The organism is Mesorhizobium sp. LSHC420B00 (assembly GCF_000503055.1).
In the GTDB taxonomy this organism is placed as follows: domain Bacteria; phylum Pseudomonadota; class Alphaproteobacteria; order Rhizobiales; family Rhizobiaceae; genus Mesorhizobium.
Map to the genome: position 1 here is coordinate 736,132 of NZ_AYVY01000002.1, position 56,797 is coordinate 792,928.

Sequence of the window (56,797 nt, forward strand, 5' to 3'; positions counted from 1 at the left end):
GACGAGCACGCTTCTGGGCATTCTGACGGCAGCCTGCATGGCCCAGGGTCTCTACTTTTTCCTGGCCGGCGTGTTCGGCAGAAAGGTAAGCGCCGTCGGTCTTTGCCCGCAAATCCTTGCCGCAGCGGTTCTCACGGTGGTGCCGGCGCTTATCGTGAAGGATTGTCCGCATTCGCAGCTGTGCAGCAGAGCCTATGAGGCGCTCACCGGCACGATGATGGACGATGGGGCGGGTGGTTAAGGCCACCGCATGCGTTCGGCACGAGGTTGTCACCCATCTCTTAGGTACAAACTGTTACCCATGTCTCCGGGCCGTACATCTGGATTTTGGTGAGCGCGATGGGATTCGAACCCATGACCTACTGATTAAAAGTCAGTTGCTCTACCGGCTGAGCTACGCGCTCCCGCGGGCTCAGAAAGGCCGCCCTCGAAATTGCGCGGAACATAGGGAGAGTGCCTCTGCCGGTCAACCGGAAAAAGACGGCTCGCACACCGGGCTTTCCAGCAGTGTCATCATGCCTTGCGGAGCGCTTCGGCGTTGACGGAACTGCCTCCCTCTCGCGCAAGGCCGAAGCTCGCCCTCTATGGCGACAAAGGCAAGCAGCAAATCGGGAGAACCTTTGCGGATCAGCAACTTGGGATTTTTGGCGGAACAATTTGCGCAGCCTGCCCGTTTCCCGCGATAAGGGACATGCGTTTCAAGGAGAAGATCATGAATAGGATCATGTCGGGCCTGCTGGCGACCACTCTTTCGATCTCATTCGCTGCCGCGGAGATCGTGCCAGTCAACGCTCAGCCCAGCTATGCGCCCCCGGCCCAGGGGATCACCTCGAATGTCCAGACCGTCCAGTACGAGCCGTGGCGGAGGCACCGGAGTTTCAACCGCGATTTCTCGCGTCGCGATTTCTCCCGGCGCAGTTTTGCGCGTGACGATGGCATGTATTGGCGTGGCCATCGCGGCTATCGCGAATATCGTCGCGGCTATCGCCGTCACGGTGACTACTGGTTCCCGCTGGCCGCCTTCGCCACCGGAGCGCTGATTACGGGCGCTATCGTCAACAGCCAGAATCGTGTCTATCGTGGCGATGCCCACGTGCAGTGGTGCTACGACCGTTATCGGAGCTATCGCGCTTCTGACAACACTTACCAGCCCAACTACGGTCCGCGCCGGCAGTGCCGGTCGCCTTACTGAGTCCTAAAGCGCGTCGCGTTCGATCGGCCTCATGCGACGCGCTATCGCAAAACCGCTGTTTGCGCGACATGCATTAGATTAGAGGCTGCAGGCCCGCGCCCGAAACGGCGCGGGTGTTTCATTAGTGCGTATCCGGTGGCATCCCTGCCTATTGAGTACTGAGCGTCCTGCGTACAGCGTGGCGCCAACCTGCCAGCTTGGCGGCACGTGTCGAAGCATCCATGTCCGGCTTGAACCGGCGCTCGAGCGCCCAACTCCTGGCGAATTCCGCGGCCTTCGGCCAGACACCCGCCTTCGAGCCGGCCAGCCAAGCCGCACCAAGCGCCGTCGTCTCGAGAATTGTCGGCCGGTCGACCGGCGCATCGAGAATGTCGGCCAGCCGCTGCATGGTCCAGTCCGACGCCACCATGCCGCCATCGACCCTGAGCACGGTCTTGGCCGAGGCGCCCTTCCAGTCCTTTCGCATGGCGTCAAGCAGGTCGCGGGTCTGGAAGGCAACGGATTCCAGTGCCGCGCGGGCAAATTCCGCCGGCCCCGAATTGCGGGTCAGCCCGAAGATGGCGCCGCGCGCCTCGGCATCCCAGTGCGGTGCGCCGAGCCCGACGAAAGCCGGCACCAGATAGACGTTCTGCGTTGGATCAGCTTCCGCCGCCAATTTGCCGCTCTGCTCGGCCTTGCCGATCACCTTGATGCCGTCGCGCAGCCATTGTACGGCGGCGCCGGCGATAAAGATCGAGCCCTCCAGTGCATAGGTGGTCTTGCCGTTCAGCCTATAGGCGATGGTGGTCAAAAGCCGGTTCTTCGAACGCACCAGATCGCTGCCGGTGTTGAGCAGCGCGAAGCAACCGGTGCCGTAGGTGGATTTCATCATGCCCGGATCGAAACAGGCCTGGCCGATCGCCGCCGCATGCTGGTCGCCGGCCACACCGAGGATTCTGATCTCTGCACCAAACAGGCTTTTGTCTGTGATTCCAAAATCATCGGCACAATCTTTCACCTGCGGCAGCATTCTTGCAGGTATGCCAAGAATGGCCAGCAGCTCGTCGTCCCAGGCATTTTGTTCGATGTTGTAGACCAGTGTGCGCGAGGCATTGGTGGCGTCAGTGGCGTGGACCTTGCCGCCAGTCAGGCGCCAAATCAGAAAACTGTCGATGGTGCCGGCCAGCAGTTCGCCCTTCTCGGCGCGTTTTCTGGCGCCCTTCACCTTGTCCAGCATCCAGGCGATCTTGGTGCCGGAGAAATAGGGATCGAGTAGCAGGCCGGTCTTTTTTGTGAATTTCTTCTCCAGCCCCAGCTTCTTCAGTTTCTGGCATAGCGGCGCGGTGCGGCGGTCCTGCCAGACAATCGCGTTGTGGATCGGCTTGCCGGTCTCTTTGTCCCAGATGACGACGGTTTCGCGCTGGTTGGTAATGCCGATCGCGGCGACTTCGGCTGCGTTGCGGCCAGCTGTCTTCAGCGCGGCCTTCACCGTTTCCACGACGCTTGCCCATATCTCCTCGGGATCGTGCTCGACCCAGCCGGAGGCCGGATAATATTGAGTGAATTCCTTTTGCCCGCTGCCGACGACCTTCATCTTGTCGGCGAACAGGATCGCCCGGCTCGATGTCGTCCCCTGGTCGATTGCAAGGATGTATCCGGTCATTCTCTCTCCCGTCGAAGCGAATTCAAAGGTGCTACGGTGTCTCGACGCCAGACGGCGCGGAGCCGTTCACGCAAACAGGGGAGACGGCAACATGCCGCCTCCCCTGAGCATGGCGATGCGGGCGCGGACGCCCGCATCAAACGGTCCTATTGCTGCCAGCTCTTCACCAGCTCGTCGTAGTTGATGGTGACCGGCTTTTCCTTCTCGTTCTCGATCTTGAGCTGAGGAGCGAGATTGCCCTTCTTGACCGCGTCGGCGTTCCAGTAGGCGAGGTCATGCTCTTCGGCCATCTTCGGGCCAATATCGCCCTGGACGCCCGACTTCTCGATGCGGCTCATCACCTTTTCCTGCTCGGCGCAGAGCGAGTCCATCGCTTCCTGCGGGCTCTTGGCGCCCGACGAAGCATCGCCGATCGCCTGCCACCAGAGCTGTGCCAGCTTCGGATAGTCCGGCACGTTGGTGCCGGTCGGCGACCACTGGACACGCGCCGGCGAGCGGTAGAACTCGATCAAGCCGCCGAGCTTTGGCGCACGTTCGGTGAAGCTCTTGTCGTGGATCGTGCTCTCGCGGATGAAGGTCAGGCCGACATGGCTCTTCTTCACGTCGACCGTCTTCGAGGTGACGAACTGCGCGTAGAGCCAGGCGGCCTTGGCGCGGTCGGTCGGCGTCGACTTCATCAGCGTCCAGGAACCGACGTCCTGATAGCCGAGCTTCATGCCGTCCTTCCAGTAGACGCCATGCGGCGACGGCGCCATGCGCCACTTCGGCGTGCCGTCGTCGTTCAGCACGGCCTTGGCGCTGGCGTCGACCATGCTGGCGGTGAAGGCGGTGTACCAGAAGATCTGCTGGGCAACCGCGCCCTGCGCCGGAACTGGCCCCGATTCGGAGAAGGTCATGCCTTGGGCTTCCGCCGGTGCATAGGCCTTCAGCCAATCGAGATACTTCTGGATGGAGTAGACGGAAGCCGGACCATTGGTGTCGCCGCCGCGCGCCGTGCAGGAACCGACCGGACGCGAATTCTCGTCGACCTTGATGCCCCATTCGTCGACGGGCAGACCGTTCGGAATGCCCTTGTCGCCATTGCCGGCCATCGACAGCCAGGCGTCGGTGAACCGCCAGCCGAGCGACGGGTCCTTCTTGCCATAGTCCATATGGCCGTAGACCTTCTTGCCGTCGATCTCACGCCCGGTGAAGAACGCTGCAATGTCCTCATAGGCCGACCAATTCACCGGCACGCCGAGGTCGTAGCCGTATTTGGCCTTGAAGTCCGCCTTGTTCTTCTCGTCGTTGAACCAGTCGTAACGGAACCAGTAGAGGTTCGCGAACTGCTGGTCAGGAAGCTGGTAGAGTTTCTTGTCGGGCGCGGTGGTGAACGAGGTGCCGATGAAATCCTTCAGGTCGAGATTCGGATTGGTGACATCCTTGCCGTCGCCTGCCATCCAGTCGGTCAGGTTGCGCACCTGCTGGTAGCGCCAGTGCGTGCCGATCAGATCGGAATCGTTGACCCAGCCGTCATAGAGGTTCTGGCCGGTCTGCATCTGGGTCTGGATCTTCTCGACAACGTCGCCTTCCTGGGTGACGTCGTGCGTAACCTTGATGCCGGTGATGGCTGTAAAGGCCGGCGCCAGCACCTGCGATTCATACTGATGCGTGGCGATGGTTTCGGAAACCACCTTGATATCCATGCCGGCGAAAGGTTTCGCGGCATCGATGAACCATTGCATTTCGGCTTCCTGGCCGGCGCGGTCGAGCGTCGACAGGTCGCCGATTTCCTTGTCCAGGAAGGCCTTGGCCTCGTCCATTCCGGCATAGGCGTTGCTTGCCCCGAGCAACAGGACAAGCGCAGTTGTTGATGTCAAGAATTGCCGTCGCATGTATTTCCTCCACTGTTAAGTTCAAAGTGCGATCTGGATCGGCGGCCGGCACGCCGCCGTTCCAACAGTTTCCCCCTCTATACGTAGCGGAACACGCCGACGGCGTAGACCACGGAGAGAGCGAGAGCCCACCACAGATTGGGTCCGACTAGACCCAGCCAAGCGAGATGGATAAAGGCACTGCCAAGCAGCGACAGGAACAAGCGGTCGCCGCGCGTCGTTTCGAAGCGCAGCACGCCGACGCGCGGATTGCCGCCCGGCGAGACGTATTCCCACACCGCCATGCCGCAAAGCAGCAGAAAGATGGTTCCAAAGAAGGCCGCGGTCGGCCACGTCCACGCCATCCACGAAAAATCGAGGTTGGACGAGAGGTTAAATCCCCACAGGCGGATATTGGCCGGATCGCTGAAGCCTACCGTTATTGCCACGAAATCGATTTGAAGGGCCACCCAGGCCACGACGACCAGGGCGAGAAACAGCACGGCCCACCACCATGGGCTTCTGTCGACCTGCTCCATCATACCCTCCCCAGGGCAAAGCCCTTGGCGATGTAGTTGCGCACAAACCAGATGACGAGCGCGCCGGGAATCAGCGTCAGCACGCCGGCTGCGGCGAGCAGCCCCCAATCCATGCCGGCGGCCGAAACGGTGCGGGTCATGGTCGCGGCGATCGGCTTGGCGTCCGTGGTCGTCAGCGTGCGGGCGATCAGCAGCTCGACCCACGAGAACATGAAGCAGAAGAAGCACGCCACGCCGATGCCGCTCGCAATCAGCGGCATGAAGATCTTGATGAAGAAGCGCGGGAACGAATAGCCGTCGATATAGGCGGTCTCATCGATCTCCTTCGGCACCCCCGACATGAAGCCTTCGAGGATCCACACCGCCAGCGGCACGTTGAACAGGCAATGCGCCAGAGCCACGGCGATATGGGTGTCGATAAGGCCGAAGGCCGAATAAAGCTGGAAGAATGGCAGCGCGAACACCGCCGGCGGCGCCATGCGGTTGGTCAGCAGCCAGAAGAACAGATGCTTGTCGCCGAGGAAGCGATAGCGCGAAAAAGCATAGGCAGCAGGCAGTGCTGCGGCCACCGAAATCACCATGTTCATAACCACATAGGTGATCGAGTTGATGTAGCCCGAATACCAGGACGCGTCGGTGAAGATGGTGCGGTAATTCGCCAATGTCGGTGCGTGCGGGTAGAGCGTCAGCGACGAGACGATCTCGCCATTGGTCTTGAAGCTCATATTGATGAGCCAGTAGATCGGCAAAAGCAGAACGATGATGTAGAGCGTCGGCACGATCCACCACCAACGCGACTCCTCGCCGCGACGGCGCATCAGCCGTGCGATCTCGTCCTGCCGCAGCGTGCTGGCTAATCCTTGCGAAGCTGTCGTCTCGCTCACTCTGTCGGCTCTTTCGTCAGCGCGGCTCATCTCAGCGCTCCGCGTCGTAATTGGTCATCACGGTGTAGAACACCCATGACAACAACAGGACGATAAGGAAGTAGACCAGCGACATCGCCGCCGCCGGGCCGAGGTCGAACTGGCCGAGCGCCGTCTTGACGAGATCGATCGAAAGAAAGGTCGTCGAGTTGCCGGGTCCGCCGCCGGTCACCACGAACGGTTCGGTGTAGATCATGAAGCTATCCATAAAGCGCAGCAGCACGGCGATCAGCAGCACGCGGTTCATCTTCGGCAGCTGGATGTAACGGAACACCGCCCAGCGCGAGGCACCGTCGATCTTGGCCGCCTGATAAAAGGCATCCGGGATCGAGACCAGGCCGGCATAGCAGAGCAGAACGACGAGGCTGGTCCAATGCCAGACGTCCATGATGATGACCGTGACCCAGGCGTCATAAGGATCTTGCACATAATTATAGTCGATGCCGAGCGCGTTGACGTAATAGCCGAGCAGGCCAATGTCGTTGCGCCCGAACACCTGCCAGATGGTGCCGACGACGTTCCACGGGATCAGCAGCGGCAACGCCATCAAAACAAGGCAAACAGGCACGCCCCAACCCTTCTTCGGCATATTGAGCGCAATGAAGATGCCGAGCGGCACTTCGATCGCCAGGATGATGAAGGAGAAGACAAGGTTGCGGATCATCGCCTGCCAGAAGCGGCTGGAGGAAAGCAGTTCCTCGAACCACTCGGTGCCGGCCCAGAAGAAGACGTTGTTGCCGAAAGTGTCCTGCACCGAATAATTGACAACCGTCATCAGCGGTATGACCGCCGAGAACGCCACCAGCAGCAGCACCGGCAGCACCAGGAACCAGGCTCTGTTGTTCCAGGTCTTTTCCACTTCAGGCTCCCATCTCGACGCGCCAGGAATCGGCATAGATGTTGATGCCGGCCGGGTCGAACCGCACCTTCGGATCAGCCGGAACTGTCTCGTCCTCGCCGATGATGGCGGCGATCTCGCGCCCTTCGAGATTGGCACGGACCACCTTGTGGCGGCCGACGTCCTCGACCTTGCTGACCCGGACGGCCATGCCCTGGCTGCCCAGGCGCACATATTCGGGACGGATGCCGAGCTCGATGGCGCCGCCGCCCGCCTTGGGCACGCCCGGCAGTTCGATCTGCTGCGAGCCCAGCTTCGCGGTCTTGCCGTCGATCGCCACCGGCATGACATTCATGCCGGGCGAGCCGATGAAATAGCCGACAAAGGTGTGGCGCGGGCGCTCGAACAGCTCCGCCGGTGTGCCGATCTGCACGATTTCGCCGTCATACATGACGACCACCCTGTCGGCGAAGGTCAACGCCTCAGTCTGGTCGTGCGTGACATAGACCATGGTGTAGCCGAAGCGGCGGTGAAGCTGCTTCAACTGCGAGCGCAGCACCCATTTCATATGCGGGTCGATGACGGTCAAAGGCTCGTCGAACAGGATGGCATTGACGTCGGAGCGCACCAGCCCGCGTCCGAGCGAGATTTTCTGCTTCTGATCGGCGGTCAGTCCGCGCGCCTTTCGTTTGGCCATATCGGCCAGCCCGGTCATCTCCAGCGTCTCGCGCACCTTGCGGTCGACGTCGGCCTCCGGCACGCCGCGATTGCGCAGCGGGAACGCCAGATTGTCGTAGACGGTCATCGTGTCGTAGATCACCGGGAACTGGAAGACCTGGGCAATGTTGCGCTCTTGGGTCGACAGATTGGTCACGTCCCTGCCGTTGAACAGCAACTGGCCGTGCGAGGGATGCAGCAATCCCGAAATGATGTTGAGCAGCGTAGTCTTGCCGCAGCCGGACGGGCCTAGCAGCGCATAGGCGCCGCCATCCTCGAACGTGTGGTGCACTTCCTTCAGCGCGAAATCGGCATCCGTGCGGGGGTTCTGCAGATAAGAGTGGCGGATATGATTGACATCGATGCGCGCCATCGCTTCCTCCTAAGCCGCCAGCTTCGGCGCGGCCACGGCGCGGCCGTGCTCGTCGAAGACCATGATGTGGCGCGGGTCGATGAACACCTCGACCTCCTCGTCCGGCTCGAAGTCGCGAATGCCGTGGGTCAGCATGACCCAGCGCGCATCGGCAAAATCGAGATGGATGAAGCTTTCCGATCCCGTGATCTCGGTGATCGTCACCTTTGCGCGCACCGGCACCGCGGCGGCGTCGGGCCGATCGAGGGAAAGATGATGAGGCTGGAAGCCGATCGTATAGATCGCATTGGCAATGCCGAAGAGTTCGGCCGGCACCGGCAATTTCACGCCGCCCTCGAGCAGGAAATCCAGGCCCTTCTTGGCAAGCACGATGGTGTTGAGCGGCGGATCGGCGAAGGTTCTCGCCGTCACCAGATCGACCGGCTTGCGGAACACTTCGATGGTCGGCCCGAACTGGGTGATGCTGCCTTCGGAAAGCGTCGCCGTGTTGCCGCCGAGCAGCAAGGCCTCGTGCGGCTCGGTCGTGGCATAAACGAAGATTGTGCCGGCGGCCGCGAATATCTTCGGCAGTTCCGCGCGTAATTCTTCGCGCAGCTTGTAGTCTAGGTTGGCGAGCGGCTCGTCGAGCAGCACGAGGCTGGCATTCTTGACGATGGCGCGGGCCAGCGCGGTGCGCTGCTGCTGGCCGCCCGACAGACTGAGAGGCGTGCGATCGAGATAGGGCGTGAGTTTGAGAAGGGCGGCGGCATTGCGCACCTCCCTGTCGATCGTTGCCTGATCCGTGCCGGCCACCCGCAGCGGTGAGGCGATGTTTTCGTAGACCGTCATCGCCGGATAGTTGATGAATTGCTGGTAGACCATGGCGACGTTGCGCTTTTGCACAGGCATGCCGGTGACATCCTTGCCATCGAACCAGACCGAGCCGGAGGTCGGCACGTCGAGGCCCGCCATCAGCCGCATCAGGCTGGTCTTGCCGGAGAGCGTCGGCCCGAGCAGGACGTTGAGCGAGCCGTGCTGAAGCGTCAGCGAGACGTCGCGGATATGTTCCGCCGCACCCACCGTCTTCGTCACGTTTCTCAGTTCAAGCATGATGCCTCCTCCCAGGCTTTCTGCATTAGTCGGCCGTCCCTATTCGGCAGCCGCTACGTGCTGCCGGCTTATTCCGCGCATGAACTCGTCGAGCACTGCCGCCTGCTCACGGCTGAGACGCAGGCCGCGCTTGGTCCGGCGCCACAATACATCCTCGGCGGTCATCGCCCATTCGTTTTCGACGAGGTAGCGCACCTCGGCTTCGTAGAGATCGGCGCCGAAGTTGCGGCCAAGATCGACGTTCGACTTGGCGAGGCCCAGCAGCTTCCTTGCGCGGGTGCCGTAGAGCCGAGTCAACCGGCGGGCCAGCCGCGCGTCGAGGAACGGGTACGCCGTTTTCAGTTTCGCCACCTCGGCATCGAAGCCGGTGACGGGAAAGTCACCGCCGGGCAGCGGCGCGTTTGCCGTCCATGGTTTGCCGCGCTTGCCGAGAAAACCCTCGATCTTCTCGAGCATCGATTCCGACAATCGGCGGTAGGTCGTGATCTTGCCGCCAAAGGCGTTGACGATCGGGGCGGCACCCTCGCCTCCATCGGCCTTCAGCACATAGTCGCGGGTGGCTTCCTGCGCCTTTGAGGCGCCATCGTCGTAGAGCGGGCGCACCGCGGAATAGGTCCAGACTATATCCGACGGATTGACCGGCTGCGCGAAATATTCGCTTGCCGCAGCGCAGAGATAGTCGATCTCGGCATCACTGATCCTGACGTCGTGCGGATCGCCGGGATAGTCCCGGTCGGTGGTGCCGATGAGCGTGAACTCGTCTTCGTATGGGATGGCGAAGATGATGCGCCCGTCCTTGTTCTGAAAGAAATAGGCGCGTGGGTCGTCGAATTTCTTGCCAACGACGATGTGGCTGCCTTGCACGAGGCGGACATTGTGCACGTCGTTCAAGCCGACGGTGGCTGAAAGCACCTGATCGACCCACGGGCCGGCGGCATTGACCAGCAGCCGCGCCTTGACCTCCTCGGTATCGCCGGTCCGCACGTTTTCAAGCCTGACCGTCCAGAGATTGCCTTCGCGGCGTGCGCTGACGACCCTTGTTCGGGTTCGAACGGTTGCACCGCGCTCGGCAGCGTCACGGGCGTTCAACACAACCAGCCGGGCATCGTTGACCCAACCGTCGGAATATTCGAACGCCTTTCGAAAAAGCGGCTTCAGCGGCTTGCCGGCCGGATCCTTGGCCATGTCCAGCGTTTTCGTCGGCGGCAGCAATTTGCGCCCGCCAATATGGTCGTAGAGAAAAAGCCCGAGCCGGATCAGCCAGGCCGGACGCAGCCCCTTGGCGTATGGCAGCACGAAGCGCATCGGCCAGATGATATGCGGCGCGTTCCTCCACAGGATCTCGCGTTCCATCAGCGCTTCGCGCACCAGGCGGAATTCGTAGAATTCGAGATAGCGCAAGCCGCCATGGATCAGTTTGGTCGAGCCGGAAGAGGTTCCGCTGGCCAGATCGTTCATCTCGGCAAGGAAGACCGAAAAGCCACGCCCAACGGCATCGCGGGCAATGCCGCAGCCATTGATGCCGCCACCGATGACGAAAATGTCGTGGATCGGTGATGCGCCCAAAGAAGTCCTCCCTCGATTTCGCATTGCAGCATTTTTGAGTTTTGCGAAACCGTGGCGGGATTATTTCGAAATGATAACGAATGTCAAACGAAATATGATCGGCGGCAGATGCCGCAGCGGCATCTCTAGGAGAGCGACGTTTCGATCAGCTGAACCTCTGCCTCCTGGCAGATCTTGCGCACCGACGGGATGTCGCAACGATCGGTGATGAAGGTGTTGACCTGCGACAGATGGCCGATGCGGACGGGCGCGGTGCGCTCGAATTTGGTCTGGTCCGACACCAGGATCACATGCCGCGCGTTGGCGATGATCGCCTGAGCCACCTTCACCTCGCGAAAATCGAAGTCGAGCAGTGCGCCGTCATGGTCGATGGCCGAGGCGCCGATCACCGCAAAATCGACTTTGAACTGCCTGATGAAATCGACCGCTGCCTCGCCGACCACGCCGCCGTCGGAACCGCGCACGACACCGCCGGCGATCACCACCTCGATCGAAGGATATATGCGCATTCTGTTGGCAACATTGATGTTATTGGTGATGACCATCAGGCCAATATGATCGAGCAGCGACTTGCTGACCGCTTCCGTCGTGGTCCCGATATTGATGAACAGAGAGGCGTTGTCAGGGATCAGCCGGGCTGCCGCGCGGCCGATCGCCTCCTTCTCCTCGGCGGCGATCTTGCGCCGGGCCTCATATTCCATGTTCTCGATGCCGGACGGGAACAATGCCCCGCCATGAATGCGGGACAAAAGCCGCTGGTCGCAGAGATCGTTGAGATCCTTGCGGATCGTCTGCGGCGTCACGTTGAAATGCGTCGCCAACTCCTCGACCAGTACGCGGCCATGATCTTTGGCCATCTGGATGATTTCGGAATGACGCGGCGACAGATACATCTAGCAACCTCTCATTTTCGTTTTTCTCGTCTATAGCTGAAAACGAAAGCCATGAACAGGTATGAGCCGGCTAATGAAAATCGGGCGACTGCAGAGAGAAAAGCTCCGGCGCAATCTCGACGAGGCTATCAACTCAGGCCCCGCGCGATCTCAGTGATGACCTCGAAAGCAGTATCGACGTCCGCCGCAGTCGTTTCGAACTGCCCGACCTGAAAGCGGATCGCCACCTGCCCGTCCACCCGAGTCTGCGTCAGGTAGATGCGGCCGTCATCGTTGATCGCGCTGACCAACCGCAAATTGTGCTTGTCAGAGTCGATGCCCGCAGCCGTAAGATGCCGGAACGAGAGCAGCGACAGCATCGGCTCCGTTACGATCTCGAAATCCGGTTCCCGAGCCAGCCGCGCGGCAAGGCTCTCGCTCCAGGCGACATGATTGCGGATCATGGTTCGCAGATTTTCCAAGCCATGTGCACGCAGCAGGAACCAAAGTTTCAGCGCGCGGAACCTCCGTCCGAGCGGCACCGACCATTCGGAATAATTGATGACCCCGTCGCGGCCATGTGTTCTCAAGAATTCGGGCTTGATCGCCAGCGTACGCACGAGGTCTTCCGGCTGGCGAACGAACTGCATCGAGCAATCGAACTGTGCGCCCAGCCATTTGTGCGGATTGAAGACGATCGAATCCGCATGTTCGGCGCCGGCCCAGAAATGCCGGAACTCGGGGCAGATCATGGCGGAGCCGGCCCATGCGGCATCGACATGCAGGTAGAGCCCGTGCCGCTTCGCCACCGCGCCAACAGCCGCGACATCGTCGGTGCCGCCGGTACTGGTGCCGCCGACGCTGGCGATGATGCCGGCCGGCAGCATGCCGTTTTCGCGGTCGGTGACGATCGCCGCTTCCAGAGCCGCCGTCTGCATGGCGCGAAAGCGTCCGGCGACCGGAATGCGCACGAGGTTCGCCTCGCCGATGCCCGACACCCAGATCGCCCGGTCTATGGAAGTATGGACTTGGTCGGAAGAATAGACCCGCACGATCGGCTGGCCTTGCAGGCCGCTCTTGTTGNTTCAGACGTGTGCTCTTCCGATCTCGACGACCCGCATCTCGAGCTCGGTTGCGGCCGGCGAGGTCTGCCAGAGCATGCATTGCGCAGCCATTGCGGAAACCAGATACTCGGCCACGACGGAGGCCGGGGCCGCATTGGCCGGAAAATAGGCGAAGAAACGCGGATGCTGCCAGTGCGTCATGCCCGGCAGGATCTTTTGCTCGAAATCGGCGAAGATTGCCTGCATCGTTTCGCCGTCTTCCGGCGGCGCGACATCGATGCTTTTGAAGATTTCGCCCGGCTCGACAAGCGGCCGCACCGGTCTTTCGCGAAGGCTGTTTCTGTAGTCGGCGCCCCATTCAGCCGCTCGCAGCGACCATTCGCGGAATTCGTTGCTATTCATCTTCGCCTCCGTAGCGCCTCAGCGAGCCGCGATCAAAGAGCACGAAAAACGAAGGTTTTCATTCGGGAAAATCAGGCAAGCTCGCAAAGGCGGTCTTCAGCGCGTTCGACCAGCTATCCGAGATCGTGCGATAATATTGATCGTCATGGTTTATTCGCTTTTTGAGGCCGACCTTGAAAGTGTCCTTTTCATAGAACAGCAGGTCGAGCGGCAGGCCGACCGACAGGTTCGACTTCAGCGTCGAATCGAACGACACCAGCAACAGCTTTACCGTCTCGGCGAAACTCATCGTCTTTTCGTAGGTCCGGATGATGATCGGCTTGCCGTATTTGGTCTCACCGATCTGGAAGAACGGCGTATCGTCGGTCGATTCGATGAAATTGCCTTCCGGATAGATCATGAACAGGCGCGGCGCGCTGCCCTTGATCTGACCGCCGAGGATGAAGGAGGCGTTGAAATAGGAATCCGCCTTTTCGCCGGCCGGCGACGAACTGGCGATGACCTCCTTGACGGTGTCTCCGACCAACCGGACTGTCTGGTACATGGAGGGCGTTTCGAGCAGCGTGGCATGGCGCTCCGCCACTGCCTTGGTGCGTTCGTCGAGCAGGCTGACTACGGCCTGGGTTGTCGCCAGATTGCCGGCCGACATCAAAACGATGACGCGCTCGCCCGGCTCCTCCCAGACATGCATCTTCCTGAAGGTCGAGATCGAATCCATGCCGGCATTGGTGCGCGTGTCCGACATGAACACGAGCCCGCGATCGATCTTCAGGCCGACGCAATAGGTCATCGAATCTCTTTGGCAACAATCTTGCCGGGATTACTGCTCCACGGTGACGGTGACCGCAAGCTGTTCTTCCGCCTGTCCCAGCCGAATTCCCGATACCGGCGTGGCGTCGCGATAATCGCGGCCGATCGCCACCTTTACATAGCGCTCGTCGGGAGAAATGCCGTTGGCGACATCGAAGGAGACCCAGCCCAGGCCCGAGACATGCGCCTCGGCCCAAGCGTGGCTTGCCGCCTGCTCGATCGCTGCATCCATCATCAGATAGCCGCTGACGTAGCGCGCCGGGAAATCCATGGCGCGAGCCGCGGCAACGAAGATATGGCTGTGGTCCTGGCAAACGCCGGTCTTGAGCGCAAGGGCCTCTTCGGCCGGCGTCGTCGCGTTGGTGGTGCCGGGTGTATAAGCGACACGCTCGCCGATCACGGCCATTAGCCGGTGCAGCCTTTCGATGTCGGTGCCCTTGCCCACCGAGGCAGCAAGCTCACGAATGCCGCTGCCGATCGTCGTCAGCGGCGTTTCATGGCCGAACAGCCAGAGCGGCGCGAAACCCTGATGCGGTCCGCAGACACCGGCGGTATCGCGCGTCACCACTTCGCCAGCTGCTTCGACTGTGATGAAGTCGCGCTCGCCCTCGACGCTCAACAGCCGGGTATCATTGCCGAAATGGTCGGTGAACCGCACTTCCTCGCGCGCGCCTTCGATCTTCAGCGCCCAGGACAGCACCGTCTGGGTGCGCCCGTTCACCGGGAGCAGCCGCAAACGCTGCAACAGATAATGCACCGGCGCATCGTAGCGGTATTCGGTCCGGTGGGTGATCTTCAGCCGCATCGCTCTCGTCCCTGGAGCATGAGCCTTACCGAAAACCGGTCTTCGTTTTTTGGGATCATGCTCAATAGAACCTGTAATCCTGCGCGATCTCATCGCCGAGCCTGGTGTTGTCGCGGATGAAATTGGCCAGGAATTCGTGCAGGCCGGCGTCGAAAATATCCTTGATCGAGCCGGCCGTCAGCATGGAATGGGTCTTGGCGGCCGTCGCATGACAGGCGTGGCGCTCACCATAGTCGTCACCCAGGAATTTGAGATGCTCCGTCAGGAAGCGGTAGCAAAAGGTCAGCGAGCGCGGCATGCGGACATTGAGGATCAGATAGTCGGCGATGTTGCTCGGCTTGTAGTCGGCGTCATAGACCCAGCGGTAGGAGCGGTGCGCCGACACCGAGCGCAGGATCGATTCCCACTGGTAGTTGTCGAGCGTCGAGCCGACCCAGGAGATCGACGGCAACAGAACATAGTACTTCACGTCCAGGATGCGCGCGGTGTTGTCGGCGCGTTCGACATAGGTGCCGAGCTGCGAGAAATCGAAGATCTCGTTGCGCAGCATGGTGCCGTAGAACGAGCCGCGGATCAGCGCCGTCTCGCGCTTGATTGCGTCGAGCGCGCTGGGCAGGTCGCGCTCGTCGATCGGCTTGGCCAACATCCGTTTCAGCGACATCCAGGCTTCGTTGATGCTTTCCCAGGTTTCACGCGTCAATGCTGTGCGCACCATGCGGGCATTGTTACGGGCCGTTTCGATAGACGACATCGTGCTCGACGGGTTCGACGTATCGCGCAGCAGGTAGTCGGCGACATTGGCGGCGGTGTAGTCCGAATATTTCTGCGTGAAGCTGGCGTCCGAGCCGGCACTGAGCAGCACCGAATTCCACTCCTCCGAAGCATTCTGCGTGCGAGTGAGCGCCATGCGCAGGCCGGCATCCACCAACCGCGCCATGTTCTCCGCCCGCTCGATATAGCGGTTCATCCAATAGAGCCCGTTGGCGGTGCGGCCGAGAAGCATGTCAACGTGCCTCGATGCTGAGTGAGTAGCGAATAGCGAATAGCGAATAGGGGAAAATCGGCTTCATGATTTCTGTTGCAGACTCCTGATCATCGAACGCAGCATTCTCCCGATCTCATCGGCCTGGCCAAGCAAACGCAATACGTCCTGCTCAACCATCAGCGCTACCCTTCCAGACAAGATTAGGTGCGTTTCCAACTCTTTGAAAGAACCTTGCGCTATGCGAAGATATTGAACGAACGATCCCGTGTTTTCTCGCCCGTGCCCTTCGGCGACATTTGCCGCAATCGATACAGATGATCGCCGTATCTGAGACGTCATCCCGTAAACTTCGCTGCTCGGAAAGGCTTTCGTTGCCGAATAGCAATCTACAGCCAATTCAACGGCCGCCTTCCAAACAATCAAGTCCCTGTAAGAGTTAATAGTCGTGTTGGTGCCCCTCTTCCCTATTCGCTACTCACTATTCGCTATTCGCTACTCACTATTCACTCGCTCTAATCATCCAACACCCAAGTATCCTTCGTGCCGCCGCCTTGCGAGGAATTGACGACCAGCGAGCCTTCCTTGAGCGCTACTCGCGTCAGTCCACCGGGCACGATCTGGATACGGTCGGACACCAGCACATAGGGGCGCAGATCGACATGGCGCGGCGCCAGCCCCTTGTCCGTCAGGATCGGACAGGTCGACAGCGCCAGCGTCGGCTGGGCAATGTAGTTCGACGGTTTTGCCGCGAGCTTTTTGGAAAAATCCTCGCATTCCTTCTTGGTCGCCGCAGGTCCTACCAGCATGCCGTAACCGCCGGACCCGTGGACCTCCTTGATCACCAGTTCGTCGATGTGCTCCAGCACATATTTCAGGCTGTCCGGTTCCGAGCAGCGCCAGGTCGGGATGTTGCCGAGCATCGCCTTGCGGCCGGTGTAGAATTCGACGATTTCGGGCATGTAGGAATAGATCGCCTTGTCGTCGGCAATGCCGGTTCCGGGCGCATTGGCGATCGTGATATTGCCGGCGCGGTAGACGTCCATAATGCCCGGCACGCCAAGGGCTGAGTCCGGGCGGAAGGTCAGCGGATCGAGGAACGAGTCGTCGACGCGCCGGTAGAGCACGTCGATCTGCTTGTAGCCCTCGGTCGTGCGCATCGCGACATGGCCATCGACGACGCGCAGATCCTGCCCTTCGACGAGTTGCACCCCCATCTGGTCGGCAAGGAAAGCATGTTCGAAATAGGCCGAGTTGAAGCTGCCCGGCGTCAGCACGGCAATGGTCGGCGCGCCCTTGGTGCTTTGCGGCCGCACTGCGGCCAGCGACTGGCGCAAGAGCTGCGGATAATTCTCCACCGGCCGCACCTTGATCTGCTGGAACAACTCGGGAAAGAGCTGCATCATCGTCTCGCGGTTCTCCAGCATGTAGGAGACGCCGGACGGCGTGCGCGCATTGTCCTCCAGCACGTAGAACTCGTTCTCGCTGATGCGTACGATGTCGACGCCGATGATATGGGTATAGACGCCGGCCGGCGGCCGCACCCCGATCATTTCGGGCAGGAACGCCTCGTTCTTGGCGATCAACTCCTTCGGCACGCGGCCGGCACGCAAGATTTCCTGACGATGGTAGATGTCGTCGAGAAAGGCGTTCAGCGCCTGGACGCGCTGCTCGATGCCTTGCGTCAGCCGTCGCCATTCGTTGCCGGAAATGATGCGCGGAACGATGTCGAAGGGTATCAGCCGCTCCGATGCTTCCTGCTCGCCGTAAACGGCGAATGTGATGCCGGTCTTGCGAAAGACGCGTTCGGCGTCCTGCATCTTCTCGTTAAGCCTGGCCGGGTCCTGTTCCTTCAGCCAGCGATCGTAAGCCGAATACGGTTTTCTCAGCCCGGAAACTTCCGGAAGCATTTCATCGAACGCTGCCAATCGTATACTCCCCTGTGGCGCCATTTCACTGGCCTCGTTGGAGAAAATCAAGCGCAATCGGTGATTTGGTGGGCGCCGGCGATCAGTATATCGCTCTTGCCTAAAATTAAGGCAGTGCCGATAGGGCCGTAGTCAGGCTTTGCTTCGTGTCCGGGCAGATGCCGGATGCGGATCAAAACGCGCGAAAGGTGACGACCGTGAACGTGTCTTTGATGCCGGGAAGAATCTGCACTTTCTCGTTGACGAAGTGGCCGATGTCTTCCTCGTCGTCGACATAGAATTTGGCGAGCAGGTCGTAGTTTCCGGCTGTCGAGTAGATTTCGGAAGCGATCTCGGCATCGGCCAGGGCGCTGGCAACGTCATAGGCCTTGCCCAGATCGCACTTTATCTGCACGAAAAATGCTTTCATTGCCTGGTCCTGCCCAACATCGCACGCTCTAGGTAAAATCGAGCGGCCCTTGTGGCAGACTGCCGCCTGGCTTTCAAGCATCGGCCATCGCTCAGGCTGTTCTAGCCTCGACAATGCTTTCTCGGTCTGGACACAGCTCGCGGCGCCGAATGTTTGCGCTCGGCTGAAACCCTCGAGCACTGCAAAGCGTATAGTATCATGTACCTCGGACAGCGATTTCTCAGGGACAACGGAGACAGGCCATGCGCCGCGCGTTTTTCGCATTCGCAGTCGTTCCATTCATTTTCGCATCCCAGGCCTTTGCTGGCGACGCCGAAGTCAAGGCGGCGCAAACGGTCATCGATGGTCAATTGAAGGCCTTCATCGCCAACGACGGAGCGACGGCCTACAGCTTTGCCGCACCAAATGTGAAACGCATCTTTCCAACTGTCGATACCTTCATGAACATGGTGACCAACGGCTACCCGCCGGTGCGCCAACCGCAGACCTACTCCTTCGGCAAGGTTCGCGAGACGAGCCCGACCTCGATCATCCAGCAGGTGCTGATCGTCGGCCCGGATGGCAAGGACTATGAGGCGGTCTACACGCTCGAACTACAGCCTGACGGCAGCTTTCGGATCACCGGCTGCAGCCTGCGCGCGTCCACGTCGCTCAGCACCTGAGGGTGCTTGAGGAGGGCAAAGTTGTCTCAATCCTGTCGCCGGTAGAGCGTCCAGCTCAGGCCTGAAAACCCCCAGTGTCTCGACGCGTCGGCCCGTTCATACGCCAAAGTGCATGCGGCCGTCGGTTCAACATGTTCGGCTTGCTTGTCCACATCCCCCTCGAGGATCAGCCAAGCCGGCCGGTCGGCGCACATCCTGTTTTCCGGAACCAGCCAAGCCCGACGATCCGTCCGCGCCGCAAAATAATCGACGACCATGGCGGTGCGGAAATCACTGTTGCTCGCATAGGCGGCAGTGCCGTTCCTGGTCATTTCATCGACCATAGCAGCGTACGAGCCGCGTCCGTACTGATAGAATTGGAGCAGCGACGAAATGCTTCCACTCACCACGATCGCCAGTGCTCCCACCGCAAATAGCCTGGCAGTCCCGCGAGCAGCCAAGCCGCGACCGATCATCTCGCCGGCCCAGAGCAGCAGCAATGTTCCGCTGATGATGAAATAGCGCGGAAACTCGAGATTGGGCAGATGTGTCGCCGCCATGAGCAAAGGCAGTCCGATAATCCCGATGACATAGAGGCTGGCCCGGCGATCGCACCAGACACCAGCGGAGAGGCCAACAAGACCGCAGGCGGCAACGATATACGGCCAGTCGCCGAACCAGGGGGGCAGCCCGAACAGAGAGCGGATCATTCCGCCATAGCCCTGCGCGAAGGCGGCAATCGAGAACGGCGAAACACCACCGACACTGAAGCCGAACAGCCTGCCGCCGATAAACACGCAGGCAGCCAGCGGCAGCACGGCAAGCAAGGCCGGCAGGAAGATCGACGCCAGATCCGCAACGACACGGCTGACCCTCGCCGTACGCTGCCAGGCGAGCCACGCGGTCCAGATTGCGAGGACTGCCACCATTCCGATCATGGTGAGATGGCATAGGAACCCGAAAGGGATCGCCGCTGCCAAGGCCGTGCCAGACAACCGTTTGTTGTCGAGCCGGCGCTCCAGAAAAACCACCGAAAGCAGCGTAAAGAGCACAAGGCCGGCATAGCCACGCGCCTCCGAGCCGTAGTGCACCATCGGATAGCTCACGGCAAACAACAGGCTTGTGGCAATCATCGCCCGTCGTCCGTGCGGTGCGGCGGTCGCTGCCGCCGCAACTGTCGTGGCAACACCTAGTGCTATCGACAGGCCTCGCTGGATCAAAGGCGAAGCGTCGGGGCCGATGAGATAGAGATAGACCGAGTTGAGGAAATGATTGTTGTCGTGATTGACGCGCCAGAATATCTGGTCGATCGAGGTCAGCGGCTCAATCAGCGCAAAGCTCCAGATCTCGTCCAGCCAAAGGTCGCCGCGCGCGCCAAGCAAGCGCAAAACCAAGCCGGTCACGGCGATGACCAGAACGGCAAGCAACGACCCCGCCGTCCATTGCTGGACCGCCACGGAGGGCGAAGGCGAAGGCTCGGCGCTGCCATTCGTCCGCACCGTCGTGCCAGGAACTGAAACTTGCCCCGAAACGAACAGGTTCTTGATCCTCGCCCGATGTCGTCCGGCAATGCTTATTAGGCAGACGTTTCAAAACAGTTCATGGCAGGTGCGACTCCTCCCTGGAGCCGGATTCCTGGCGAGCACGCCTACCGGACGGGGAGGTCACCGTTTGCCCATTGCTGCGTGATGATCTCAGCTTGTCCGGCGAACCTGCCAGCCCCGATCGCTTCGCGAACGTCGCGCATCAGCTGCTGGTAGTAGGACAGATTGTTCCAGGTCAGGAGCATCGCCCCGAGCGCCTCTTGCGAGCGCACCAGGTGGTGCAGATAGGCGCGCGAATAGTCGCGTGCGGCCGGGCAGTCGCTTTCCTCATCGAGCGGGCGCGGATCGTCGGCATGGCGGGCGTTGCGCAGATTGACCTTGCCGCGCCGTGTATAGGCAAGGCCATGCCGCCCTGCCCGCGTCGGCATCACGCAGTCGAACATGTCGATGCCGCGCGCCACCGACTTCAAGATGTCGTCCGGCGTACCGACACCCATCAGGTACCGCGGCCGATCAGCCGGCAACTCCGGGCAAGTGATGTCGAGCATCTCCAGCATCACCGCTTGCGGCTCGCCGACGGCCAACCCGCCGACCGCGTAGCCCTTCAGCTCCATCGCCTTCAGCGCCTGCGTCGAGCGCAGCCGCAGGTCCGGTATATCGCCGCCTTGCACAATGCCGAACATCGCCTTGCCGGGCTGCTCGCCGAACGCCGTCTTGCAGCGCTCGGCCCAGCGCAACGACAACTCCATGGCACGCTCGATCTCTTTTTCCTTGGCCGGCAGCGCCGTGCACTCGTCGAGTTGCATCTGGATGTCTGAATCGAGCAGCCCCTGGATCTCGATGGAACGCTCCGGCGACATCTCGTAGGCGCCGCCGTCGATATGCGAACGAAAGGTCACGCCGTTCTCGGTCAGTTTCCTCAGCTTCGACAGCGACATCACCTGGAAGCCGCCGCTGTCGGTGAGGATCGGATAGGGCCAGCGGGCGAATTCATGCAGGCCGCCGAGCCGAGCCACGCGCTCGGCGCCGGGTCTCAGCATCAGGTGGTAGGTATTGCCAAGGATGATGTCCGAGCCGACACCGCGCACCTGATCCATATACATGGCTTTCACCGTGCCGCCGGTGCCGACCGGCATGAAAGCGGGCGTGCGGATTTCCCCGCGCGGCATGGTGATTGAGCCGCGCCGGGCTCTGCCTTCGGTCGCCAGCACCTTGAAGGCGAATGCGTTAGTCATTGAATTCCCTAGCCATCGAACTCCTTGTCGAACACCGGCGCGTCCGGAGCCTGTCGGTCGAGCGACTGCCGGTAGCGGATGCAGCCGCGCATGAATTTCGGCCAGGGCGGCACGGCAATCGCCGGCTCGGTCTTTTCGGGTAAAAGCGACCAGAGGTCGGGGTGATGCCAGCACAGATCATGGCCGGTGGCGTCGCGGTGTTGGCGGATGCCGGCGCGCAGTTTCCTGACCTCGGCGAGCAAGGCTTCGCGGCCGAAAGTTTCCAGGTCATCGTCCATCGTTATCCTCCCTGAACAGAAGACTTGCGTCTCCATAGGAATAGAACCTGTAGCGGTTCTCAATGGCATGCGCATAGGCCGCGTGCATCGTCTGCAAACCGCAGAAGGCCGAAACCAGCATGAACAGCGTCGAACGCGGCAGATGGAAATTGGTCATCAGCATGTCGGCGGTCTTGAAGCGATAGCCGGGCGTGATGAAGATGTCGGTCGGGCCTGACCATGCGGCCAGCCTGCCGTCCTTGCCAGCCGCGCTCTCCAACAAACGCAGCGATGTCGTGCCGACAGCGATAATGCGCCCTCCTTTTGCTCTCGCCGCATTCAGCGCCTCGGCGGTTTCCGGGCTGACCGAACCGGTTTCGGCGTGCATCTTGTGGTCGGCGGTGTCGTCCGCCTTCACCGGCAAAAACGTGCCGGCGCCGACATGCAGCGTGACGAAACGGCGCTCGATGCCATTGGCGTCGAGCGCGGCAAACAGCTCCGGCGTGAAATGCAGCCCCGCCGTCGGCGCGGCCACGGCGCCCTCCTCCCTGGCATAGATGGTCTGGTAATCGCTGCGGTCGCGCTCGTCGTCGTCACGCTTGGAGGCGATGTAGGGCGGCAGCGGGATGTGGCCGACGGCGTGCAGAGCCTCATCGAGGAACGGACCCGACAGGTCGAAGCCGAGCAGCACCTCGCCACCTTCACCCTTCTCGATCACGGTCGCGTCGAGCTGGCCGAGAAAGCAGGAATTGGCATCATGACCGAAATGGATGCGATCGCCGGCGGCGACGCGCTTGCCCGGCCGCATGAAGGCGAGCCACCGGTCGGGCGCCGTCCGCATGTGCAGCGTGGCTTCGACCTGCGCCGCTGCCTCGCCGCGCCGCCTGATGCCTTTCAGCTGCGCAGGAATGACCTTGGTGTCGTTGAAAACCAGCACATCACCAGCCTTGAGCAGGGACGGCAGGTCGCGCACGGTCATGTCCTCGAGCCCCGCGCCCGGCCTGACCACCAGCATTCTGGCACTGTCGCGCGGCTCGGCTGGGCGAAGCGCGATGCGCTCCTCCGGCAGATCGAAGTCAAAAAGGTCGACGCGCAAGAAATCCCCGCCTCAAGGTTCCGGGCAGGTCACCGCCCAGGCGCCGACACCGTCTATGCTCAATGTGCCGCCCATCGCGAAACTGGACTGCTCGCTGGCCTTGACCAGCCGCAATCTGGCGACGATCGAGCTGAGGCCCTCATCAGTGAGATCGATCAGCATACGCTCGTCGTCCTCGAATGCCTGTCCGACGATGACTTTCGTTGAACCCGGCTGGCCGTCCGTGGTCCATGTCTTGCCGCCGGCATCCAGCCACACGCGCGCCACTGCAATGACGGCTGTGTGTCCCATCAACACGTCGATCGATGCCGCGCCGCCGTCGGCGCTGCAAACGATCGATTCCGTCGCCACCGCCGGAGTGGCCGCCGCGACGAGCACAAATGCGATGGCCGCGACAGCCCGGCTGGTCATTTCACGTCGGCCGCGACCTTGAGCGACACGATCTTGTCGGGATCCTGCACCGGTTCGCCGCGCTTGATCTTGTCGACATTGTCCATGCCTTCGATGACCTGGCCCCACACCGTGTACTGGCGGTTGAGGAAGGCGGCATCGTCGAAGCAGATGAAGAACTGCGAATTGGCCGAGTTCGGGTTCTGCGAGCGCGCCATCGAGCAGGTGCCGCGGCCGTGGTTGGCGTTGGAGAACTCGGCCTTCAAGTCGGGCTTGTCGGAACCGCCCGTACCGGCGCGGGTCGGCGCGAAAGACGGCTTATTGGAATTGCCGAATTTCACGTCACCGGTCTGCGCCATGAAGCCGTCGATGACGCGGTGGAAGACTACGCCGTCATAGGCGCCTTCGCGCGCCAGCTCCTTGATGCGGCCGACATGGCCGGGCGCCAGGTCTGGGAACAATTCAATGACGACCTTGCCCTTGGTCGTGTCCATGATAAGCGCGTTCTCGCGGTCCTTGATCTCGGCCATGTCAGAATATCCTTTTGAAACTTGGGTTTACTTGCCGTCAGCGGCGATACGCACCTTGATCATGCGATCGGGGTCGGTCACCGTCCCGTTCTGCGCCGCTTCGCCTTTCTTGATGTGGTCCACCAGCTCCATGCCGCTGACGACATTGCCGACGATGGTGTACTGGCCGTCGAGCGGCGGTGCCGGCGCGAACATGATGAAGAATTGCGAATTGGCGGAATTCGGATCGTCGGAGCGGGCCATGCCGACCACGCCGCGCTGGTAGTGCTCGGTGCTGGAGAATTCGGCCGGCAGGTCGGGAAGATCGGAACCGCCGGTGCCGACGGCGTCGGCATTGAAGCCGCTCTTCATATTGCCGAACTTGACGTCGCCGGTCTGCGCCATGAAGCCGTCGATGACGCGGTGGAAGGCAACGTTGTCGTAGGCGCCCTGGCGCACCAGCTTTTTGATCTGCGCGACGTGCTTCGGCGCAAGGTCGGGCCTCAGCGCGACGGTCACGTCGCCGTCCTTCAGCGTTACGATCATGGTGTTTTCCGGATCGGCGGCAAAGGCCGACACGGATGCCGTCACAAGACCGGCAAGCACGGCAAGCAAGAAGGCAAGCTTTTTCAGCTGCATGGGATCTTTCTCCGAATATCTTCGTTCATGCATGTCGTTACCCAAAACCGGGCTCCACTTTTGAGCGACATGCATTTATTTCGCGAATTTGGCGGTGAGCGCGCCGGCCACGGCCGCCGGCACGAAGTGGCGGATGTCGCCTCCCATCGAAGCTATCTGGCGCACAAGTGTGGCGGTAATGGTGCGCACCGAGGGGCTGGCGGGCAGGAAAACCGTCTGCAGCTCAGGCGCCATGGTCTCGTTCATGCCGGCCATCTGCATCTCGTAGTCGAGATCGGTGCCGTCGCGCAGGCCGCGGATCATGATCGAGGCGCCATGCTTCCTGGCCGCGTCGATGACCAGACCGTCGAAGGCGACCACTTTGATGCGCGCACCGTCGCTGCCGAATTCCGCCTTCGTTGCCGTTTCGATCAGATCGACCCGTTCCTCGAAGGAAAACAATGGCTTCTTGCCGGGATGGATGCCGATCGCCGCATAGATGGTGTCCGCCACGGCCAGCGACGCCTTCAGCACGTCGAGATGGCCGTTGGTCAGCGGGTCGAAAGAGCCGGCATAAAGGGCGATGCGTTCGGTCATGGCAGGTGCTTCTAGCGAGCCTCTCCCCTAAAGGCAAATCCGATCGGCAGGCCCGCCCCATGAACCTTTTGGCCGACGTGAACGACAGATGAATGTGCCGCTCACAACGGCTTCACGCAGTGTTCACTAAGTTGCAGCTTCGAAAGATGAAACCAAACACCCATCTAACCGTTGTTAGGCGCAGGAGAACACGCACATGCTGATCTACATGCTCGCCACCGCAATGACCGTCGCCATGCTGATCGCTACCGTATTCGGGTTGCATCAGGAAGCACAGCGAGTCCGCGCCAAGGCCAATACCAAACGGTTCGAAGGCTTCGGCATCCGCAAGCCTTATCGCCACTTCTAGATTGCTGGGGTTTCTTGAGAACGCCGGCCCATAGGGCTGGCGCCGTCGCGGCAAACTCACTCGACGGTAGTGTCAGGCTCCCCACCTTCGGCATCGGTAGCAGCGCCACCTTCAGCATCGACACTCTCTTCGATCTCTTCGTCGGCTTGCGGCTCTGAAATCCGCTCCACCGAAACGACCTTCTCGCCCTCTGCGGTATTAAAGATCGTAACGCCCTTGGTGGCGCGGCTGGCAAAACGAATGCCGTTGACCGGGACGCGGATGACGGTGCCGCCATCCGAAACCAGCATGATCTGATCGTCATTGCCGACCGGGAAAGTCGCCACCAGGCGGCCGATTTCGGCCGTTTTCGACACGTCGGTGGCGCGGATACCCTTGCCGCCACGGCCGGTCAGACGGAAATCGTAGGACGACGAACGCTTGCCGTAGCCATATTCCGTAACCGTCAGCACGAACTGCTCATGTGCCTTGAGGAATTCGTAGCGCTCGTCGGAAAGCTCCGCCTCTTCGCCGACCTCCTCATTGGTAAGCTGGATTTCTTCCTCCTCACCGGCGGCAATGTCGACGACAAGCCGGCGTTCAGCCACCACCCGCTTGAGGTAGGCGGCCCGCTCGGCCGGCGGCGCATCGACATGCTCGATCACCGCCATCGAGATCACCCGGTCGCCATCGGCCATGGCTATGCCGCGTACACCGACCGAATTGCGGCTCTGGAAGACGCGTACGTCGCTGACCGAAAAGCGAATGCACTGGCCGGAACTTGCCGTCAAAAGCACGTCGTCATTGTCGGTGCAGGTTTCGACGCCGAGGATCTCGTCGCCTTCCTCGTCCAGCTTCATGGCGATCTTGCCGTTGCGGTTGACCTGGACGAAGTCCGAAAGCTTGTTGCGACGCACCGTGCCGCGCGTGGTGGCGAACATCACGTCGAGCTCGCCCCAGCTCGTCTCATCCTCCGGCAGCGGCATGATGGTGGTGATGCGCTCGCCCTGTTCGAGCGGCAGCATGTTGATCAGCGCCTTACCGCGCGATTGCGGGTTGCCGATCGGGAGGCGCCAGACCTTTTCCTTGTAGACGATACCGCGTGAGGAGAAGAACAGCACCGGCGTGTGCGTGTTGGCGACGAACAGCCGGGTGACGAAATCCTCGTCCTTGGTCGACATGCCGGAGCGGCCCTTGCCGCCGCGGCGCTGCGCCCGGTAGAGCGACAGCGGCACGCGCTTGATGTAGCCGGAATGGCTGACGGTGACGACCATGTCCTCGCGCTGGATGAGGTCCTCGTCTTCCATGTCGGCCCCGCCCTCGGCGAGCTCGGTGCGGCGCGGTGTGCCGAACTCGTCGCGCACGGCGATGAGTTCGTCCTTGACGATCTGCTGGATGCGGGCGCGGGACGACAGGATGTCCAGGTAATCCTTGATCTCGTCGCCGATCGTATTCAGCTCGTCCGCGATCTCGTCGCGGCCGAGCGCGGTCAGGCGCTGCAGGCGCAGTTCGAGGATGGCGCGGGCCTGCTCCTCGGAGAGATTGTAGGTTCCGTCCTCGTTGATGCGATGGCGCGGATCGTCGATCAACAGAATCAGCGATTCCACGTCGCCCGAAGGCCAGCGCCGCTCCATCAACTGCTCGCGCGCCGTCTGCGGGTCCGGCGCCGTGCGGATCAGCTTGATGACTTCATCGATGTTGGCAACAGCAATGGCAAGGCCGACCAGCACATGGGCGCGGTCGCGCGCCTTGCGCAGCAGGAATTTCGTGCGCCGGCTGATCACCTCCTCACGGAAGGCGACGAACGCCTTCAGCATGTCGGTCAGCGTCAGCAATTCCGGCTTGCCGCCGTTCAGCGCCACCATATTGGCGCCGAAGGACGTCTGCAGCGGGGTGAAGCGGTAAAGCTGGTTGAGGATGACATCGGCGACGGCGTCGCGCTTCAGTTCGATAACGACGCGGTAACCCTGGCGGTCGCTCTCGTCGCGAATGTCGGAAATGCCCTCGATGCGCTTATCGCGCACCAGCTCGGCCATCTTCTCGATCATCGACGCCTTGTTCACCTGGTAGGGAACCTCGGTGATGACAATCGATTCACGGTCGTTGCCGCGTGGCTCGACGTTGACGCGGCCGCGCATGACGATGGAACCGCGGCCTGTCGAATAGGCGCTGTAGATGCCGGAGCGGCCAAGCACGATGCCGCCGGTCGGGAAATCCGGTCCAGGAATGATCTCCATCAGCGCCGGCAGGTCGATCGCCGGATTGTCGATGAGGGCAATGGCGCCGTTGCAGACCTCGCCCAGATTGTGCGGCGGGATGTTGGTGGCCATGCCGACGGCGATACCGCCGGAGCCGTTGACCAACAGGTTCGGGAAGCGCGCCGGCAGGACTTTCGGTTCGCTGCCCGACGCATCGTAAGTGTCCTGGAAATCGACGGTGTCCTTGTCGATGTCTTCCAGCAACTCATGCGCGACCTTGGTCAGCCGCGATTCCGTGTAGCGCATCGCCGCCGGCGGATCGCCGTCGATCGAGCCGAAATTGCCCTGCCCGTCGATCAGCGGAACGCGCAGCGACCAATCCTGCGCCATGCGCACCAAAGCGTCATAGATCGAGGCGTCGCCATGCGGATGGTATTTACCCATCACGTCGGCGACCGGGCGTGCCGATTTCACATATTTGCGGTTCCAGTGATAGCCGCTCTCATAGGCGGCGTAGAGGATGCGGCGATGCACCGGCTTGAGGCCGTCGCGCACGTCCGGCAGCGCACGGCTGACGATTACGCTCATGGCGTAATCGAGATAGGAGCGCTGCATCTCCTCGATGATGGATATCGGCTCGATGCCGGTGGGGCCGCCGTCGGCGCCGCGCGGTGTCTTTTGGTCGGTCAAATCGGATCACAATCTAATCAGGAATCACTTGGTGCTTATATAGGAAGCCGGCCCGAAACTCCAATAATCGCGGCAGTTTTCCAGTGTCGTTTTTAGCGGCAAATTCAAAAGGATACACCAATTGCGACGATATGGCCGTGGCACCCTTTCACGAGCGTCGCCGGCGGGCGCGATAAGTTCCCGGCGTCTCGCCCATCAGCCGCCGGAAACGGCGGTTGAAGGTTGATAGATCGTTGAATCCCGCCGCAAAGGCGATCGCCGAGATCGCCTGATCTGACGTCCGCAGCCGCACGGCTGCCCTGTGCAGCCGCGCTCTCAGCAGGAACTGATAGGGCGTCATGCCGGCAACGTGCCGGAAGGTGCGCAGGAAATGGTAAGGGCTGGTGGCGGTCTCGTCGGCGAGTTCGGCAAGCGAGATCGGCCGGTCGGCATCGATTTCGATGCGGCGCACCGCTTCGGCGACACGCTTCTGGTCACGGCGACTTGGCGCCCGTCCCCGATCCGTATCGCCGCAAGCCGCTGTCACGGCTGCGCCGGCAATGCGCAGGGCGAGTTCCTCGAACGCGCCGGTGTCGGCCATCTCGCGCGCCGCCTCCGCTTCGGCGAGCAGCGGCACCAGCGCCGGCAAAGGCGGCAGGCGCGGCATGCTGAAATCAAGCTGCTTTGCGCCCGCGTCGGCGACGATCCGCTCCATATAGGCCAGTCCGAAATGGAAGGAGAGGCAGCGGTCGCCGGTGCCATGCTCATGCCCGCATTCGTAGCAGGTGCCGGGATTGCCGAGCAGGAGCGCGCCCGGCGCCAGCATCGCCGTGCCCTGGCGCGCACGATAGCGGAACGTGCCGCTGGTCACGGCGGCGACGCAGAAATCCCGATGCTCCTCCTCGAATGGCCTGTCGGCGGCACTAGCGATGCAGACGACATCCAACACCTGCCAGCCTCGGCCCGACGCCAGCCTATGCGCGCTCGTCGTCATCGCCGAAACATAGCAATTTTTCCCAAGCGCAGAACCCCGGTCGGCCTCTATGCTTACCGGTCTCCTGACAAGATGAGAGCGAAGCCATGTCCAATTCCTTTGCCAAGGCCCTGCACAGCGATAGGCCCGTACCGGCCCTTGCCGAGAAACTGAACCTTTATGGCCGCTTCGTCGGCGCCTGGACGTTCGACGCCACGCGCCATCTCGAGGACGGCCAGGTGCTGACCGGGCGCGGCGAAGTGCATTTCGGCTGGGTGCTCGAGGGCCGCGCGATCCAGGACGTATGGATCCTGCCCGCTCGCGACGCCGGCCCCTCGCCGTCGCTCGGCAAATGGACCTTCTATGGCACGACGTTGCGCGTCTATGACTCAGGCGTCGACGCCTGGCACATCTTCTGGAGCGACCCGCGCAACCAGTATTACAGCCGCCAGCTGGGCCGCGTCGAAGGCGACACGATCGTCCAATTGGGCGCAGACGGCACCGGCGCTTCGGTACGCTGGAGCTTTTCCCGGATCACCGGAGATTCCTTCCGCTGGCTGGGCGAGCGCTCGTATGACGACGGCGCCACCTGGCGTGTCGAAGTCGAGTTTCTGGCGCGGCGCGCCGCCAGCCCCTGATCCGCACGGTTTCCACTGGCACCGCTTTGCTCTACCAATCCCGTTATCCGGCATTGCCGGCGGGGAGGGTCAGCATGCCGAGCTTCGACAGCCTGTTCAACGCCTTCGTCACCATACTGGTGACGATCGATCCGCCCGGCCTGGCGCCGCTCTTCCTCGCCGTGACCCGCGGCATGAACCGCGAGGAGCGCAACCAGGTCTCCGTGCGCGCCTCGGTCATCGCCTTCCTGGTGATGGCGTTGTTCGCAGTCGCCGGCGCGTCGATCCTGTCAGTCTTCGGCATCACCCTGCCGGCCTTCCGCGTCGCCGGCGGCTTTCTGCTGTTCTTCATCGCCTTCGAAATGGTGTTCGAGCGCCGGCAGGACCGCAAGGAGAAGATCGGCGATGTCGCCATCACCAGGGACATGATCCACAACATCGCCGCCTTTCCGCTGGCGATCCCGCTTATTGCGGGTCCCGGCGCGATTTCGGCGACCGTCCTGCTCTCAAGCTCGTTTCAGGGTTTTAGCGCGCAGACAGCACTTGTCGGCATCATCGCGATCTGCCTTGTCATCACCTACCTGGTGTTCGTGCTGTCAGAGCGCATCGACCGTATCCTCGGCCAGACCGGCCGTTCGATCCTCACGCGGCTGCTTGGCGTCATACTGGCGGCGCTCGCCGTGCAGTTCGTCGCCGACGGCATCAAGGCACTGATGGCGACGTAGGAACCGCCCTACTTCGCCGTCTCGATCACTTCGAAGTCATGGGTGATCACGGCGGTCTTGGCCATCATTGCCGAGGCCGAGCAGTATTTCTCGATCGAAAGCTCGATCGCGCGCTTTACCTTGTCGTGCGACAGCGCCCGGCCCTTGACGACGAAATGCATGTGGATGCGGGTGAACACCTTGGGATCGGCTTCTGCACGGTCGGCATCGAGTTCGACGACGCAATCTTCGACCGCCTCGCGCCCCTTTTCCAGGATATGGACCACGTCATAAGCCGAACAGCCGCCGGTGCCGATCAGCACCAGCTCCATTGGGCTCGGCCCCGGCGTCTTGCCCTCCGGCCCGAACGCAGTGCCTAGCACCAGCTTGTGCCCACTGGCGGACTCGCCGACGAAAGTGCGCTCCTCGACCCATGTGACCCTTGCTTTCACTGATCCGTCCTTTCACCGCTCAAACGCACAACGTCCCGAAAATCCAAGACAGATTTTCGGGACGCCATTTCGTGGCCAAGGTGCTGGCGCTTTTCGCCGCAAGGGCAGTCCGCCCCGAGAAATCAGAACGGGATTTCGTCGTCCAGTTCGCGCGACGAACCACCGCCGGTGCCCTTGTTGGCGCCACCGCGATTGAAACTTTCGCCCGGGCCGGACTGGCCGAAATCGGACCCGCGGCTGGCACCACCACCGGCATAGTTGCCGACCTGGCCGCCGCCCTCGCCCCGTGCATCGAGCATCTGCAGCTCGCCGCGGAATTTCTGCAGCACGATTTCGGTCGTATAGCGGTCATTGCCGGTCTGGTCCTGCCACTTGCGCGTCTGCAACTGGCCCTCGACGTAGACTTTCATGCCCTTCTTCAGATACTGCTCGGCCACCTTGGCGATCTGATCGTTGAAGATCACGACATTGTGCCACTCGGTCTTTTCCTTGCGCTCTCCGGACGTCTTGTCGCGCCAGCTTTCCGACGTCGCGATGCGGATGTTGACAACCGGGTCACCCGAATTCAGGCGGCGGATTTCAGGGTCCGCCCCGAGGTTGCCCACCAGAATGACCTTGTTGACGCTACCCGCCATGATACTTCTCCGCGCTCATCCGAAACCAGATTTCTGTCGCTGCACCTTACAGGCTATGGATAAGCCCTGCCTGCCGTCGCTGCCTTTTCCCACAACGTTTTTGTTCTCTTTTCGTTCTATAGTACAGGCCCTGCACTGTCAATAGTTGTCAGCAAGAAGTAGTGTCTTGGCGTCGAATTTCCACAGACCATGGGATCGAGGCGAACGCATGAAGACGGTTGCGCATGACGATCAGCCGCAAGAAGAATGGCGGGCGGGGGTAAAGACCCGAATGCATGTCTCGGCTCGCAACGGCGCAACTCAACTTTGCATATTCGAACAATGGGTCGAACCAGCGGTTGGCGCCCCGACACATTGGCACCCGGTCGAGGAAGTGCTTACCGTCATCGCTGGCAAGGCCGAGATGTGGATCGACGAAGAGCATGTCGTCTTGACTGCCGGACAGTCGCTTGTTGTTGCCGCGCGCAGGCGACATGGCTTCCGAAACGTCGGCTCCGAAATGCTTCATATCCATGCCGTGCTCGCGTCATCAGTTTTCGAGGCGACGTTCAACGGATCCCCTGACATGGTGAGACGCTGGCTTCCAGCGAGTTTGTAAAACCTCGCCCGTCTTAAAAAACACCGCCTGTCTTAAAAACACGGCTTGCCAAACCGATAAGTATCGACTTATGCTTTTGACATGATCGAAGCAGAGATTTTTCGGGCACTGGCCGATCCGACGCGTCGCGCCGTCTATGAGCGGCTCGCCGGCGGCGAGATGACGGTGTCGGAACTGCGCACTGGCATGCCGGTATCGCAGCCGGCGGTATCGCAACACCTCGCCGTGCTGCGCGGCGCCGGCCTCGTGGTCGAGCGCCGGGCCGGTCGCAACGCCTATTACCGCGCCGATCCGAAGGGGCTTGCGCCACTGCTCGGCTGGATCGAACGCTACCGCGCGTTCTGGCCAGAGCGCATCGAAAGGCTCAAGACGGTTTTGAAGGACATGGACCAATGACCAGCCGAGGCAAAGAACGCGCGGAAATGGCGGCAGACAAGATCGAGTTCGAGTGCGAGCTGCCGGAGCCGCCGGAAAAGGTGTGGCGGGCGCTGACGGTGCCGGACCTGCTCGCGGCCTGGATGATGCCGAACGACATTGAACCAAAGATCGGTAGCCGCTTTGCCTTTAAAGCGCCCGAGGCGCCGATCGAATGCGAAATCCTCGACGCCGATCCCGGACGGCTGCTGCGCTATTCCTGGCGGGAACGGCCGGCGCCCGGCGATACACAGGCGCCGCCCGGCAGCCCGGTGGACAGCCCAATGGACGACAGCCCGGTGGACAGCATCGTCACCTTTACGCTCGATCGCACCGTTTCCGGCGGCACGCATCTGCGCATCGTCCATGATGGTTTTGCTCGGGCAGCGATGCCGGAGATCGCGATGGCAGGCGCCGGCTGTCGGCTTTCGTTTGAAGCGCGCAATCCCAGGCACAAGCAGATCGCCGCCAACATCCCGCGCCTCTTCCTGCGCGCGGCCTGAACGACAATAGTCAACGGAGAGAAACGATGAGCGGCCTTGCCAATCTGGTGCCGATGGTGATCGAGCAGTCGAGCGGCGGCGAACGCGCCTTCGACATATTTTCGCGGCTGCTGCGCGAGCGCATCGTCTTCATCAACGGCCCGATCGACGACGGCACCTCGGCGCTGGTCTGCGCCCAGCTTCTGTCGCTGGAATCCGACAATCCCGACAAGGAGGTCTCGCTCTACATCAACTCGCCGGGCGGCGTGGTGACCAGCGGTTTCGCCATCTACGACACGATGCAGTACATCAGCTGCCCGGTCTCCACCGTTTGTATGGGCTTCGCCGCCTCGATGGCCTCGTTCCTCTTGATGGCGGGCACGCCGGGGCGGCGCATCGCATTGCCCAACGCCAGCATCGTGCTGCATCAGCCTCTCGGCGGTTTCCAGGGCCAGGCCTCCGACATCCAGCGCCATGCCGAGGGCATCCTTCGCACCAAGCGGCGCATGACCGATCTTTACGCCCAGCATTGCGGCCGCACCTACGAAGAAGTGGAACGCACGCTCGACCGCGACTTTTTCATGACCGCGCAGGAGGCCAAGGATTGGGGCCTCGTTGACCATGTTTTCGACACTCGCAAACAGGCCGCGTGAACGAGCGAAGGCGGCGGCCGGCACTGAGGCGACTGAGCGCCCAGCAATTTCAGGGCAGTCGGTCTGGTCTTGCCGCTATCGCGGCACTATAGTCCGGTGATGATCGCGAACCGTCCATCCAGCCTGTTATGCGTTGCCGTCGCGACCGTTGCCGGCACGAACATGCTGGTGGGCATGGCACTTGCCCAAGATAATTCGACGTCTTCGCAAAGGGGCGCCCTGCCCGGTGTGACCAGCGACTATCGCATCGCCGAGCCAGCGCCGCAGCCAGAGCCAGACGACGCAGTTCCCAGCAGCGGCAACGGCACGTTCAAGATCGGCGATACCGAAGTTCGGATTTCCGGTAGCATAACCATCGATGTCGCTACCGGCGGGATCAGGCCTCCCAGCCGCTAAGTTCGCCTGGTATGTACCACAAATGTGCGCTTCAAACGAACAGCCCCGCCATTGCTTATGCAACTGACGGGGCTTCTTGGATCTGAATCCAAATTGCCGGGAGTGTACTGCCGGCTTTTTATTTCGGATGCTTCGCGGCGTTCAGCCGACGATCCGACTAGCGGTCTCTGATTGTTGTGGGGATCGGCAAGTCAACGTTGGCAGATAGCGCAAAACGCCTGACCTGGCCACTTATACCTGCCGCGGCTCCAGCGACACGTGGAGCCTCAAGGAACTATCCGGTGGAGTCATGCCTCTGCTCTCCTTCTGTTCATTGTGACTGTCGTCGTCGAAGCGCTCATCGCATAACCCACGGCATCTCGCAGGCTAGCCCCAGGCCGCGAGGCCATCGAAAGACGGCCGGCTTCGTTGACGTTTGGAGTCTGCCCCCGTGACGCATGGACGTCAACCTTGAATAGCCGATTACCGAAAAATGTGATCGCGAGACGCATTGTGAAGCCGGCTGTACGGGCAGCTTTTGTCAGGAGCGTGTTCGGCCTTTGTTCTTTCCGCTTGCCCGTTCGCGCGAAAGGCGGTTAAACGCATTGGTCGAGAGTTGTGGCGTCTCTCGAAAAGGCGGCGAAATTACCTACATAGGGGGTGGTCGGGAAAACCCGCCCATCCCACGAATTCCAGATTCTGAGGCGGCGACCGGCGATGGCCGACCATAAATATCTCTCCATTCGCGGGGCACGCGAACACAATCTGAAGAATGTCGATCTCGACCTGCCGCGTGACAGCCTGATTGTCATGACCGGCCTGTCGGGGTCCGGCAAGTCGTCGCTTGCCTTCGACACCATCTATGCCGAAGGCCAGCGCCGCTATGTCGAGAGCCTTTCGGCCTACGCACGGCAATTCCTCGAGATGATGCAGAAGCCGGACGTCGACCAGATCGACGGCCTGTCGCCGGCCATCTCCATCGAGCAGAAGACCACCTCGAAGAACCCGCGCTCGACGGTCGGCACCGTCACCGAGATCTACGATTATATGCGGCTTTTGTTCGCCCGCGTCGGCATCCCCTATTCGCCGGCCACCGGCCTGCCGATCGAGAGCCAGACGGTTTCGCAGATGGTCGACCGGGTGCTTGCGGTCGAAGAGGGCACCCGGCTGTTCATCCTGGCACCGATGGTGCGCGGCCGCAAAGGCGAGTACCGCAAGGAACTGCTCGAGCTGCAGAAAAAGGGTTTTCAGCGCGTCAAGGTCGACGGCGTCTTCTACGAGATCGCCGACGTGCCGGCGCTGGACAAGAAGTACAAGCACGACATCGACGTCGTCGTCGACCGCATCGTCGTGCGCGGCGATCTGGCGACGCGGCTCGCCGATTCCATCGAGACTGCGCTGAAGCTTGCCGACGGGCTGGCGGTGGCGGAATTTGCCGACAAGCCGCTCGACGCCAGCCAGACCGGCGAGGATTCGGTCAACAAGTCGAAGAACGAGACGCATGAGCGCATGCTGTTCTCGGAAAAATTCGCCTGCCCGGTGTCCGGCTTCACCATTCCCGAGATCGAGCCCAGGCTGTTCTCGTTCAACAATCCGTTCGGCGCCTGCCCGACCTGTGACGGGCTCGGCAGCCAGCGCGCCATTGACGCCAGCCTGGTCGTGCCCGACGAGAATGTCTCGCTGCGTGCCGGCGCCGTCAGCCCGTGGGCGAAGTCGACCTCACCCTATTATGCGCAGACGCTGGAAGCGCTGGGCGTTGCCTATGGCTTCAAGCTCGGCGACAAGTTCAAGGATTTGAGCGAAGAGGCAAAGCAAGCCATCCTGCACGGCACTGGCGAGCGCGAAATCGCCTTCCAGTATGATGACGGGCTGCGCTCCTACAAGACGACCAAGACCTTCGAGGGCGTCATCCCCAATCTCGAGCGCCGCTGGAAGGAAACCGAATCCGCCTGGATGCGCGAGGAGATCGAGCGCTTCATGTCGGCCACGCCCTGCCCGGCCTGCCGCGGCTACCGGCTGAAGCCCGAGGCGCTCGCAGTCAAGATCGCCGGCAAGCACATTGGCGAGGTCACCGAGCTGTCGATCCGCAAGGCTGACCAGTGGTTCACCGATTTGCCTGCTTCGCTTAACGACAAGCAGAACGAGATCGCAGTGCGCGTGCTCAAGGAAATCCGCGAGCGGCTGCGCTTCCTCAACGATGTCGGTCTCGACTATCTGACGCTGTCGCGCAACTCCGGCACGCTGTCGGGCGGCGAGAGCCAGCGCATCCGCCTCGCTTCGCAGATCGGCTCCGGCCTGACCGGCGTGCTCTACGTGCTCGACGAGCCGTCGATCGGCCTGCATCAGCGCGACAATGCCCGCCTGCTCGACACGCTGAAGCATCTGCGCGACATCGGCAACACGGTCATCGTCGTCGAGCACGACGAGGATGCCATCCTGCATGCCGACTACGTCGTCGATATCGGCCCGGCCGCCGGCATCCATGGCGGTCACATCATCGCCCAGGGCACACCGCAGCAGATCATGGCGACTCCCGCCTCGATCACCGGCAAATATCTGTCGGGCGAGCTCGAAGTGGCGACGCCTGCGGTTCGGCGCGAGGCGAAAAAGAACCGCCGGCTGAAGGTCGTCGGCGCGCGCGGCAACAATCTGAAGAACGTCACCGCTGAAATCCCGCTCGGCACGTTTACCGCCGTCACCGGCGTGTCCGGCGGCGGCAAGTCGACCTTCCTGATCGAGACCTTGTTCAAGGCGGCGTCACGCCGCATCATGGGCTCGCGTGAGCATCCTGCCGATCACGACCGCATCGAAGGGCTGGAATTCCTCGACAAGGTCATCGATATCGACCAGTCGCCGATCGGGCGCACCCCGCGCTCCAACCCTGCAACCTATACCGGCGCCTTCACGCCGATCCGCGACTGGTTCGCCGGCCTGCCGGAGGCCAAGGCGCGCGGCTACCAGCCGGGCCGTTTCTCGTTCAACGTCAAGGGCGGCCGCTGCGAGGCCTGCCAGGGCGACGGCGTCATCAAGATCGAGATGCATTTTCTGCCCGACCTCTATGTCACCTGTGATGTCTGCCACGGCAAGCGCTACAACCGCGAGACGCTCGACGTGCTGTTCAAGGGCAAGTCCATCGCCGACGTGCTCGACATGACGGTCGAGGAAGGCGTCGATTTCTTCGCCGCCGTGCCCGGCGTGCGCGACAAGCTGGAGACGCTGAAACGGGTCGGCCTCGGCTACATCCATGTTGGCCAGCAGGCGACGACTTTATCGGGCGGCGAAGCGCAGCGCATCAAGCTCGCCAAGGAACTGTCGCGCAAGGCAACCGGCAAAACGCTCTACATCCTCGACGAACCGACCACCGGCCTGCATTTCCACGATGTCGCCAAGCTGCTTGAAGTGCTGCACGAGCTGGTCGACCAGGGCAACACGGTCGTCGTCATCGAGCACAATCTAGAGGTGATTAAGACCGCTGACTGGGTTCTCGATCTTGGCCCCGAAGGTGGTGACGGCGGCGGCGAGCTGGTGGCGTCCGGCACGCCGGAGGACATCGTTCGCGAAAAGCGCAGCTATACCGGGCAGTTCCTGAGGGAATTGCTGGAGCGGCGCCCCGGAGGCAAGCGCGAAGCGGCGGAGTGATGGCAAAGAACGGTCTCATCACGGTCCAAAGCAGCTTCGGCGTGGCCGAAACCATCGATCGCCTGGTCGAGACTGTGGAACGTGCAGGATTGCTGGTCTTCGCCCGCATTGACCACGCCGCCGGTGCGCGCAATGTCGAAACATCACTGCGTCCAACCCAGCTCCTGATTTTCGGCAATCCCAAAGGCGGTACGCCACTGATGCAGGACCGGCAGCTTGCCGGCATCGATCTGCCGGTCAAGGCGCTGGCTTGGGAGGACGAGCAAGGCAAGGTCTGGCTCTCCTACAATGACGCACACTGGCTGGCGGAACGCCACGGCTTGGGCGACGCTAGCCGCAATGCTGTCGCCGCGATAGCCGCCGGCATGGACAAGGTGATTGCGGCCGCTGCCGGCGCGGGCCAGTTTTGATCATGAGAGCCGCTCGGGCCGATGATCTCCCTACGGTGATCTCGCTCACCACCGACGCCTACGCGCCCTACACTGCCCTGTTCGGAGCGCCGCCGATCCCCGTCACCGAGGACTATGCGCCGCGCATAGAACGCGGCGAGGTCTGGCTTTCGGAGCAGGACGGACAGCCGGCCGGCCTGATCGTTCTCGAACGGCACGATGACCACACAGTGATCTTCAGCGTCGCCGTTGCGCCCGTCTTTCAAGGCAAGGGTTTCGGCATAGCGCTGCTCGACTGGGCCGAGCAACAGACGCGCCTGTGGAGCTTGCCTGAAATCCGACTCTACACCAATTCCAGAATGGAACGGAACGTTTCGTTGTATAAGGCCTACGGCTTTCGCGAAACGGGTCGCCGGCCCAATCCATATCGGCCAGGATGGACGGTCGTCGACATGGCGAAAGCCGTCGAGACGACCGCCATCGCGTGATCCTTTTTCCGCAAACCGGGAGGACTACCATGACTCAATCAGGAACAATCCGCGCTGGCATGGGCGGCTGGACCTTCGAGCCCTGGGACACGTCCTTCTACCCGGACAAATTGTCGAAGGCCAAGCAGCTGAATTACGCCAGCCGGCAGGTGCCGACCATCGAGGTCAACGGCACCTATTATTCGAGCTTCAAGGGGCCGACCTTCGTCAAATGGGCCAACGAGGCGCCGGATGGTTTCGTCTATTCGCTGAAGGGCAACCGCTTCGTCACCAACCGCCGCGTGCTCGGCGAGGCCGGGGAATCGATCATGCGCTTCCTCGGGTCCGGCGTCGCGGCACTTGGCGACAAGCTCGGGCCGATCCTGTGGCAGTTCGCGCCGACCAAGAAATTCGACCCGGACGATTTCGAGGCCTTCCTCAAGCTGTTGCCGGAAAAGCAGGACGGCGTTGCGCTGCGCCACGCCGTCGAGGTGCGCAACGACAGCTTCGTCGTGCCGGAGTTCGCCGCCTTGGCGCGAAAGCACAAGGCCGCCATCGTCTATGCCGACCACGCCAAGTATCCGGGGATTGCCGACGTTACCGGCGATTTCATCTATGCGCGGCTGCAGACCGGCAGCGACGACAATCCCGATTGCTACACGCCAAAGGCGCTCGACGAATGGGCGGCGCGCGCAAAAACCTGGGCGGAAGGCAAGGTGCCGGCCGACCTGTCGCGTGCCGATCCTTCAACCGACGCGCCGGTCAAGCCACGCGATGTGTTCGTCTACTTCATCACAGAGGGCAAGGTCCGCGCTCCATTCGGCGCCATCGCGCTGATGAAGCGGGTCGCAGGCTGACGCCCCGCTGTCGGCGGTCCGGCTGGCCGGCTCCTAGATTACCGCCTATGCGGCGCGCTCGTCCGGACGCCGATCAACCCTGACGATCTCGTTGAAAGCATCGAGATCGACATAGAAGACCTTGGTGATCTCCGCGATAAGTTCGTCGTGTTCATATCCCTGCGATTTCAGAATGTTGATGGCGGTTATGATGTCGACACGCTCCGTGAGCCGTCGTTTCTGGTAGTCCTCGACATAGCGCTCCATCGTCTGGCCCTGGCTCCCAAGCACCCGAAATGTTGGACGACAACAGATCGCTGGAGGGAGCGGCTTGCGCGCAAGCGGCCCGCGCCTTCCCCTGATCTACCAATTTGGAACTGGTACGGAAAGCGGCCGACTCACCAAGGCCAAGCAAAATCTAGCACGCAATCTTCGGCGCGCCAGAGTTGCAAAGTAATAGAATCAATAAGAATTCAGACGGTCAGGAATTTCCGCACGTCCGCCCGGTCGAGATCCTCGGCGGGGCCGGTATGGACGATCTGGCCGCGGTCCATGATATTGACCTCGTCGGCCAATTCCCGGCAGAAATCGAGATATTGTTCGACCAAAAGCACGGCAATGCCGGCTTGGTCGCGCAGATAGCGGATGGCGCGGCCGATATCCTTGATGATCGACGGCTGGATGCCTTCGGTCGGCTCGTCGAGCACCAGCAGTTTCGGCCGCATCACCAGTGCCCTGCCGATGGCAAGCTGCTGCTGCTGGCCGCCGGACAGATCGCCGCCGCGGCGCGCGAGCATCTGCTTCAGCACCGGAAACAGCTCGAAGACGTGACCGGGAATGTTGCGGTCGGCGCGCGTCAGCGGCGCGAATCCCGATTCGAGGTTTTCCCGCACCGTAAGCAGTGGAAAGATCTCCCTGCCCTGCGGCACGAATGCGATGCCCGACCGGGCGCGATCATACGCCGCGCTCCGGTCGAGCGCCTTCCCCTCGAAGGCAACACTTCCGCTCGTCAGCCGGTGATGGCCGACGATCGATCTCATCAAACTGGTTTTGCCGACGCCGTTGCGGCCGAGCACACAGGTGATCTTGCCGGCGCCGGCCTTTAGCGAGACGCCGCGCAGCGCCCGGGCGGCGCCGTAATGCAGCGTGGCATTGGAGACTTCGAGCATGGTCAGCGCTTTCTCCAACGCCTGAAAAACGAAAGGTCGAAATGATGGAACGGAACGCGCCAGACCATGCTCATCTCCCCAGGTAGACTTCGACGACGCGCTCGTCGGCCGAAACGAAGTCGAGCGAGCCCTCGGAAAGTACCGAGCCTTCGTGCAGGCAGGTAACCTTGACGCCGAGCTCGCGCACGAAATGCATGTCGTGCTCGACGACGATGACCGAATGGTCGCGCGCGATGTCTCTAAGCAGCCGCGCGGTTTCCTCAGTCTCGGCGTCTGTCATGCCGGCAACCGGTTCGTCGACCAGCAGCAGCTTCGGATCCTGCGCCAAAAGCATGCCGATCTCGAGCCATTGTTTTTGGCCATGGCTCAAATTGGCGGCGAGTTCGTCGCGCTTGTCGCCAAGCCGGATGATGCCGAGAATGTCGTCGATCTGCCGCGCTTCCGCGGCCGAGCGACGATGGAACAGTGCCGGGAAGATCGAGCGCGGGCCTTTCAGCGCCAGCATCAGATTGTCCTCGATCGTGTGGCTTTCGAAGACGGTCGGCTTCTGGAATTTACGGCCGATGCCCATCATGGCGATTTCGGCCTCGTCGTGTTTAGTCAGGTCGACCTCGCCGTCGAAGAAGACCTCGCCCGCGTCGGGCCGCGTCTTGCCGGTGACGATGTCCATCATCGTCGTCTTGCCGGCGCCGTTGGGGCCGATGATCGCCCGCATCTCGCCCTTGTCGAGCACTAGCGACAGGTTGTTGATGGCGCGAAAACCATCGAAGGAAACCGACACGCCGTCGAGATAGAGGATGGTGTTGCTCTTCGACATCAGGCCATCACTCCGCCGGCTGCGGTTCGGCACCGGAGGCCGACCAGTCGCCCGGCCTTCTCGCCGCCGAGCGATCGGTTTTCGGCGGCACCGGCGTGTCAGGATCGGTGCCGGCTTCCTCGGCAATCGAGGCTGCCCGCAGCGCCTTGGCATTGCCGCGCCAGGAATCCCACATGCCGATGATGCCCTTGGGCAGGAACAGCGTGACAGCGACAAACAGGCCGCCCAGCGCAAACAGCCAGAACTCCGGCAGCACGCCGGTGAACCAGGATTTACCGGCATTGACCAGAAGCGCGCCAATGATCGGTCCGACGATGGTGCCGCGCCCGCCGACGGCCGCCCACACCACCACCTCGATCGAATTGGACGGCTCGAACTCGCCAGGGTTGATGATGCCGACCTGCGGCACGTAAAGCGCACCGGCGATGCCGGCCATCACCGCCGACACGGTGAAGGCGAACAGTTTGACGTTCTCTGCCCGCCAGCCGAGAAAGCGCGTGCGGCTTTCGGCGTCGCGCACCGCCATCAAAAGCTTGCCGTATTTGGAACCGACGATTGCCCAGGTGACGAAGACGGCAAACGCGAGCATGACGGCGCTGGCCGCGAAAAGCGCCGAGCGTGTCATGTCGGCCTGCACGTTGAAGCCTAGAATGTCCTTGAAATCGGTCAGGCCGTTATTGCCGCCGAAACCCATGTCGTTGCGGAAAAAGGCAAGCAGCAGCGCATAGGTCATCGCCTGGGTGATGATCGACAGATAGACGCCGGTGACGCGGCTGCGGAAGGCAAACCAGCCGAAGACGAAGGCGAGCAGGCCGGGCACCGCAAGCACCATGACCGCCGCGAACCAGAAATGGTCGAAGCCATACCAGAACCACGGCAATTCCTTGTAGTTCAGGAACACCATGAAGTCGGGGAGCAGCGGATTGCCGTAGACGCCTCGCGAGCCGATCTGGCGCATCAGGTACATGCCCATCGCATAGCCGCCGAGCGCGAAGAAGGCGCCGTGGCCGAGCGAGAGGATGCCGCAATAGCCCCAGACGAGATCGAGCGCCAAGGCGAGCAGTGCGTAGCAGAGATATTTGCCGGTGAGCGCCACGATATAAGACGGCACGTAGAAGGAACTTGTCGACGAGACCGCAAGGTTGAGCAGCGGCACGACGATGGCGGCCGCCAGCAGGACGAAGATGGTGATGGCGACGCGACGATCGGCGCCGGCGGCAAAGAAACGTCCCGTGATCATGCTTCCACCGACCTGCCCTTGAGCGCAAACAAGCCGCGCGGGCGTTTCTGGATGAACAGGATGATCAGCACCAGGACGACGATCTTGCCGAGCACCGCTCCGGCATAAGGTTCGAGGAACTTGTTGACGATGCCGAGCGAGAAGGCGCCGACCAGCGTGCCCCAGAGATTGCCGACACCGCCGAAGACGACGACCATGAAGCTGTCGATGATGTAGCCGCGACCGAGATTGGGCGAGACGTTGTCGATCTGGCTGAGCGCGACACCGGCTATGCCGGCAATGCCGGAGCCGAGTGCAAACGTCAGGGCGTCGACCCACGGCGTCCTGATGCCCATCGAAGCGGCCATGCGGCGGTTGGCGGTGACGGCACGCATCTGCAGCCCCCAAGGCGTGCGCTTCATCACGTAGAGCAGCACCGCGAACACGCCAAGCGCGAATACCAGGATCCAGAGCCGGTTCCATGTCACGGCAAGCTGGCCGATATTGAACGAGCCGGACATCCATGACGGGTTGCCTACCTCCTGGTTGGTCGGCCCGAAGATGGTGCGTACGGCCTGCTGCAGGATCAGCGACACACCCCATGTCGCCAGCAGCGTCTCCAGCGGCCGGCCGTAGAGGAAGCGGATCAGCCCGCGCTCGATGACAAGGCCGACGAGCGCCGCCACTAGGAAGGCCAGCGGCAAGGCGATGACCAGCGACCAGTCGAACAGACTGGGAAAGGAATTCCGGATCACCTCCTGCACGACGAAGGTCGTGTAGGCACCGAGCATGACCATCTCGCCATGCGCCATGTTGATGACGCCCATGACGCCGAAGGTGATGGCCAGGCCAATCGCCGCCAGCAGCAGCACCGATCCGAGCGATATGCCGTACCAGATATTCTGGCCGGCATCCCACAGCGCCAGCGTCGAATTGATATTGGCGATCGCAGCCGTCGCCGCGTCCTTCACCGCACCTTCGGAATTGGCCTCTACAGACGTGAGCAGCGACACCGCATCGCGGTCGCCGCGCGCGCCGATGAGAGCGATAGCCGCCAGTTTGTCGGCCTCCGGCCTGTCGGAAACGAGAACCGACGCGGCGCGGGCATGTTCGAGCAGCGCCTTGACGCTTGCCACGCTCTCATTGGCGATGGCGGTGTCGAGCGGCTCGATGTTTGCCGCGTCCGGCGTCTTGAACATGGTGTCGGCGGCGGCAATGCGCACGGCCGGGTCCTTGGAGCCAAGCGTCAGTGTGCCCAGCGCGTCGCGGATGACGCGGCGCAGCGTGTTGTTGACTTTGATCTTGGTGATGTCGGCCTTGGCAGCTTCGCCCGATTTTTCGCCGGTGAGCGCATCGAGCAGCTCAATACCGTCGCCGCTCTCCTTGCCGACAAAGACCAGTGAATCGGCCTTGCGGACGTAAAGGCTGCCCTCCGCAAGCGCGGCAAGCGGCCGTTCGACGGCCGGATCGCCGGAAGCCGCAAGCTCGCGCACGACGGCTTCGATCGCCGGAAAATTGGCGGCAGTGGCGAATTTGGCGATGACGGCGCGCAGATCTGCTTCGCTGGCGTTCGACGGCAGCAGCGCCCCCAGGAGGAGCAGCAGCATCAGGCCAATCGCGCGGATCAGGATCATCGGTTTCTGGTGGCTCTTGGAGGTTGAATGTCGCCTCCGGGCAGGCTGGAGAAGGAGCCCGCCCGGAGGCTTTGCGGTCTGGGAGGACAGACCGGGAGGATTAGTTGGTTCCCTTGCCGCCGCATTTGCCGGTGGCAACGTTGAAGTTGCCGCAGGATAGAGGCGCGCGCCAATCGGAGATCAGGTCCTTGGAATCAGGCAGGTAGTCGGACCACTCGTCGCCCATCACCAGGCCCGGCGTCTGCGAGACGGTTTCGAACTGGCCGTCGGCCTGGATTTCGCCGATCAGCACCGGCTTGGTGATATGATGGTTCGGCATCATGGTCGAATAACCGCCGGTCAGGTTCGGCACCGAGACACCGACCATGGCGTCGATGACTTTGTCCGGATCGGTGGTACCGGCCTTCTCTACCGCCTTCACCCACATGTTGAAGCCGATATAGTGGGCTTCCATTGGGTCGTTGGTGGTGCGCTTGTCGTTCTTGATGAATTTGTGCCAATCGGCGATGAACTTCGCGTTCTCGGGCGTGTCGACGCTCTCGAAATAATTCCAGGCGGCGAGATGGCCGACGAGCGGCGCGGTGTCGAGACCGGCAAGCTCTTCCTCACCAACCGAGAAGGCCATGACCGGAATATCCTCGGCCTTGATGCCCTGATTGCCGAGTTCCTTGTAGAACGGCACGTTGGCGTCGCCGTTGACGGTCGAGACGACAGCGGTCTTCTTGCCAGCCGAGCCGAACTTCTTGATTGCCGAGACTTCGGTCTGCCAGTCGGAGAAGCCGAACGGCGTATAGTTGACCATGATGTCTTCGGCAGCAATGCCCTTCGCCTTCAGATAGGCTTCGAGAATTTTGTTGGTGGTGCGCGGATAGACATAGTCGGTGCCTTCGAGCACCCAGCGCTTCACCGAACCGCCATCCTCGCTCATCAGATAGTCGACCGCGGGAATGGCTTGCTGGTTCGGCGCCGCACCGGTGTAGAACACGTTGCGCTCGCTCTCCTCGCCCTCATATTGGACCGGGTAGAACAGGATGTTGTCGAGCTCGCTGAACACCGGCAGCACCGATTTGCGCGACACCGAGGTCCAGCAGCCGAACACCGCCGCGACCTTGTCCTTCGAGATCAGCTCGCGCGCTTTTTCTGCGAACAGCGGCCAGTTGGAAGCCGGATCGACGACCACCGCCTCGAGCTTCTTGCCGAGCAGGCCACCCTTGGCATTCTGCTCTTCGATGAGCATCAGCATGGCGTCCTTTAGCGTCGTCTCCGAGATCGCCATGGTTCCCGACAGCGAATGGAGGATGCCGACCTTGATGGTGTCGTCGGCCGCCTTGGCGGGAATGCTCATCAGCAGGCCGGCGGTGACCACGCCGGCCGAAAACATTTTTGTTATTGTCGAGAAACTGCCCCTCATACTTTTAAACTCCCAAGCTGGTTAACTGCATCGGAACAGACCATGCAACGGCTGTGCCAATTACCGGAGCAAGATCGGAGATCTGAGATTTCCCAGCTCTGTCAGTCGGTTAATGTATTAGGCGCAGGAGATGAACCTCGCCTGCCAGGTTCGAACTGAGAAAAGATCACCCGTATCAGCCTAAGTTTTACTCATGTACAGGCCAATGCCCGAATTTTGAGCAGCATCATAAGAGCACTGGCGAGGATTGCAGCGCCGCAGCGAAATGGGGCAAGTTCGAACCCTTAAACGAGCGACGCCATGGCCTTCCGAACGTCTTGCATTTTCATCACCATGCTTCTGCTGGCGACGACGACTGTAGCGCGCGCCGGCTTCAGCGACGGCAAGCTGCCGGACGGCCCCTATCATTGCGAAGTCTATCTGCTTGGAATGTTCCTCAGCCTCGGCGACATCACCATCAAGGGAAACGTCTATAGCGGTCCGGCGAGCTTCGGCACCGCGCGGCAGAGTTATAACTACCAGATGGATGCAGACGGGGTGATCACTTGGCTGGGTCCGCTGGGCGGCTACACCAGCGGCGGCAACTCGATCTCGCTTACGCAAGCGACTCTGGAAAGCGGAACCACCCCCTCCTTCGACGTTATCATGAAGCAGCCGGACGGTGCCTTTACCGCCTCGACCTGCACCAAACGTTGAAAAAAATATGCGCAACCTCGTGAGAATTAGCACCGGAAGGCAGAAAGCCGCTAGCTCTCCGCCGCCACGTCGAGCGCCAGCCGGGTCATATTGGTGAAAAGCCCCTGGCGTTCGGCATAGTCGGTCTGCTCGCCGGTTGCCACATTGTCGACGACGGTCAGGATCGACAGTGCCCGGGCACCAAAATCGGCCGCGATGCGGTAGAGCGCGCTGGTTTCCATGTCCACGGCGAGCGCGCCCTGTGCCTGCGCTTCGGCAAAGCGCTCACGCCCCTGCGGATGATAAAAAATATCGCTGCAGATGGTCAGGCCAGCCCGCTGGTCGATGCCGAGTTCGGCGGCCCGGGTCAACGCCTGGGCCAACAATGCCGGATCGGGGCTGGCGTTGGCACGATAGAGCCCGAAACTCTGAACGCTTTCTGAGCTTTCACCGCGCACCGATTGCGCGATCACCAGACTGCGCAGCGCCAGCTCGGCGGTCAGCCCGCCGCAGGTGCCGGTGCGGATCAGTGTTTTCGCACCATAGAAATCCAGCAGCTCGTGCACGTAGACCAGGAATGACGGGACGCCGATGCCGGTGGACTGGATGCTGATAGGCTTGCCGCGAAACAGGCCGGTAAAACCAAGCGCGCCGCGGCGGCGGTTGACGCAGCGCGGCGCCTCCAGAAAAGTCTGCGCCATCCATTCTGCGCGCTGCGGATCGCCCGGCAGCAGCACCGTGCTTGCGTAGTCGCCCTTGCTGGCCTCGTTGTGTGGCGTCACGGCATGCTTTCCAAAACCCGTCGCCCGTTTCGCCTGCAATCATGGCAGTCTCACGGCATTGCGCAAGCGGAGCATTGGAAGGGTCAGGATTCCAGCATGTCCTTGACGATCGTGGCCAATTGCTTGAGCGAAAACGGCTTGGGCAAAAAGCCGAAATGTGCGTCGGCCGGCAAGTTCTTGGCGAATGCGTCTTCCGCATATCCGGACACGAAGATGAACTTGATGTCGGGCTGCCGCTTGCGCAATTCGCCAAGCAGCGTCGGGCCGTCCATTTCCGGCATCACCACGTCTGAGACCACGATGTCGACCTTGCCGCCGAGCGCTTCGTAGACTTCAAGCGCCTCGACGCCCGACGACGCCTCGTGGACGGTGTAGCCGCGCGACTTTAGTGCACGCATGCCGCCCATGCGTACGGCGTCCTCGTCCTCGACCAGCAGCACCGTGGCCGAGCCCGACAGATCCTTGGCTGAGTCGGCGATCTTGGCAGGTGCGGCCGGCACTTCTCCAGCCTCGCCCGCCTTCCTTGCCTCCGCAATGTGCCGCGGCAGGAAGATGCGGAACAGGGATCCCTTGCCGACTTCGGAATCGCAGAAGATGAAGCCGCCTGTCTGCTTGATGATGCCATAGACCATGGACAGGCCGAGGCCCGTTCCCTTGCCAACCTCCTTTGTCGTGAAGAAGGGCTCAAAGATCTTTTTCAGCACATCAGGCGCGATACCGCTGCCGCTGTCCTCGACCTCGACCAGCACATAGTCGGCCGGAGTAAGTTCGCGATAGGAAAAGGTCTTGCATTCCCCGGCGCTGACGTTGCGGGTGCGAACGGTGAGGTCGCCGCCGGCCGGCATCGCATCGCGCGCATTGACCGCCAGATTGACCACCACTTGCTCGAACTGCCCGATATCGACCCTGACCGGCCACAGGTCGCGGCCATGGTCGATCTTGAGCTTGATATCGTTGCCGACCAGACGGGCAAGCAGCATCCTTAGGTCGGCGAGCACGTCGGTCAGGTTGAGCACCTCCGGTCGCAGCGTCTGCTTGCGCGAGAAGGCCAGCAACTGCCGCACCAGCGAGGCCGCCCGGTTGGCATTCTGCTTGATGTTCATGATGTCCGGGAACGACGGATCGGACGGCCGGTGGTTGGTCAAAAGCAGGTCTGAGGCCATGATGATGGCGGTCAGCACATTGTTGAANGCTCGGTGGTCTCGACGGCATAGACGATGGCCGATTCCTCGGCGCCCTCGCCGCCGGTGCCGTCTGCGACCGCATTGACGTAGAAGCGTATGTGTCGTTCCTCATTGCCGGGCAGCACCGTATCGATCGGCTCGATATCAGCCTGTTGCTGGCGTGCCTTTTCGAACGCCGCGGCGAAGGCCGGCCGGTCGCGCTCGTGGATCACCGTATCCAGCCGCACACGCCGATCGACCGCGTCGCGGTCGACGACCGAGGAAAATAGCGACAGGAACGGCGCATTGGTGCGCAGGATGCGACCGGCATGGTCGACGCCGGCAATCGCCATCGGCGTCGAGTTGAAGAATCGCGTGAAGCGTATTTCCGAGGCGCGAAGGTCGGCCGAAGCGTCCTCGCCTTGCGTCCGGTTGAGCACGATGGTGCGAGTCGGGCCGTTGAGCCCCTCTCGGCTGGCCGAAACACGATGCATGAAGCGCACCGGCAACGCCTCCCCGGTCATCGTCGTCAGATCGAGATCGATAACGGCATTGCGCGTGGTACCCGCGTCGGCCTTGACCGAACGGACCAGCGCCATGCCGTCGCCGGCGACGATCTCCGGCAGCGTGATGGCGCCGGGGGTGAAGCTGGCCAGGTCGATGCCCAGCCACTCCGCAAGGGTCGCGTTGATATAGGTGACGCGGCCTTCCTGGTCGGCCGAAAAGAAACCGGCCGGCGCGTGGTCGAGGTGATCGATGGCCTTTTGCAGGTCGAGAAAGAACCGCTCCTGCTCGGCCCGTTCCCGCGAGATATCAGCAAGCTGCCAAGCAAGCATGGGCAGCCGCTGGCCTGGAACGCTGAACGCGCGGGCCCGGACGCGGTACCAGCGCGCGCCCGATTCGGCGCCTGGCCGAATGGACTGCGCGAGCCGAAACTCGCCGTCGCCCGCCTGGCCGTCGCGCAGGCCTGACGCCAGCCGGTATATGGTCACTGAGGCCTCGGGAACGTCTGAAAGCAAACCTTCGACCGTCTTGAGGTCGGCGGCCGACTCGGCGCCAGTCATGTCGGCATAGGTCCGGTTGGCGTAGATGATCCGGCCTTTGGTATCGGTGACCAGGAGGCCTTGCGACATCGAATCGACGAAAGCTTTCGACAGTTCGTCGCTTGTCGAGCGCGGCGTGACGTGCACGAAGCCGATCGCAGTGGCGAACAGAAAGCCGACGCCGATCATCGCCAACACGCCAAGCATGCCGAGCAGGAATGGGTCGCCAAGTCGCTCGCGGAAAAGGCCGAAGACGATCGCTGCCCCCGTCAGGACGACGATGAAGACGATGAGCCGGGTGACCGCGCCCGGTCGCGTGTTCTGGTCGACGATAGGTACCGGATAGAAATCGCCGCGCGCTTCCTTGGCCATGTTCCCCCTGCTCGTGAATTCCGGTGTCGGTTGAATCATATTCTCAGGGTCGGGAAAAGGCCCGGCGGCAAATGTCCGCTAAAAAGACGCCGTTCCGCTCCCGGTGTTTCAAGCTGTTCACGAAGCGTGAAAGGCAACTTGCGGTGGCCTGCCGCAACAGTCTAGTGTCGCGTCTCTTCGAAAGCTGATTTTGGGGGAACCAATGCTGCAATGGCTGGATGGCGTGGCGGGTCCTGGTTATGCCGCGGCAATCCTGTGGACGTTTGCAGTACTTGTCCTTCTGCTCATCATTCTTCTTATCATCAGGCTGGTCCGCAGCCTGACCTTCGGAACATTCGTCGCCGGCGGCAGGAACCGCAAGACGCGGCTGGCGGTCATGGATGCCACAGCGGTCGACAGTCACCGGCGGCTGGTGCTGGTGCGCCGCGACGATATCGAGCACCTGCTCTTGATCGGTGGTCCGACCGACGTCGTCGTCGAGCGCGACATCAGGCTCTCGGCGCTGCGCCGCCCGGCATTGACCGGAGATAACAGCCACCAGCCGGCAGCAAGATCGGCTCAGACCACAGCCGCGCCGGTGAGGCAAGCGCCGCCGCAGGCGGCAAGCGTAGCCGCAACCCCTGTCCGAGCCCGCCAGACGGCGACAATGCCGGCAACAATGCCGGCACCGGCGCCGAAACCGCCATCGAACGTCACACCGTTGCCAAATTATGGATCCGTCAACGCCAATGCTTCACGGCATGCGCCGCCGCCGACAAGACAGGACTCCCCGGCAAGATACGAGCCGCCGGCACAGCACGAGTCGATCGACGATGCGCTGATGAAGGAGCTGGAGGTTTCCCTCGACGAGCCACGCTTCAGCCAAACGCCGAGCAAGCCGGTGGCGAAGGCATCGCCCTCTCTCGACGACGAGATGACGAAGCTCCTCGGCGAGTTGTCCAATCAGAAAAGATAGGCTGATAGCGAACGGCCAATGAAAATGGCCGGAAAACCGGCCATTTTGAACGCTTTACCGATGCCGCTCTGTTTTTCCCGCCGACTCAGTCGTCGCGGTACACCTTCTCGCGCCGCTCATGGCGCTCCTGTGCCTCGATCGACAAGGTCGCGATCGGGCGCGCGTCGAGCCGCTTCAGCGCGATCGGCTCGCCTGTTTCCTCGCAATAGCCGTAGGTGCCTTCGTCAAGGCGCTGGAGGGCGGAATCGATCTTCGAGATGAGTTTTCGCTGGCGATCGCGGGCGCGAAGTTCGATGGCGCGGTCGGTTTCTGAGGAAGCCCGATCGGCGAGATCGGGATGGTTGGCGTTTTCCTGCTGCAGGATTTCGAGAGTTTCGCGCGCTTCGCGCAAGATGTCGTTCTTCCAGGTGACGAGCTTCAGGCGAAAGTAGGATTTCTGCCGCTCGTTCATGAACGGCTCGTCTTCGGAGGGTACGTAATCGGCGGTAACGATGTCGTTCATTCGACTCACCCAACAAACCCCAAATTTGGCGCCTATATATTCGCGGACCGAAAACTGCACAAGGTCAATCGACGACTGTTTCACGCAATTGTTAGTCCCGGACAAACGGCATCCGCGATGCCCTTTTTGCGAAGAATACGACCGAATTCATACATGATTCGCTATGCTTGAAGGACGCTTGCCATTGCGCACGGAGCTCTTCTGATGGCAAATCCTGCGGCGTATTGACGGGTTCGGTGCCCGGCACAACGGGGATCCGGTGACCAGACTTTACCTGCTGAGGCATGCGAAGGCCGGCTGGGCGCTGCCCGGCGTCGCCGACTTCGACCGCCCGCTCTATACATCTGGCTTCGCCGATGCCGAAGCGATGGGCGTGCTGATGCGTTCTCGCAAATACGTACCGGGCCTCACCCTGTGCTCAAGCGCCAGGCGTGCCCGCCAGACGCTGGAAAGCTTAGCTGGCCATACGGACACGGGCCGGGTGCTGTTCTTTGACGCGCTCTACAACGACGATGCCGCCGCGTACCTCGCTGCCGTCCGGCAGAATGGCGGGCTGGACGCCCTGCTCGTCATTGGCCACAATCCGATGATTGAGGATCTCGCCATGGCGCTCTCAGGCGACGGCAACGAGACCGCGCGGGCCATGCTGAACCACGGCTTCCCGACCTCCGCACTTGCGGTGGTCCGGTTCAACGGCAGTCTTGCGGAGGCTGCGCCTGGCGCCGGCTATCTCGAAGCCTTCCTGACGCCTGCCGATATCTGAGGCCATTTCAAAGCCGCGCCTCAAAGCCTATATCGGTGGCTGACCGGCCCCGCGAGAACAGATTTTGGCATCATCGCTGACGACTTTCACCGACGAGGCGAAGATCGCCTTGGATACGTTGTCAGGCCGCGCTGCCGGGCTTTTCGCTCCGTCGCTGCGTCTTGGCGTGACCGGGCTGTCCCGCGCCGGCAAGACGGTGTTCATCTCGGCCCTTGTGCACAATCTGGTCCATGGCGGACGCTTGCCGCTGTTTGAGGCACAAAAATCGGGGCGCATCGCCAGGGCCTTTCTCGAAGAGCAGCCGGACGACGCCGTACCACGCTTCCAGTACGAGGATCACATCGCGGCTCTTGTCGACGACCGTGTCTGGCCGGACTCGACGCGTGCGATTTCCGAACTGAGGCTCACCATCGAATACGAATCGGCCTCCGGTTGGAGCCGCATGTTTTCCGCCGGCAAATTGTCCGTCGACGTCGTCGATTATCCCGGCGAATGGCTGCTCGACCTGCCGCTGCTCGGCAAGTCCTACGCCGATTTTTCGCGTGAGGCCTTCGAGATGGCCGTGTTGCCGGTGCGTGTCGATCTTTCGCGGGAATGGCAGGCGCTCTCTGCCTCCGTCGACCCCAACGACGACGCCGACGAGATGACGGCGCGCCGTCTCGCCGAGAGCTTCGCCGCCTACCTCAAGGCCTGCAAGCTTGACGAGCGGGCGCTTTCGACCCTACCGCCCGGCCGCTTCCTGATGCCCGGCGATCTTGAAGGATCGCCGGCGCTGACCTTTGCGCCGCTGCCGAAACTCGGCCTCGGGCGCGCCCGCTCCGGATCGCTGCAGGCGATGATGGAGCGGCGCTACGAGGCTTACAAGACGTATGTCGTCAAACCGTTCTTTCGCGAACACATCACGCGCCTCGACCGGCAGATCGTGCTCATCGACGCCTTACAGGCATTGAACGCCGGCCCCGGTGCTATGGCCGATCTGGAACGCGCGGTCACCGAAATCCTGTCCTGTTTCCGGCCCGGCCGGGGCAACTTCCTGACCGACCTGTTTTCAAGACGCATCGACCGCATATTGGTGGCCGCGACCAAGGCCGACCATCTGCACCACGAAAGCCACGACCGGCTGCAGGCGATCGTGCGGCGGCTTGCCGACCGCGCCGTGGCGCGGGCGAATTTCACCGGTGCCGACGTCGACGTCGTCGCCATGGCGGCCATGCGCGCGACTCGGGAAGGCACGGTCAAGCAGGGCCGTGAGACTTTGCCGGTCATTATCGGCACGCCATTGCGTGGCGAAAAAATCAATGGCGAAACCTTTGACGGAAAGACCGAAACAGCCATATTTCCCGGTGATTTGCCGGAGAAAGTTGATGCGGTGTTCGATGGTTTCGAATCGAAGCACCAGCAGAACGATGACGACCCGGCGATCCGCTTCGTGCGCTTTCGCCCGCCGAAACTCGAGCGCACGGCCGAGGGCGTGACGCTGTCGCTGCCGCATATCAGGCTCGACCGCGCGGTGCAGTTCCTGATCGGAGATCATCTCGCATGAGCGCGCCCCGCAGACCGGCGGCCTTTCGCATCGAGCCGGAGCCCCAGCCGAAGGTAGATCCGACGGCTCGCCATTCCGGGGCCGAGGCCGCGCCGGCGCGAAAGCCGCGTAACGTGAAGGCGGATCTTGCCGTGGTCACACCGGCGGAGATCGACGTCTTCGACGAGCCTGATGTCGTCGCTGCCGAACCGCCGCCGGCGATTGCGCCGCGAAAACGTTCGCTGCTTGGCTGCCTGTTCTTCGGCGCGCTGGGCGTTCTGGTTTCGCTCGCCCTTGGCCTCTGGACCGACCAGCTGATTCGCGACCTGTTCGAGCGCGCCGAGTGGCTGGGCTGGCTGGCGGCCGGAATGGCATTGATCGCCATCCTGGCGCTTGTAGTCATCCTTATCCGCGAATTCGTGGCGATTGCTCGCCTCGCCGAGGTCGAAAAGTTGCAGAAGCGGGCGCTCGATGCGATTGCCCGCGATGATCCGAAGGCCGCCCGCGCCGTGGTCGACGAGTTGTCGGCATTTGTCGCGGCCAAGCCCGAAACCGCGGCCGGCAGGCGCTCGCTGGCCGAATTGCGCGGCGAGATCATCGATGGCGGCAATCTGGTGCGGCTGGCCGAGACCGAGATCCTCGGCCCGCTCGATGCCCGCGCCAAGATGATGATCCTCGAAGCGGCGAAGCGCGTGTCCCTGGTGACCGCGGTCAGTCCGCGCGCGCTGGTCGACGTCGCTTATGTCGTGTTCGAAGCCGGCCGGCTGATTCGCCGTCTGTCGGAGCTCTATGGCGGCCGCCCCGGCACGCTAGGCTTTTTTCGCCTGGCGCGCAGCGTTCTCGCCCATCTCGCGGTCACTGGGTCGATCGCCGTCGGCGACAGTTTCGTCCAGCAGATCGTCGGCCATGGCCTTGCGGCTCGGCTCTCGGCCAAGCTCGGCGAAGGCGTCGTCAACGGCATGATGACGGCGCGCATCGGCATTGCAGCGATGGAAACGGCAAGGCCCCTGCCCTTTAACGCCGTCAGGCGTCCAGGATTGGGCGATTTCCTTTCCGCGCTGACCTCCTTTGCGGCAAAGAAAGAAAAAGAAACATCCGCTTCCGAGACGTGACTACCGCCTTGGGGTGACAAAGCATTAACCAATCTTGTTCATGGTCGGAAGCGTCCAAACCAGTCTCTTTGTTGCCGGGTGTCGTCGATGAAAAGCGTTATTTTGTCCAACGTGCTGCACGTGGCGCTCGCCCTTGTCGCAACCATCGGCATTGCCGGAAAGGCTTCGGCGGCGGAACCGGACAAGCAGTTCTTTCGATCGGTCGAGGGCAAATGGGTCGGCCCCGGAGAAATCGTTGCCGGCAAATACAAGGGCACGAAATTCACCTGCAGCTTCATTGGCTCGACGCCTGACGGCAAGGTCGGCATGTCGCTCGACGGCGGCTGCCGGGTCGGTATGTTCACCCAGCAGATGTCGGCAACGATCGAACACATGGGCCGGCAGGGCTACAAGGGCAGCTTCATGGGCGGGGCCGCCGGCTCCGGCCTCGACATTATCGGCGGCAATGTCGTCGATGCGCACAAGGTGGTTTTCACCATTAATCGTAATCAGTTGCGCGGCGTGATGCAGGCGCTTGTCCCCGACGACAATTCGATGACGGTGACCGTTGCCGTGCGGGTCGACCAGCAGCTGGTCCCGGTCATCGGTATGAAGTTGAAGCGGATCGATGCAGTCGAGGTCGGCTCCATAACTCCGAACTGAGCTTTCGGCGTGAAAAGGCGGCAACCAAACGCCGCCGCCGTCCTTGACATGCAGATGGGTGCTCAGCCCTTGATCGCTGCAATCAACTCGTCATAGGCCTTGCAGGCCTCGGCTGCTGTCGTGCCGCCCTGATACTTGGTTGTGACCGCCTGGACCTTGGCTGTGAGGTCGGCTGCCTTGGCCGGATCCTTGGTGATAGCAGCCTGAAGTGCCGCAGTCATGTCCTGAGCCTTCTTGGTCAGCATCTCGGTCGTGCACTCCGGCGCCTTCGAACAGGCAGAGCCGGCAAGTGCCGCGATGCCAACGGCAACCAGCAAAAACTTCTTCATGTCAGTCATCTCCTCAAAAAGGGCCGTGACTTGATCGTCGCTCACCCTCCACTGGCCGAAGCCGGGCGTCCTTAGCGCCGGATAGCGAAAACAAGCAACGCCTGGAAGGCCATTATCCTGTGCAGTGCGCCTGCAATATCGCCTGCACAATGCGCCGGATTCACACTGTTCGATCCGCTCCGAAGCCCCTATCTTGGCCGCTTGACTCCCAGGAGAGCGGAAGGGCAGGCATGGCGGCAGAGGCATCGAACAGCGATCTGATCCAGGTGGTGGCGCTGCTTGCCGCCGGCGTCGTTGCGGTGCCGATCTTCAGGCGCATGGGACTTGGCTCCATCCTCGGCTATTTGGCGGCCGGCGTCGTGATCGGCCCATTCGGGCTGCGCGTCTTTTCCGAATCGGAAGCCATTCTTCATGTCGCCGAACTCGGCGTCGTCATGTTCCTGTTCATCATCGGGCTGGAGATGCAGCCGTCACGCCTATGGGGCCTGCGCCGCGAGATTTTCGGGCTTGGTGCGCTGCAGGTCGGCGTCTGCGCGGTTCTGCTGACCGGCGTCGGCCTGGCGGGAGGTTTCCCGATCGCGCAATCCTTCGTCGCTGGCGCCGGTTTCGTACTCACCTCGACGGCAATCGTCATGCAATTGCTGGAAGAACGCGGCGACCTGGCAACGCCCAAGGGCCAGCGCATCGTCTCGGTCCTGCTTTTGGAAGATCTGGCCATCGTGCCGCTGCTGGCGCTGATCGCCTTCCTCGCGCCGGGCGGCGCCGATATGAGCCTGTCGGATAGGTTGACGGAGGTCGGCATCGGCCTTGCCGCGATCGTCGGGCTGGTGGTTGCCGGGCGCTATCTGCTCAATCCGTTCTTCCGTATCCTGGCGGATGCGCGCGCCCGTGAGGTGATGACCGCAGCTGCCCTTCTGGTCGTTCTCGGGTCAGCGCTCGCCATGCAGCTTTCCGGCCTGTCGATGGCCATGGGCGCCTTCCTGGCCGGCGTGCTTTTGTCGGAATCGACCTTCCGCCACCAGCTGGAGGCCGACATCGAACCGTTCCGCGGCATTCTGCTCGGGCTGTTCTTCCTCGCCGTCGGCATGTCGCTCGACCTGCATGTCGTCGTCGTCAACTGGCAGCTCATTGCCATCTATGTCGTCGCCTACATGGTGATGAAGGCGATCGGCATCTATATCGTTGCCCGCGTCCTCAAAACCGACCATCGGGAAGCGCTCGAGCGCGCCGTCTTCATGGCGCAAGGCGGCGAATTCGCCTTCGTCCTCTATTCCGCGGCGGCTGCGGTGGGCATTATCGACGGCCAAGCCAATGCGATGCTGACCGCCATTGTCATCATTTCCATGGTGCTGACGCCGTTGGCGATC

At 61.8% G+C, this 56,797-nt stretch carries 58 protein-coding genes, 1 tRNA gene and 2 pseudogenes (2 of these 61 running past the window's edge); 22 read left to right on the top strand and 39 right to left on the bottom strand.

Annotated features, from left to right (window positions below):
- Positions 1-241 carry the 3' portion of a hypothetical protein gene (locus tag X760_RS47460; RefSeq protein WP_023717767.1) on the top strand. Its footprint begins 155 nt before the window's first position, so the window shows 241 of its 396 coding nt (coding positions 156-396); its start codon lies off the left edge, out of view; its stop codon occupies positions 239-241.
- A gap of 87 nt (positions 242-328) precedes the next feature.
- On the opposite strand, the gene X760_RS47465 is transcribed toward X760_RS47460, so the two are convergent.
- Positions 329-404 (bottom strand) — tRNA-Lys (locus tag X760_RS47465).
- A gap of 308 nt (positions 405-712) precedes the next feature.
- On the opposite strand from X760_RS47465, the gene X760_RS47470 reads away from it, so the two are divergent.
- On the top strand, positions 713-1,192 hold the full coding sequence (locus tag X760_RS47470; RefSeq protein WP_023717768.1) for a BA14K family protein: 480 nt from the start codon (positions 713-715) through the stop codon (positions 1,190-1,192).
- Between the two features lie 148 nt (positions 1,193-1,340).
- Here X760_RS47470 and glpK read toward each other — a convergent pair whose 3' ends face one another.
- The 16 genes and pseudogenes from glpK to X760_RS47545 all read right to left on the bottom strand — a co-directional run bounded on the left by glpK (position 1,341) and on the right by X760_RS47545 (position 18,004).
- Positions 1,341-2,834, bottom strand: coding sequence for a glycerol kinase GlpK (gene glpK, locus X760_RS47475; protein WP_023717769.1), 1,494 nt, complete (start codon positions 2,832-2,834; stop codon positions 1,341-1,343).
- Positions 2,835-2,980: 146 nt separating this feature from the next.
- On the bottom strand, positions 2,981-4,708 hold the full coding sequence (locus X760_RS77140; RefSeq protein ID WP_023717770.1) for an ABC transporter substrate-binding protein: 1,728 nt from the start codon (positions 4,706-4,708) through the stop codon (positions 2,981-2,983).
- 77 nt (positions 4,709-4,785) lie between these two features.
- Positions 4,786-5,052, bottom strand: coding sequence for a DUF2160 domain-containing protein (locus tag X760_RS0137275; RefSeq protein WP_031193610.1), 267 nt, complete (start codon positions 5,050-5,052; stop codon positions 4,786-4,788).
- 173 nt (positions 5,053-5,225) lie between these two features.
- A complete protein-coding gene (locus X760_RS47485) occupies positions 5,226-6,140 on the bottom strand; it encodes a carbohydrate ABC transporter permease (RefSeq protein WP_023717772.1) in 915 nt (304 codons plus the stop codon).
- Between the two features lies 1 nt (position 6,141).
- Positions 6,142-7,008, bottom strand: coding sequence for a sugar ABC transporter permease (locus tag X760_RS47490; RefSeq protein WP_023674893.1), 867 nt, complete (start codon positions 7,006-7,008; stop codon positions 6,142-6,144).
- A 1-nt stretch (position 7,009) separates the two neighbouring features.
- Positions 7,010-8,077: an ABC transporter ATP-binding protein gene (locus tag X760_RS47495; protein WP_023717773.1), complete on the bottom strand. Its 1,068-nt coding sequence runs from the start codon at positions 8,075-8,077 to the stop codon at positions 7,010-7,012.
- A 9-nt stretch (positions 8,078-8,086) separates the two neighbouring features.
- The gene (locus X760_RS47500; protein ID WP_023717774.1) at positions 8,087-9,166 is read right to left on the bottom strand and encodes an ABC transporter ATP-binding protein; all 1,080 of its coding nucleotides are present in this window, start codon (positions 9,164-9,166) and stop codon (positions 8,087-8,089) included.
- Positions 9,167-9,205: 39 nt separating this feature from the next.
- On the bottom strand, positions 9,206-10,732 hold the full coding sequence (gene glpD, locus X760_RS47505) for a glycerol-3-phosphate dehydrogenase (protein WP_023717775.1): 1,527 nt from the start codon (positions 10,730-10,732) through the stop codon (positions 9,206-9,208).
- A gap of 125 nt (positions 10,733-10,857) precedes the next feature.
- Complete coding sequence (locus tag X760_RS47510) at positions 10,858-11,625, bottom strand: DeoR/GlpR family DNA-binding transcription regulator (RefSeq protein WP_023717776.1); 768 nt, start codon at positions 11,623-11,625, stop codon at positions 10,858-10,860.
- 128 nt (positions 11,626-11,753) lie between these two features.
- Positions 11,754-13,070, bottom strand: a pseudogene (locus tag X760_RS47515) (pyridoxal-dependent decarboxylase).
- Between the two features lie 58 nt (positions 13,071-13,128).
- Positions 13,129-13,860, bottom strand: a complete 732-nt coding sequence (locus tag X760_RS47520) for a peptidase (protein ID WP_023717777.1) — start codon at positions 13,858-13,860, stop codon at positions 13,129-13,131.
- Positions 13,861-13,890: 30 nt separating this feature from the next.
- On the bottom strand, positions 13,891-14,685 hold the full coding sequence (locus tag X760_RS47525) for a transglutaminase family protein (protein WP_023717778.1): 795 nt from the start codon (positions 14,683-14,685) through the stop codon (positions 13,891-13,893).
- Between the two features lie 61 nt (positions 14,686-14,746).
- On the bottom strand, positions 14,747-15,688 hold the full coding sequence (locus X760_RS47530) for an alpha-E domain-containing protein (protein WP_023717779.1): 942 nt from the start codon (positions 15,686-15,688) through the stop codon (positions 14,747-14,749).
- Between the two features lie 63 nt (positions 15,689-15,751).
- Positions 15,752-16,138 carry a four helix bundle protein gene (locus X760_RS47535; protein ID WP_348633209.1) on the bottom strand — a complete coding sequence of 129 codons (387 nt, stop codon included), beginning with the start codon at positions 16,136-16,138 and terminating at the stop codon, positions 15,752-15,754.
- Between the two features lie 44 nt (positions 16,139-16,182).
- Positions 16,183-17,595 carry a circularly permuted type 2 ATP-grasp protein gene (locus X760_RS47540; protein ID WP_023717781.1) on the bottom strand — a complete coding sequence of 471 codons (1,413 nt, stop codon included), beginning with the start codon at positions 17,593-17,595 and terminating at the stop codon, positions 16,183-16,185.
- A 172-nt stretch (positions 17,596-17,767) separates the two neighbouring features.
- Positions 17,768-18,004, bottom strand: coding sequence for an Lrp/AsnC ligand binding domain-containing protein (locus X760_RS47545; protein ID WP_023674883.1), 237 nt, complete (start codon positions 18,002-18,004; stop codon positions 17,768-17,770).
- A gap of 242 nt (positions 18,005-18,246) precedes the next feature.
- Between X760_RS47545 and X760_RS47550 the strand changes: the two genes are divergently transcribed.
- Entirely contained in the window at positions 18,247-18,666 is a 420-nt protein-coding gene (locus X760_RS47550) for a DUF4864 domain-containing protein (protein ID WP_023717782.1), read from the top strand.
- Positions 18,667-18,692: 26 nt separating this feature from the next.
- Here the strand turns inward: X760_RS47550 and X760_RS47555 are convergent, their stop codons facing one another.
- The 8 genes from X760_RS47555 to coaD form a co-directional block, all read right to left on the bottom strand.
- The gene (locus X760_RS47555) at positions 18,693-20,072 is read right to left on the bottom strand and encodes a hypothetical protein (protein ID WP_156948031.1); all 1,380 of its coding nucleotides are present in this window, start codon (positions 20,070-20,072) and stop codon (positions 18,693-18,695) included.
- 221 nt (positions 20,073-20,293) lie between these two features.
- A complete protein-coding gene (tgt, locus tag X760_RS47565) occupies positions 20,294-21,424 on the bottom strand; it encodes a tRNA guanosine(34) transglycosylase Tgt (RefSeq protein WP_023717784.1) in 1,131 nt (376 codons plus the stop codon).
- An 8-nt stretch (positions 21,425-21,432) separates the two neighbouring features.
- The gene (locus X760_RS47570) at positions 21,433-21,702 is read right to left on the bottom strand and encodes a hypothetical protein (RefSeq protein ID WP_023717785.1); all 270 of its coding nucleotides are present in this window, start codon (positions 21,700-21,702) and stop codon (positions 21,433-21,435) included.
- Positions 21,692-22,777, bottom strand: a complete 1,086-nt coding sequence (queA, locus tag X760_RS47575; RefSeq protein ID WP_023717786.1) for a tRNA preQ1(34) S-adenosylmethionine ribosyltransferase-isomerase QueA — start codon at positions 22,775-22,777, stop codon at positions 21,692-21,694. The genes X760_RS47570 and queA overlap by 11 nt, the downstream gene beginning before the upstream one ends.
- A 12-nt stretch (positions 22,778-22,789) precedes the next feature.
- A complete protein-coding gene (locus X760_RS47580) occupies positions 22,790-23,188 on the bottom strand; it encodes a hypothetical protein (protein ID WP_023717787.1) in 399 nt (132 codons plus the stop codon).
- Entirely contained in the window at positions 23,185-23,697 is a 513-nt protein-coding gene (locus X760_RS47585) for a peptidylprolyl isomerase (RefSeq protein ID WP_023717788.1), read from the bottom strand. Before X760_RS47585 ends, X760_RS47580 begins: the two co-directional genes overlap by 4 nt.
- Before the next feature lie 27 nt (positions 23,698-23,724).
- Entirely contained in the window at positions 23,725-24,315 is a 591-nt protein-coding gene (locus X760_RS47590) for a peptidylprolyl isomerase (RefSeq protein WP_023717789.1), read from the bottom strand.
- Between the two features lie 75 nt (positions 24,316-24,390).
- Positions 24,391-24,891 (bottom strand): pantetheine-phosphate adenylyltransferase, encoded by a 501-nt coding sequence (gene coaD / locus X760_RS47595; RefSeq protein ID WP_023717790.1) that lies wholly within the window; start codon positions 24,889-24,891, stop codon positions 24,391-24,393.
- A 196-nt stretch (positions 24,892-25,087) separates the two neighbouring features.
- On the opposite strand from coaD, the gene X760_RS74430 reads away from it, so the two are divergent.
- A complete protein-coding gene (locus X760_RS74430; RefSeq protein WP_023717791.1) occupies positions 25,088-25,240 on the top strand; it encodes a hypothetical protein in 153 nt (50 codons plus the stop codon).
- 56 nt (positions 25,241-25,296) lie between these two features.
- Here the strand turns inward: X760_RS74430 and gyrA are convergent, their stop codons facing one another.
- Both gyrA and X760_RS47605 read right to left on the bottom strand, forming a co-directional pair.
- On the bottom strand, positions 25,297-28,107 hold the full coding sequence (gyrA, locus tag X760_RS47600; RefSeq protein ID WP_023717792.1) for a DNA gyrase subunit A: 2,811 nt from the start codon (positions 28,105-28,107) through the stop codon (positions 25,297-25,299).
- A 148-nt stretch (positions 28,108-28,255) separates the two neighbouring features.
- The gene (locus tag X760_RS47605) at positions 28,256-29,080 is read right to left on the bottom strand and encodes an AraC family transcriptional regulator (RefSeq protein WP_023717793.1); all 825 of its coding nucleotides are present in this window, start codon (positions 29,078-29,080) and stop codon (positions 28,256-28,258) included.
- Positions 29,081-29,166: 86 nt separating this feature from the next.
- On the opposite strand from X760_RS47605, the gene X760_RS47610 reads away from it, so the two are divergent.
- Positions 29,167-29,697, top strand: a complete 531-nt coding sequence (locus X760_RS47610) for a hypothetical protein (protein WP_023717794.1) — start codon at positions 29,167-29,169, stop codon at positions 29,695-29,697.
- 74 nt (positions 29,698-29,771) lie between these two features.
- Positions 29,772-30,401, top strand: a complete 630-nt coding sequence (locus X760_RS47615; protein WP_023717795.1) for a MarC family protein — start codon at positions 29,772-29,774, stop codon at positions 30,399-30,401.
- Positions 30,402-30,409: 8 nt separating this feature from the next.
- Here X760_RS47615 and X760_RS47620 read toward each other — a convergent pair whose 3' ends face one another.
- Together X760_RS47620 and X760_RS47625 are read right to left on the bottom strand one after the other, a co-directional pair.
- On the bottom strand, positions 30,410-30,832 hold the full coding sequence (locus X760_RS47620; RefSeq protein WP_023717796.1) for an OsmC family protein: 423 nt from the start codon (positions 30,830-30,832) through the stop codon (positions 30,410-30,412).
- A 122-nt stretch (positions 30,833-30,954) separates the two neighbouring features.
- On the bottom strand, positions 30,955-31,467 hold the full coding sequence (locus X760_RS47625; RefSeq protein WP_023717797.1) for a single-stranded DNA-binding protein: 513 nt from the start codon (positions 31,465-31,467) through the stop codon (positions 30,955-30,957).
- Positions 31,468-31,738: 271 nt separating this feature from the next.
- On the opposite strand from X760_RS47625, the gene X760_RS47630 reads away from it, so the two are divergent.
- The 9 genes from X760_RS47630 (at position 31,739) to X760_RS47670 (ending at position 39,341) form a co-directional block, all read left to right on the top strand.
- Positions 31,739-32,065 carry a cupin domain-containing protein gene (locus tag X760_RS47630; RefSeq protein ID WP_084642510.1) on the top strand — a complete coding sequence of 109 codons (327 nt, stop codon included), beginning with the start codon at positions 31,739-31,741 and terminating at the stop codon, positions 32,063-32,065.
- Positions 32,066-32,146: 81 nt separating this feature from the next.
- Positions 32,147-32,461 (top strand): metalloregulator ArsR/SmtB family transcription factor, encoded by a 315-nt coding sequence (locus tag X760_RS47635; protein WP_023717799.1) that lies wholly within the window; start codon positions 32,147-32,149, stop codon positions 32,459-32,461.
- The gene (locus tag X760_RS47640) at positions 32,458-32,982 is read left to right on the top strand and encodes an SRPBCC domain-containing protein (protein WP_023717800.1); all 525 of its coding nucleotides are present in this window, start codon (positions 32,458-32,460) and stop codon (positions 32,980-32,982) included. Before X760_RS47635 ends, X760_RS47640 begins: the two co-directional genes overlap by 4 nt.
- 26 nt (positions 32,983-33,008) lie before the next feature.
- Positions 33,009-33,614: an ATP-dependent Clp protease proteolytic subunit gene (locus X760_RS47645; RefSeq protein WP_023717801.1), complete on the top strand. Its 606-nt coding sequence runs from the start codon at positions 33,009-33,011 to the stop codon at positions 33,612-33,614.
- A gap of 99 nt (positions 33,615-33,713) precedes the next feature.
- Positions 33,714-34,010, top strand: coding sequence for a hypothetical protein (locus X760_RS47650; protein ID WP_023717802.1), 297 nt, complete (start codon positions 33,714-33,716; stop codon positions 34,008-34,010).
- Positions 34,011-34,706: 696 nt separating this feature from the next.
- On the top strand, positions 34,707-37,628 hold the full coding sequence (gene uvrA, locus X760_RS47655; protein ID WP_023717803.1) for an excinuclease ABC subunit UvrA: 2,922 nt from the start codon (positions 34,707-34,709) through the stop codon (positions 37,626-37,628).
- Positions 37,628-38,038, top strand: coding sequence for a DUF302 domain-containing protein (locus X760_RS47660; RefSeq protein WP_023717804.1), 411 nt, complete (start codon positions 37,628-37,630; stop codon positions 38,036-38,038). Before uvrA ends, X760_RS47660 begins: the two co-directional genes overlap by 1 nt.
- The gene (locus tag X760_RS47665) at positions 38,035-38,505 is read left to right on the top strand and encodes a GNAT family N-acetyltransferase (RefSeq protein WP_023717805.1); all 471 of its coding nucleotides are present in this window, start codon (positions 38,035-38,037) and stop codon (positions 38,503-38,505) included. The genes X760_RS47660 and X760_RS47665 overlap by 4 nt, the downstream gene beginning before the upstream one ends.
- Positions 38,506-38,534: 29 nt before the next feature.
- The gene (locus tag X760_RS47670; protein ID WP_023717806.1) at positions 38,535-39,341 is read left to right on the top strand and encodes a DUF72 domain-containing protein; all 807 of its coding nucleotides are present in this window, start codon (positions 38,535-38,537) and stop codon (positions 39,339-39,341) included.
- 45 nt (positions 39,342-39,386) lie between these two features.
- Here the strand turns inward: X760_RS47670 and X760_RS47675 are convergent, their stop codons facing one another.
- The 6 genes from X760_RS47675 to urtA form a co-directional block, all read right to left on the bottom strand.
- Positions 39,387-39,587 (bottom strand): hypothetical protein, encoded by a 201-nt coding sequence (locus tag X760_RS47675; RefSeq protein WP_023717807.1) that lies wholly within the window; start codon positions 39,585-39,587, stop codon positions 39,387-39,389.
- 206 nt (positions 39,588-39,793) lie between these two features.
- Positions 39,794-40,489 carry an urea ABC transporter ATP-binding subunit UrtE gene (gene urtE, locus X760_RS47680; protein WP_023717808.1) on the bottom strand — a complete coding sequence of 232 codons (696 nt, stop codon included), beginning with the start codon at positions 40,487-40,489 and terminating at the stop codon, positions 39,794-39,796.
- 70 nt (positions 40,490-40,559) lie between these two features.
- Positions 40,560-41,306, bottom strand: coding sequence for an urea ABC transporter ATP-binding protein UrtD (urtD, locus tag X760_RS47685; RefSeq protein WP_023717809.1), 747 nt, complete (start codon positions 41,304-41,306; stop codon positions 40,560-40,562).
- 7 nt (positions 41,307-41,313) lie between these two features.
- Positions 41,314-42,546 carry an urea ABC transporter permease subunit UrtC gene (urtC, locus tag X760_RS47690; RefSeq protein WP_023717810.1) on the bottom strand — a complete coding sequence of 411 codons (1,233 nt, stop codon included), beginning with the start codon at positions 42,544-42,546 and terminating at the stop codon, positions 41,314-41,316.
- Positions 42,543-44,159: an urea ABC transporter permease subunit UrtB gene (gene urtB, locus X760_RS47695; protein ID WP_023717811.1), complete on the bottom strand. Its 1,617-nt coding sequence runs from the start codon at positions 44,157-44,159 to the stop codon at positions 42,543-42,545. Before urtB ends, urtC begins: the two co-directional genes overlap by 4 nt.
- 100 nt (positions 44,160-44,259) lie before the next feature.
- Positions 44,260-45,570 carry an urea ABC transporter substrate-binding protein gene (gene urtA / locus X760_RS47700; protein WP_023717812.1) on the bottom strand — a complete coding sequence of 437 codons (1,311 nt, stop codon included), beginning with the start codon at positions 45,568-45,570 and terminating at the stop codon, positions 44,260-44,262.
- A gap of 300 nt (positions 45,571-45,870) precedes the next feature.
- Here urtA and X760_RS47705 point away from each other — a divergent pair, with 300 nt between their 5' ends.
- Complete coding sequence (locus tag X760_RS47705; protein WP_023717813.1) at positions 45,871-46,266, top strand: hypothetical protein; 396 nt, start codon at positions 45,871-45,873, stop codon at positions 46,264-46,266.
- Between the two features lie 50 nt (positions 46,267-46,316).
- On the opposite strand, the gene X760_RS47710 is transcribed toward X760_RS47705, so the two are convergent.
- Both X760_RS47710 and X760_RS47715 read right to left on the bottom strand, forming a co-directional pair.
- Positions 46,317-47,027 (bottom strand): DeoD-type purine-nucleoside phosphorylase, encoded by a 711-nt coding sequence (locus X760_RS47710; RefSeq protein ID WP_023717814.1) that lies wholly within the window; start codon positions 47,025-47,027, stop codon positions 46,317-46,319.
- Between the two features lie 83 nt (positions 47,028-47,110).
- A pseudogene (locus tag X760_RS47715) lies at positions 47,111-49,605 on the bottom strand (response regulator).
- A 202-nt stretch (positions 49,606-49,807) separates the two neighbouring features.
- On the opposite strand from X760_RS47715, the gene X760_RS47720 reads away from it, so the two are divergent.
- Entirely contained in the window at positions 49,808-50,560 is a 753-nt protein-coding gene (locus X760_RS47720) for a flagellar biosynthetic protein FliO (protein WP_031193614.1), read from the top strand.
- 85 nt (positions 50,561-50,645) lie between these two features.
- Here the strand turns inward: X760_RS47720 and dksA are convergent, their stop codons facing one another.
- Positions 50,646-51,062 carry an RNA polymerase-binding protein DksA gene (gene dksA / locus X760_RS47725; protein WP_023717816.1) on the bottom strand — a complete coding sequence of 139 codons (417 nt, stop codon included), beginning with the start codon at positions 51,060-51,062 and terminating at the stop codon, positions 50,646-50,648.
- Positions 51,063-51,321: 259 nt separating this feature from the next.
- On the opposite strand from dksA, the gene X760_RS47730 reads away from it, so the two are divergent.
- From X760_RS47730 to X760_RS47745, 4 genes are all read left to right on the top strand, one after another.
- Positions 51,322-51,825, top strand: coding sequence for a histidine phosphatase family protein (locus X760_RS47730; RefSeq protein ID WP_023717817.1), 504 nt, complete (start codon positions 51,322-51,324; stop codon positions 51,823-51,825).
- A 64-nt stretch (positions 51,826-51,889) separates the two neighbouring features.
- Complete coding sequence (locus tag X760_RS47735; protein WP_023717818.1) at positions 51,890-53,368, top strand: YcjX family protein; 1,479 nt, start codon at positions 51,890-51,892, stop codon at positions 53,366-53,368.
- Entirely contained in the window at positions 53,365-54,459 is a 1,095-nt protein-coding gene (locus X760_RS47740; RefSeq protein WP_023717819.1) for a YcjF family protein, read from the top strand. The genes X760_RS47735 and X760_RS47740 overlap by 4 nt, the downstream gene beginning before the upstream one ends.
- Before the next feature lie 87 nt (positions 54,460-54,546).
- Positions 54,547-55,101: a hypothetical protein gene (locus X760_RS47745; protein WP_023717820.1), complete on the top strand. Its 555-nt coding sequence runs from the start codon at positions 54,547-54,549 to the stop codon at positions 55,099-55,101.
- A 62-nt stretch (positions 55,102-55,163) separates the two neighbouring features.
- On the opposite strand, the gene X760_RS47750 is transcribed toward X760_RS47745, so the two are convergent.
- Positions 55,164-55,430, bottom strand: coding sequence for a hypothetical protein (locus X760_RS47750; RefSeq protein ID WP_023717821.1), 267 nt, complete (start codon positions 55,428-55,430; stop codon positions 55,164-55,166).
- 230 nt (positions 55,431-55,660) lie between these two features.
- Between X760_RS47750 and X760_RS47755 the strand changes: the two genes are divergently transcribed.
- Positions 55,661-56,797, top strand: partial view of a monovalent cation:proton antiporter-2 (CPA2) family protein gene (locus X760_RS47755; RefSeq protein ID WP_023717822.1) — the 5' portion only. The gene runs 699 nt beyond the window's last position; the window shows 1,137 of its 1,836 coding nt (coding positions 1-1,137); its start codon is at positions 55,661-55,663; the stop codon falls past the right edge of the window.

Coding starts and splice junctions, on each gene's coding strand:
- X760_RS47605 (WP_023717793.1), bottom strand. CDS start 29,080: ATGACGACGAGCGCGCATAGGCTGGCGTCGGGCCGAGGCTGGCAGGTG.
- tgt (WP_023717784.1), bottom strand. CDS start 21,424: ATGACTAACGCATTCGCCTTCAAGGTGCTGGCGACCGAAGGCAGAGCC.
- urtA (WP_023717812.1), bottom strand. CDS start 45,570: ATGAGGGGCAGTTTCTCGACAATAACAAAAATGTTTTCGGCCGGCGTG.
- X760_RS47660 (WP_023717804.1), top strand. CDS start 37,628: ATGGCAAAGAACGGTCTCATCACGGTCCAAAGCAGCTTCGGCGTGGCC.
- urtC (WP_023717810.1), bottom strand. CDS start 42,546: ATGATCACGGGACGTTTCTTTGCCGCCGGCGCCGATCGTCGCGTCGCC.
- uvrA (WP_023717803.1), top strand. CDS start 34,707: ATGGCCGACCATAAATATCTCTCCATTCGCGGGGCACGCGAACACAAT.
- X760_RS47610 (WP_023717794.1), top strand. CDS start 29,167: ATGTCCAATTCCTTTGCCAAGGCCCTGCACAGCGATAGGCCCGTACCG.
- X760_RS47500 (WP_023717774.1), bottom strand. CDS start 9,166: ATGCTTGAACTGAGAAACGTGACGAAGACGGTGGGTGCGGCGGAACAT.
- X760_RS47645 (WP_023717801.1), top strand. CDS start 33,009: ATGAGCGGCCTTGCCAATCTGGTGCCGATGGTGATCGAGCAGTCGAGC.
- urtE (WP_023717808.1), bottom strand. CDS start 40,489: ATGCTCGAAGTCTCCAATGCCACGCTGCATTACGGCGCCGCCCGGGCG.
- X760_RS47675 (WP_023717807.1), bottom strand. CDS start 39,587: ATGGAGCGCTATGTCGAGGACTACCAGAAACGACGGCTCACGGAGCGT.
- X760_RS47650 (WP_023717802.1), top strand. CDS start 33,714: ATGATCGCGAACCGTCCATCCAGCCTGTTATGCGTTGCCGTCGCGACC.
- X760_RS47550 (WP_023717782.1), top strand. CDS start 18,247: ATGCGCCGCGCGTTTTTCGCATTCGCAGTCGTTCCATTCATTTTCGCA.
- urtD (WP_023717809.1), bottom strand. CDS start 41,306: ATGTCGAAGAGCAACACCATCCTCTATCTCGACGGCGTGTCGGTTTCC.
- X760_RS47705 (WP_023717813.1), top strand. CDS start 45,871: ATGGCCTTCCGAACGTCTTGCATTTTCATCACCATGCTTCTGCTGGCG.
- urtB (WP_023717811.1), bottom strand. CDS start 44,159: ATGATCCTGATCCGCGCGATTGGCCTGATGCTGCTGCTCCTCCTGGGG.
- X760_RS0137275 (WP_031193610.1), bottom strand. CDS start 5,052: ATGGCGTGGACGTGGCCGACCGCGGCCTTCTTTGGAACCATCTTTCTG.
- X760_RS47720 (WP_031193614.1), top strand. CDS start 49,808: ATGCTGCAATGGCTGGATGGCGTGGCGGGTCCTGGTTATGCCGCGGCA.
- X760_RS47750 (WP_023717821.1), bottom strand. CDS start 55,430: ATGAAGAAGTTTTTGCTGGTTGCCGTTGGCATCGCGGCACTTGCCGGC.
- X760_RS47520 (WP_023717777.1), bottom strand. CDS start 13,860: ATGACCTATTGCGTCGGCCTGAAGATCGATCGCGGGCTCGTGTTCATG.
- X760_RS47470 (WP_023717768.1), top strand. CDS start 713: ATGAATAGGATCATGTCGGGCCTGCTGGCGACCACTCTTTCGATCTCA.
- X760_RS47740 (WP_023717819.1), top strand. CDS start 53,365: ATGAGCGCGCCCCGCAGACCGGCGGCCTTTCGCATCGAGCCGGAGCCC.
- X760_RS47545 (WP_023674883.1), bottom strand. CDS start 18,004: ATGAAAGCATTTTTCGTGCAGATAAAGTGCGATCTGGGCAAGGCCTAT.
- coaD (WP_023717790.1), bottom strand. CDS start 24,891: ATGACCGAACGCATCGCCCTTTATGCCGGCTCTTTCGACCCGCTGACC.
- X760_RS47580 (WP_023717787.1), bottom strand. CDS start 23,188: ATGACCAGCCGGGCTGTCGCGGCCATCGCATTTGTGCTCGTCGCGGCG.
- X760_RS47640 (WP_023717800.1), top strand. CDS start 32,458: ATGACCAGCCGAGGCAAAGAACGCGCGGAAATGGCGGCAGACAAGATC.
- X760_RS47590 (WP_023717789.1), bottom strand. CDS start 24,315: ATGCAGCTGAAAAAGCTTGCCTTCTTGCTTGCCGTGCTTGCCGGTCTT.
- X760_RS47635 (WP_023717799.1), top strand. CDS start 32,147: ATGATCGAAGCAGAGATTTTTCGGGCACTGGCCGATCCGACGCGTCGC.
- X760_RS47485 (WP_023717772.1), bottom strand. CDS start 6,140: ATGAGCCGCGCTGACGAAAGAGCCGACAGAGTGAGCGAGACGACAGCT.
- X760_RS74430 (WP_023717791.1), top strand. CDS start 25,088: ATGCTGATCTACATGCTCGCCACCGCAATGACCGTCGCCATGCTGATC.
- glpK (WP_023717769.1), bottom strand. CDS start 2,834: ATGACCGGATACATCCTTGCAATCGACCAGGGGACGACATCGAGCCGG.
- X760_RS47570 (WP_023717785.1), bottom strand. CDS start 21,702: ATGGACGATGACCTGGAAACTTTCGGCCGCGAAGCCTTGCTCGCCGAG.
- X760_RS47585 (WP_023717788.1), bottom strand. CDS start 23,697: ATGGCCGAGATCAAGGACCGCGAGAACGCGCTTATCATGGACACGACC.
- X760_RS47625 (WP_023717797.1), bottom strand. CDS start 31,467: ATGGCGGGTAGCGTCAACAAGGTCATTCTGGTGGGCAACCTCGGGGCG.
- X760_RS47615 (WP_023717795.1), top strand. CDS start 29,772: ATGCCGAGCTTCGACAGCCTGTTCAACGCCTTCGTCACCATACTGGTG.
- X760_RS47525 (WP_023717778.1), bottom strand. CDS start 14,685: ATGCGGCTGAAGATCACCCACCGGACCGAATACCGCTACGATGCGCCG.
- X760_RS47630 (WP_084642510.1), top strand. CDS start 31,739: ATGCATGTCTCGGCTCGCAACGGCGCAACTCAACTTTGCATATTCGAA.
- X760_RS47495 (WP_023717773.1), bottom strand. CDS start 8,077: ATGGCGCGCATCGATGTCAATCATATCCGCCACTCTTATCTGCAGAAC.
- X760_RS47745 (WP_023717820.1), top strand. CDS start 54,547: ATGAAAAGCGTTATTTTGTCCAACGTGCTGCACGTGGCGCTCGCCCTT.
- X760_RS47510 (WP_023717776.1), bottom strand. CDS start 11,625: ATGTATCTGTCGCCGCGTCATTCCGAAATCATCCAGATGGCCAAAGAT.
- dksA (WP_023717816.1), bottom strand. CDS start 51,062: ATGAACGACATCGTTACCGCCGATTACGTACCCTCCGAAGACGAGCCG.
- X760_RS77140 (WP_023717770.1), bottom strand. CDS start 4,708: ATGCGACGGCAATTCTTGACATCAACAACTGCGCTTGTCCTGTTGCTC.
- X760_RS47670 (WP_023717806.1), top strand. CDS start 38,535: ATGACTCAATCAGGAACAATCCGCGCTGGCATGGGCGGCTGGACCTTC.
- X760_RS47530 (WP_023717779.1), bottom strand. CDS start 15,688: ATGCTTCTCGGCCGCACCGCCAACGGGCTCTATTGGATGAACCGCTAT.